Here is a 56,160-nt window from a genome sequence, read left to right as displayed (position 1 = left end):
TACGATTGCCAGAGTAGCCATTTTTCTTTATATTTTGTCCTTGGCAGCGAGGACAAGTTAGAGTTATTTCTGTTTTCACACACTCAAATATACTCTGTTTTCGCTGCTTTTTTATTGCTTATTTTTTACAGCACACTTTTCAGAACACCACCTAAAATTCATCTAGCAGTAGATGCACATGGCAATCCTTTGGAATTTATCATTACTGACGGTTCGGTACATGATGTTAAAGTTGCACCTGAATGGATTGCTAAATTGGATTTAAGTGAAACATCAATAGTTTGTGCAGACAAGGGTTATGATTCAGAACCTTTGCGTGAACAAATTGAAGCTGAAGATACTCATGCAAATATACCAGTAAAATCAAATAATAAGAAAAAAGGTAATCATCATATGGACTGGCATTTATATAAATGTCGCCATGTTGTGAAAAACCAATTTAACAAAATTAAAAACTACCGAGCTATTGCTACACGGTTTGATAAACTAAAGCGAAATTATGAAAATAATGTCGCTCTAGCCCTTGCGTATCAATGGCTCAAGCTATGAATGTTCAACAAGACCTATATAGTTCCATCTATATTTTTAATTACTTCAGCTTGCCAACCTTTCTCAGCAAGTGTTGCAATACACTCTACTAATGTTTCTTCATAAGGAGAATAATCTTTAGCCAAACTAGGTCGCACATAAATTTCTATTCCCTCATCTGTATTGATGAAAGCAAAGTTTTTTTTAGTATATTTCGGATAAGTTAATATACCTTGAAATCTTTTTGCCACATTTTCAATTTCATTTTGATTATCTGATAGCAGTACCTGATTTGGGAATCTTGAATCTTTTTCAGATGAACTAAATACCAAATCTACAAAATCCCCAACTTTCAAAGAAGTGAGTATTTCATATCTATCGTGGTATAGTGGTATACCATCATCGACTGAAATACGCGCAAAACTAAATTCTCTTTCTTGATTTTGATTTGTGTTATGAATATATCCTTTCTTAACAATCATTTGTTCTTTTAATGATGAATTTTCACGATAAATAGATTTTTCATCATTTTTATCTAATTGATTATTGTAAATAAAATCAAAAAACTCTTTTACATCAAACAAAATGAAATAGGCTAAATTTACACCTGCAACTTTAATTGTTGCAATTTTTCTACCCGTGTTGGGACAAGTATCTTGGCATAATCGCTCATCAAACGAAATACATACTTTAGGTTTGAAAAATACTTGATTATCTGACTTTTCAATATCGTATAAAAAATTTATGTATAAATCAGATACAATACTATTTTGTGTATTTTCAAAATCCTTAACTGATAAATGCTTATCATATTGAATAATATCGTAAATAGTACTTTCTACTATCTCATTAATGATTGGTTTTGCAATTTGTTCAATAAACTCCTGATATTTATTACCTTGCAATCCAAATACAAAATCACTTTTAAATATTTCAGTCATTTAAGATAAATCTCCTGAATTTTAGGAAAATTTAATTTTACAATCTGGATTCCACAATTTAAATCTGTAACAGAAAGAATAATTTCCTCATGTTTAATATCATAAAAAGGAAGACCAAATTGACTAACTATTTCATCATTTATGCTTTTAGATAAACAAAATTCATATAAATTAGATTTTATAATACTTAAATTAATTCTGGGATCTTTTCGAAATTCTGGATTATCAAAAACTGTATAGGAATAATACTTCCAATCTACAATATATTTTACATTCTTTAGCCCTTGCTTGGATTTATTTCCTTTATTTAGTATATTTTGGTATATTTCCTCATAAATAGTTTCATCAATATTTTTCAAAATAAAATGATATTTATTTTTAGGATCATATTGATACCCCTTTAATTTATTGTGATTATTTCTTTTTCTTTTGTGTAAATTTTTAAACTCAAATACAAAATTTTCAAAAATCTGTTTAGATATATCGAAAATATCTGAATTTAAATTTTTTTCTTTATTTGAGTTAAGCTTAAATTCCACATTGATACGATTTGTATACAGAGACAAAATTTTAGGTACAGGACTTTTCTCTATACTCAAGATTTTTTCACTTAAGGCAACGATAAGAGGATTCCCACTTAAACCATGATTCTCTCTAGACTCAATAATAATATCTGGTCTTATCCAGCGCCTAAATCCATTTAATTCAATATGAAAAACATTCTGGATTTGGTTATAATCTATCCAAACTCGTTTTTCTCTTGATAAATTATCCCTATATTTATTTAATTGTAAATTCGTATCACAATACAATATTTCATAGTCTTTATTCTGTGCCATCCAAGAATTACACATTTCCTCCCAAATATAACTAAAATTATCGATACCCCAAAATTCTTGATTGCTTTCAGCATCAAATTTCAGGTTACCATATAAAAAGTGTTCTATTGCTTCATAAATATCCCAATATTGTGCATTTTTATATGCAGTTATTTTATGAATATTATCCAAACAATCTTTTAATATACCAATAGTCATATCAAATGAATGTTCGGAAAACAAACTTTGTTCTGGGCTTAAATATTGATAAGAGAAATTAAATGCAATTTCTTTAATTTGTTCTGATAATTCCTTTTCTAATTCATTAGCCAACTCTTTATAAATATAACAAAATAACTCAATCAACTCCGATGGAACACCACGGACAATATTTCTATATCCCAATGTATGTTCTATAAAAATAGCATTATTTTTTAAATAAATTCCTTTATCCAAATAATTTTCAATTTTTGAATAATCAACATCTTCAATCAATCCAATTTCTTGAATTAGAGATTCAATTTCCAACTCTTGATAAGTCTCAAAAATTTTCTCAATCAAATCAATCTTGCTATATAAAATAGTCTCATTATTATCTTCATCAGTAAAAATGTATGCTCCTTGATGATTATCAATTTGTACATTGTCTTTTGATGTTGGCTTTTCATCAAATTGCTTACTATTATTTTGATTATTTTGACGAAATTTATTAAAAATACGATACATAGAGAAAAATAGCTTTTTAACATTGTCGTAATTTTTCTCAAAATTATCAAAACCTTTTGGCAGAGTGAAAGCCATTTTTCCTAAATATTTATCTTGACGAATACCCACAAATGAGCCTCGAAGACAATTAGGCTCATTTGAGTATACAATTTCTAATTCATTAAAGTTAAACATTAATTTTCCTGAATTGCTTTAATAAACTCTTTAACTTTTGCGGCAAAATCACCAAACGTAACTAATTCATTTCTATCAACTTTCAATAAATCAGTTAATGGTTTCTTATCGCGGTTAAATACACTATCCCAAATAAAAAACATCAATTTACTTTGAATCACTGCGTAACTGATTTGATTTTTTTCTGCCTTGATGAAGTAACGACCAATTTGCTTATCTTCAATGCCACGAATATAACTATGATTTGACTTAATAAAGTTATTTAGTTTAGCAATGAAATCAACCCATTCTTTTTCCGAATAAAAAGCGACTCCTAGTTCTGAAATGAGATTTGAATTGACATCGATAAATTGCCACTCCCAACGGCGTTTGAATGCCGTATCCATATAATAAATAGAGCTATCAGATGTATTCATTGTTGCAATAATGTGAAGGTTAGGTGGAATTTTTATATTCCTTTGATTTAAATCTAATCCAAGCAAAGAAATAATCTCTTTTTGTAAATCTGGAAATTTTTCCCCCTTAAATGCCCCAATTTCATTGGTTGTCTTACCACCTTTTGTAGTTGATGTTTTAATATCATTAAAAATTAACTCTTGAAATTTATCAAATACTATTCCATTAAGTGTAGTTTCATAGCTAGACCAACCACTATCATCTCTATCAAGTAACTGAAAAACTGAACCAAAGATTGCCGAAGAATTACCACGATTAATTTCATCAATTACTAAAACTACATTATCAGGTTTTCGTGATTGCTCACCGTTTTTATCAAGAACAAGAACTAAATTTCTATAGGCATAAGATAATGCTTTTAAAAAATGTCCTTCATAAAAACGATATTCTACATTCCCAGATTCAGTTGATATGGGTAATAATTTACCCATAAAATCTCCATACGTGTATTCAGGGTGAAATACCACATTAACAACATTAGATTCTCTTTTCTTTTTTTCTTTCTCTTTATCATCATCTTTAATTAAAGATGAAAGAATATTATGCTGAATTAAATGACTTTTTCCTGTACCAGGACTGCCAAAAATAATTTTCTGAATAACATTACTCATAAATATGCTCCAAGGTTCTAAAATAAGGCTCTATTGTAAACTATCCCACTCTTTTTGTAAGCGTTTGATAGACACAGGCATCGGCGTTTTCAACTCCTGCGCAAACAGCGAAACACGCAATTCCTGAATGCTCCAAAAGAACCCAGCTAATTCATCAGAAACTGCTTGATTCTGCATTTTGGCTGCCTGAATACGCTCTGTCCATGCCATTTCCAGCTCTTGAATATCATCTTCACGCATTTTGTCGCGAGCGGGATTAGCGGAATATTTTTCCATTCGCTTTTGCATGGCTTGCAGGTAAATGGGCAGGCGTTGCCATTGTTGCCAAGGCGTTCGGCTGACAAATTTCGGATAAATCAACTTTTCAAGCTGTTGTTTTAACGTGTAATTAAGTGGATGCTTGCCCATCGTATTCACCAAAACCGCATACTGATTCGCCACCTCCAACAAGTGTTTATTCAAGGCTTCTTTGACCGCTGGCAGGCGATTTCTGGCTCGTTTAACTTGCTCTTTGAAGTCTTTTTCGTTGCGTGGCAATTCGTCTTCGCCGATAAACGCTCGGTCGCAAATCACTTGCGTGATGTCTTCGCGCAATGTGTCCACGCCGATTTGTTTGAGTTGCATCACGATTTGTGTGAAATTCAACAAGCCTTTATTTAAGTCTTTAACTTGTTCTTTTAGCTGCAATTTCATCAACTCAATCACGCCCTGATGATGTGCCGCTTGCGCCATTTCATTCGTATCAAACAAACGCAGTGCAATTTTGCCATCTTTTTCTTTTTGCAAGCCCAAATAGCCGACCAATTGCTGTTTACCACGCGCAAATTTCACGCTTTCAGGCAGCTTGCCGATGTCCCACGTTTTAATGTTATCGCGTTCAAATTCCTGCGTGTTGTCGCGGAATGTCATGCTTGCCACTTGTCCAAGTTGTTGTTGTAATTGAACTAAATCGCGTCCCATCGCCAATTCTTGACCGCCGTCATCAACAATCCGTAAATTAAAATAGCAATGTTCAGGCAGCCTGAAAGCTGTCCATTCGTCCAAATCAATTTGTTCCAACAGCCGCATATCGCCAGCATATTTGGCAATCGCTTGGGCAAGTTGGGGCAAAATCGGGGCGTTTTGGTCGGGATTTTGGTTTAAAAAATGCGTGATAAATTCAGGCACAGGCACACAAATTCGGCGGATTTGTTTTGGCAAGGCTTTGATTAACAACTGCAATTTTTCGCGTATCATGCCTTGAACCAGCCATTCCAAACTTGCCGAATTGATACGATTCAACACCGTCAAAGGCAGTGAAACGGTTACGCCGTCAAGTGGGTGGTGCGGCTCAAAACGATACGACAGCTTGAATTTGCCGTCCGCCGTTTTCCAAAATTTCGGAAATTGCTCTTCCGTAACGTGGGCGGCGGCGTGTTGCATCAAGTCGTCTCGCGTGAGGAACAGGCGTTTTTGCGTGGCTTCGTCCGCGTGTTTCAGCCACGTTTCAAAGGTGCGAATATCGGCAAGCGGCTTTTTCAGGCTGCCTGAAACCACATTCTCAGGCAGCCTTTGATTGTAAAATTCATACAAAATTTCATCGTCAATCAAAATATCTTGTTTTCTAGATTTATTTTCTAAATCAACAACTTCTTTAATCAATTTTTTATTGTGAACGAAAAAAGCAGCCTGCAAATCGCATTCCTGCGCCACCAACGCGCCACGAATAAACAATTCACGCGCTTCATCGGGTGCAACTTTGGCATACGCAACAGGACGGCGTGGCAAAACCGTTAAACCATAAAGGGTTACGCGCTCGCTCGCCACCACTTCGCCGCGTTTCTGCTCCCAATGCGGCTCAAAATAATGGTAACGCACCAAATGTGGTGTTTCCTGCTCAATCCATTCGGGCTGAATGCTTGCCACATCTCGGGCATATAATTTGGACGTTTCAGTCAATTCCGCCGCCATTACCCATTTTGGCTTGGCTTTGAACACGCTGGACGCAGGGAACAAATGAAAATGGCTGCCACGCGCCCCGATGTAATCGTTCGCGTCAGGCGATTTCTGCCCCACATTCGCCACCAAACCCGTCAGCAAGGCACGATGAATTTGCTCGAAACTCGCTTCTTTTTTCGCCTTGATATTGGCATGATGATTTTTCTTATCTAGTTGTTTTTGTTTGAGTTTTGCTGATAAATCTAAATCGCTAGAAATATCGGATTGTTCAAACACGGATAAATTTTCAGGCTGCCTGAAAGCGTTTTCCTTGCTCGTCAAACCCATTTCCACCGCAATTTCAGTCAGTTGCGCGTGTAATTCTCGCCATTCACGCATACGCAAATGCGACAAGAAATATTGATGACACCATTGAACTAATTGTTTATTAGACAATTTTTTATCACGTTCACGCTGAAAACTGTCCCAAATATTCAAATACGTCAAAAAATCCGACTGCTTATCGGCAAAACGCTCATGGGCTTTGTTCGCCAATTCGCGGACTTCAAGCGGTCGCTCGCGTGGGTCTTGAATGGACAAGGCGGACACAATAATCAACATTTCCGCCATGCAATCGTGCTTTTTCGCCGCGATTAAAATTCGGGCGATTTTCGGGTCAATCGGCAGACGTGCCATTTGTTTGCCGAGTGGGGTGAGTTTGTAATGGTTTTTTTGTGGAGACATCATATTTATTTAGATTAAATTAAAAATATTTTTTAAAAATATTGAAGATTGAGAAACTGGATTTTTCAGACTGCCTGAAAATAGGTTTAGGCTGCATACAGAGCAAATCCGTTTGTTCTGTAATGTGTTTATAAATTGCTTCGGTTAATTGAGTTGTAATTCGCTGATATTCCAAATGAAATACCTTGTATTCTGTTGAAATATCACTTTCCCATTATTGGCTATATCTATCAAACTCATACCAATAATCTTCCATAATCTCTCGATATGCAGAAATATAATTGGCATTATCAATCGGCAAAAATGTCCAAATCTCATCATTACTTTCCCAGTAATATTCAGGGCGTTCAAATGAAAATAATTGAGTCATAAATTGTATGGCATACAATCTATCATCAACCATATATAAAGGCACATACTGGCTTGCTAATTCAATTAGTTTGGTAATAACGACTTGGCACGATTCACGATAATTCAACCATAGAAGTGATTGATAGACATCGTTTGGAAATGAGCTTTCGGCTTGCGTGTCATATAACCATTGCTCAAAAGAATCAATATTTTGCCGTTTGGTTAAAACGGGTAACAGTTGCCAGAACCAATGTGGCAATTTTTGTGTCTCCATATTTACAATTCCTATTTTCAGGCAGCTTGAAAAAGTGCAGGCTGCTTTTTAACTTTCCGCAATCGCGCCCAATTCCAACAACACCTGATAACCGTCATTGATATAGCGTTGGTCGGGCATATCCAACAACGGAAACGTTTCCATATCGCCAAACCCCAAGGACATCAACCGCAAAATCACGCCCGATAAATTTGTACGAATAATTTCAGGGTCAGTAAATTCAGGGCGTTGATTAAAATCTTCTTCGGAAAACAAGCGGATACACACGCCAGCCGAAATGCGTCCGCAACGCCCTGAACGCTGTTTCGCGGCTGCCTGCGAGGTTTTTTCAACGTGCAACTGTTCCACTTTCGCCCGCGCCGAATAGCGTTTCACACGCGCCAACCCCGTATCCACAACAAATTTAATGCGCGGCACGGTCAGCGACGTTTCCGCCACGTTGGTCGCCAAAATAATGCGGCGTTTGTCGCCAGTCGGATGGAAAATTTTGTGCTGTTCCTGCGCCGATAATCGCGCAAAAAGCGGCAAAATGTCGTCATTTTTGCGTAAGGGCGATTTTCGCAAGGCTTCCGCTGCTTCCCGAATTTCACGCTCGCCCGACAAAAATACCAACACATCGCCTTGTCCCAAACACGCCAATTCATCTACCGCGTCCACAATCGCGTCCGCCAATTCAATTTCCGCTTCGTCTTCGTCTTGTTCGTGCAAGGGGCGATATACAATTTCTACGGGGAAAGTTCGTCCGCTCACTTCAATTACAGGCGCGTTGTTGAAATGCTGCGAAAAGCGTTCCGCGTCAATCGTGGCAGACGTAATAATCACTTTTAAATCAGGACGTTTCAGCAATAATTGTTTTAAAAAGCCCAGCAGAAAATCAATATTCAGGCTGCGTTCGTGCGCTTCGTCAATGATAATGGTGTCGTAATTCGCTAAAAAACGGTCGGTTTGCGTTTCTGACAATAAAATGCCGTCCGTCATTAATTTCAAAAAAGATAATGGCGAAGTTTTGTCATTAAAACGGATTTTGTAGCCGACTGCTTGCCCAATTTCGCTGTGCAATTCTTCGGCAATCCGTTCCGCCACCGAGCGAGCGGCAAGACGGCGTGGCTGCGTGTGTCCAATCAATCCCGACACGCCGCGCCCCAATTCCAAACAAATTTGCGGAATTTGCGTGGTTTTGCCCGAGCCTGTTTCGCCACAAATAATGGTTACTTGGTTGTTTTGAATGGCAGTTTTGATGTCTTCGCGTTTTTCGTAAACAGGCAAATCTTGGTTGAGCGTAATCGCTGGCACACGCGCTTGGCGTTGTAAAAATAGGTCGTGGGATTTTTGGTATTTTTGTTGGACTTTTTCTAATCCGCCGAATTTTTCAGGCTGCCTGAAAGCGGTTTTTAGGAAATGGCGGTCTTTTGAAAGGGTTTTTGATAAATCGGGAATATTCATTTTTTGTTACAAATTCAATTATTTTCAAGATGCTAGATTATAGCAAAAGCAGCCTGCACTTTTTATCCACATCTTGATTTATAGTGGATTAAATTTAGATTAGGACAAGGCGACAACGACCGCCGTGTACATCTAGTACATAAGGGAATTGGCAACGCTGTACTAATCTAAATTTAATTCACTATAGGTATAAACTATTCTTTCCATAAACAAAAGTGCAGGCTGCTTTGAAATCTCAAAAGCAGCCTGCACTTAATTTGGTTTATTCATTTAACCTTGCGAGCGCAAAAACACCCATTCGTTTTCGGACGAAGCCGCTTCGTTGTACGCATAGCCGTCCAAATCAAACTGTTTTAGCTGTTCCACGTCTTCAATTGCGTTTTCAGCGGCATAGCGCACCATTAAGCCACGCGCCCGTTTGGCGTAAAAGCTAATCACTTTGTACACGCCATTTTTCTCGTCTTTGAACACAGGTGTGATGATTCGCGCATTCAGTTTAGCTGGCTGAATCACTTTAAAATATTCCTGCGATGCCAAGTTCACCACAATGCCGTCTTCCGAGCATTGCAAGGTAAAGTTCAGACGTTCGGTCACGCGCTCGCCCCAGAATTCATACAGATTTTTGCCACGCGAATTGGCAAGCGGTGTTCCCATTTCCAAACGATACGGCTGCATTAAATCCAGCGGTCGCAACACGCCATACAAGCCAGACAAAATCCGCACATGATTGTGGATATAACTGATTTCTTCTTCACTACGTTGATACGCGCCAATGCCGTCATACACATCGCCATTGAACATAAACAAAGCCTGTTTGGCGTTGTCGGGCGTGAATGGCGGTTGCCAGTTTTGATTGCGTTCGGCATTGAGCAACGCGATTTTGTCGGAAACGTGCATTAACTCGGCGATTTGTTGGGGCGACAAGGGGCGCACATCGTTCATCAACTGTTCGGCTTGGTCTAGCAGCGGCGGTTGCGAATAGATTTTTGGGGTGAAATCGCGCTCTTCATTTAGGTTTTTAGCGGGCGATAATAAAAAATACATGGGGTTTCCTTTCTACAAAAAGTGCAGGCTGCTTTTATTCAGTTTGCTGATTTTTCACGAATTTCGGAAAAATAAAGTGCATTTTCAAGCCATTGGGCGATACGTTTTCGGCAATCAATTTGGCATTGTGTTGCTGCGCGATGTGTTTGGTAATCGCCAAACCCAAGCCTGTGCCGTCTTTGCCGTTGCTGCTGTCGGCGCGATAAAACGCGGTAAAAATATGCGGCAGTTGGTCGGGTTTGATGCCCATGCCGTTGTCCACAATTTCAATGTGAACGTGCTTGCGGTCTTCATAGGCGCGAACTTGAATCGTGCTGCCGTTTGGGCTGTATTTCATGGCGTTGCGAATCACGTTATCAAATGCGCGATACAAGTAACTCTCGTTGCCCAAAATGCGCGTTTTGGTGTTGAGTTTGCTGGCTTCAAATGACACTTGATGCTGATGCTGCTCGGCAACGGCTTGGCTGTCTTCCACAATTTGCGTGATAAATGGCAACAGCGCAATCGCTTCTTTTTCCATGGGAATATTGGCTGTTTCCAAGCGCGACAAGGTCAAAAATTCGCCAACCAAATTGTCCATGCGCGTTAATTCACCTTCCAATCGGGCGATGTATTCGGCTTGTTTTTCGGGTCGCGCTTGCAATAAGCCCACAATTGCTTGAATGCGTGCCAAGGGCGAGCGCATTTCGTGGGAAACGTGGTGCAGCAAGTGGCGTTCTTTTTCTACCAAAATTTGCAACTGCGCTGCCATTTTGTCGAATTGTACGCCCAAATTTGCCAATTCATCTTTGCGGTCGTCTAATTGTTGCGATACGCGCGCGTCTAATTCGCCTTTGGCAAGTCGGTTCATGCCGTGTTCCAAAATGCGAATGGGCTGCGTGATGTTGTTTGCCACAATGTAGGCAAGCAGTAAGCCAATCGTCAAAATGCTGGCGAACACGATAAATTCGTGCCAAATGGGCGCAATCGACAATCCTGGAATCATCAAAGTGGGCAGGCGTTCGATTTGTTCGTTGTCAAAGTTATGAATAAAAAAGAGATATTCTTCGCCAAATGGGTCGTAATACAAAATCGCCAAATTGGAATCGGGGTGTGTGCGTGCGTAGCTGTATGCTTTTTCCAATTCGCTATTGGATACGTTGCGCCCGAGCAATTCGCGTTTGTTGTCGCCTGTGATGATGAGTACATTGCGACTGGCTGGGTGGTTGCCCCAGCGTTGCAATAATTCGCGTGTGGCTTGCTCGCCTTGGGATTGAAACGTGCTAAATGCGTTGGCAAGCAGGCTAATTTCCATGTTGCGCCGCTGGTTAAATTGGCTTTGTGCAATGCGTTCTTGCACCAGCCAAAAAGAAAAACTGGCAACAAAAATCGCCAAAATAATCACCATGCAAAAGGTGGCAAAAATGCGTTGAAACAATTTCATGGTTGTCTATCTGCAATCAAAATAAGGCGGATTATAGTGCAAAAAAGTGCAGGCTGCTTTTGTGTGATAAAAAAGCAGCCTGCACTTATATGATGAAACAGCGATTAGTTCTTCACAAACAAATAACCCAAACCGCGCACCGTTTGAATCAACGACGCATCGCCCAATTTATGACGAATGCTCGAAATATGCACATCGATGCTGCGGTCAAATTTTGCCAATTTGCGGTCGAGTGCTTCTTGCGATAACGCATCTTTGCTCACCACTTGACCTGCGTGGCGCATCAACACTTCCAACAAATTGAATTCAGTGCTGGTCAATTCCAAAGCCGTATCGCCAATCGTGGCTTGACGTTTGGACGGATACAAAGTTACGCCACTTGCCACAATGCTGTTGCTGGTGCTACTGGCTTCGGTGTTTTGCTGCGAACGGCGCAAAATGGCGTTGATACGCGCCAACAGTTCGCGCGGTTGGCATGGTTTGGGTACATAGTCGTCTGCACCCATTTCCAAGCCAATGATGCGGTCGATGTCGTCGCCTTTTGCTGTGAGCATAATCACAGGGATTTTGCTTTGGGCGCGAACGGTTTTCAACACGTCCAAACCGTTCATTTTCGGCATCATCGAATCCAGCACCACGACATCGTAGCCCTGACCATTCAAAATTTCTTGTACACCGCTTTCGCCATCGGGCATACGGGTCACTTCCAAACCTTCGGCAGTAAGGTATTCGGTTAATAATTCGGTTAGCAAATCATCATCATCTACAAGCAACACACGGCTCATGGTGTTCTCCTTACGGTTATTGTGAAAAATCGCGCTTATATTAGCAGCAATGTCTTTACATTCATAGCAGGTTGTATCTGCTTTTTGCGAATTCTTTGCATTGCTAACATTGTTTTACGCGAAATGACTTATTTTACGCGCATCGGCAAGGGCAAGGCTTCGGCACACAAAGGCGCAGACGGCACAACTTGGCGATAGGCTTGGCAAGTGCGTGTGTAATCATCGCGCAATTCGAGGTAATGATTGGTGTTCATAATCGGTGCGGCATAGGCAGGCATTTTGGCTGGATAGTAGTGATACATCAGCCGCATCCAATCGCGTGCTTCTTCGATATGTCCTGCTTGATAGGCAACAAAAGCGTATTTATACGCATTGGCATAGGGGCGATATTGCAAGGCTTCGCGCAGGGCTTCTTCTGCCCATTCGGGTTGCGTGGCATCGTTGGGATTGATGAAACTGCTCAACTGAAATTGGGCATAATGGCGCAACATCGGCTCGGTTTTGGCGATGCGTAACAAGCCCACAATTTGTTGTGTGCGTTTGGTCGGCAAGGTTTCTGGATTGCCCGAAAATTGACGCAATTCTTGATATGCGCTTGCCAATCGCAGTATGCCAATCGCTATAAACACGGCAAACAAAGCGGCGACATAGGGCAACAAAAAGTGCAGGCTGCTTTGCCCTTTTGGTCGGTTTGATTTCGTTTGCGGTGCGGGCGAAAAACCAATAAACAACGTAAACGCGCTCAAAAAGTAGATGTACCACAGCGGATATTCCAACGCGCTATGCACCAAAGAAATCCCCATCAACGCAATCAACAAACCACCAACAGGCTGATTGATGCGTTGCAGGCTGCCTTTGACTGCCCATGCCAGTCCGCCCAAAATTAAAGTTGTGCCAACCAAGCCCATTTCGGCGAGTAAATTCAAAAACGAATTGTGACTGTGCGTGAACAATACGTTGTTTTCGTAGGGGCGAAATCCTGTGGGATAGACGTTTTCCAAAAAGCCATACAAGGAATAGCTGCCCCAGCCATAGCCAAACAAGGGCGCAGACAAGAAAATTTGCCACGCTTTGCGCCATTCGTAGCCGCGACCTGAACCTTCGATTTGCGAGCCAACCATGCGTTCGGCGGCGGTTTGCACTTGATTGGTGGAGCTTATCCAATTCAACATCGGTTCAACGGCATATTGGCTAACCAACACGACAAACGCAGCCAATGCCAAGCCAATCACGGGGCGCGTGCTTTCTCTGCCACCAATGATGCGATAAATCGGCAACCATGCGGTCAGCATCAAAATATAGGCAAACACGGTGCGCGAGCCTGTCAAAGAAATCGTGGCGGCAAAAAACAGCACCAATGCGCTGGCGATGCCTGCCGATAAGCGGCGTTGCGACCACAGCCACGCGCTGCACAACACGCCCCACATCAAATAGTGAGCAAAATGGTTGCGCTGGGCGAGCTGCCCTTCCACTATGCCTTTGCGATACATTAAATAGCCCGAAAAATGGCTGGCTAAACCTGTGTATTGCAGCCAACCAATAGCAGCCTGCACCACGCAACCTGCCACAATCACACTTGCCAGCAGGCTAACGGCTTGTTCTGTGCCCAAATGTTCTGTCCAGCCGCGACACGCCCAGCACATCAACGCCAGCACCATAAACGTCCACGACACCATGTCGCTCATGCCTGCATAAGTCAAATTGAGCCAACGCGCTTGAATCGCCCAAAAAATCGCCATGCCAACGAAATACCACGATGCGCGTGGAACAGCCACGCCACGCAAGCAGCCTGCACCCACCGTCATCAAAAAAAACGCCAACGCGCCCAATAGCGAGCCGATTTCCAAAAAGAAACTGGGCAACGGCCCAACGCGCCAAATCGACAAAAAGGGCAACACCGCCACCAAAAACAAACCCAGCCACAACCAGCTGCCCAACGATGAATCATGATTACGCATGATGCGATTCTTTCTTCTTCAACTTAAAATGCTGCAAATACAACAAACACGCCACAAAAAACACTACGCTTAATGCCACTTCGCCAGCCGCCAACGCACGGCTCAACGGCTGCACATCAAACACACGCATGATGCCTTCGGTAAAATACGCCAACACCAGCATAGAGCAATATTGATAAGTATAAACTCGCCCCAACAAAATGCCACGCAAAGGCAACGCCAACGGCAACAACTTAATGACCAGCAACCAACGCCCCGTGTGCAAAGGCGCATACCAGCCGTCCCACAGCAGCGTGAGCGCGATTAACGCCAACCAAGCAGCCTGCGCGGTGCGTAGTGCAATTTGTTTGTTATTTTTCATGTGTTTATATCTCTATTCATGCAAAAATACCCGCCAATGCGGGTATTTTCTCAAAAGCAGCCTGCACTTTATTTCGTGCTTTAATCCGCAAATTGTTTTTTCAAACGCTCACGGCGTTCTTGCGCTTCCACCGACAAAGTGGCGGTTGGACGTGCCAACAAACGGCGCAAACCAATCGGCTCACCTGTGTCGCGGCAGAAGCCATATTCGCCGTCTTCAATATCGCGCAATGATGCTTGAATTTTGCTCAACAATTTACGCTCACGGTCGCGTGTACGCAATTCCAGCGCGTATTCTTCTTCTTGCGAAGCACGGTCGGCTGGGTCGGGCGCGGCTTCATGGTCTTGCAAATGTACAGTCGTTTCATCGGCACGGGAAATCAAATCTTCCTGCATTTGTAACAACAAATCACGAAAAAACGCCAAATGTTGCTCGTTCATATAATCGTCTTCGCTACCGTTCCAATTAATAATGTCTTGCTCGGTAAGTTTTTTTGCCATGTTATTCCTTTTGCGATTTTCTATTGGCAAACAGATGAATCATTGCCCATTGATAAAAGCCGCGCATCATAACACGTTCAAATCAAAAAATACAATTAATCATTACTTTGCACTACGCACAAAATACCTTCTTCCAACGAAAAACGTATCATGCTGCCCAAACATTCGTTGCTAACCAGAGCCACAGGGCTGGGATAATCTTTGGCTTCTACGGGGTATTTAACGCCTTTAATGCTGAGTTTTTTGATGGGCGTTAAACCGATAAACGACACATATTTTTTGTCGGCTTCGTGCAACCAAACGTGTTCGCCTGCACCAAAAAAGCGTGTGATGCTGTTGGCTTCCACCATGCGAATTTTGTGTAAATAGGGAACAAATCGCGGTTGATGTGCCAGCCAAATATTGGTTAGCAAGTGGTCTAGCCGCCCTGCCCCCAAGGCGCCCACAATAATGATTTGGCTGATGTTTTCTTCGCCAACTCGTTCGCACACGCTCAATAATGCGACTTCCAAATCGGTGTCGTCTTTATCGGTTGGCAAACGAATGACATGACGGCATTGTTCGGGCGGTTCACTGCTGTCAAAATCGCCAATCGCATAATCGGGCGTGTAGCCGTGCGCAACCAATGTGCTTGCGCCTCTGTCCACGCCAATCAATAAATCGGACGAAATTTGTTGTAAAACAGACAAATTGGGGTCTTTCGCTCCCGCACAAAAAACCAATGTTTTCATGTCATCTCCTTCTCAAAATGCAGGCTGCTTTGCCCTTTTGTCCAAATCTTTGATTTGGGTATAAAAGGGTACGCCTTTGGCGTTCGACTCAATAATCAATCCTGAACAGGTTTTTCGCTGGCAACGCGGTCAATCAAATTAGACAACTGTACGCCGCGTTCTAGCGATTCATCGTATTCAAAATGCAATTCTGGCGTGCGAAACACCGTGATTCGGCGCGACAATTCGCTACGCAAAAAGCCTTTGGCGTGTTCCAAAGCCTGTAAGCTGGCTTCGCGGTCGCCGCTCAACACGGTGTAATACACAGTAGCGTGGGAATAATCGCGCGTTACTTCTACATCGTTAATCGTGATAAAGCCTGCGCGTGGGTCTTTTAAGCCTGTGCGTACCAGCTCTGCCAATTCGCGCATCACTTGTTCTTTAACGCGGTCTATGCGGGCATAGCCGTTGCGTTGTGGTTTTTTCATAAATCTATCTTTCTTGCGTGATTTCAATCAACAAAATCAAACGAACGCCAAAGCAGCCTGCACTTTATTCACTTGCCGTTTTCGGTTTGCGTCCGCGTGTGGATTTAACTGGCGCAGCAGATGCCACGGTGGTTGTGGTTGTGCCGACTTTTTTCGCGCTGTTTGAACCGCCGCCACGCATTTCATCAAAAAAGTCGTGGTTGTTTTTGGTTTTTTTGATTTTGTCCAACAAGAATTCAGCCGCTTCCACGTCGTCCATTGGGTGCAACACACGGCGCAACACCCACATTCTTTGCAACTGGTCGCTTGGCACGAGCAATTCTTCGCGGCGCGTACCCGATTTGTTGATGTTAATCGCTGGGAACACGCGTTTTTCAGCCAAACGGCGTTCCAAGTTCAATTCCATATTGCCTGTGCCTTTGAATTCTTCAAAAATCACATCGTCCATACGGCTGCCTGTGTCCACCAAAGCGGTGGCGATAATCGTGAGCGAACCGCCTTCTTCGGTGTTTCGCGCTGCGCCAAAAAAGCGTTTGGGGCGATGCAGCGCATTGGCATCGACACCACCAGTCAAAACCTTGCCCGAAGTCGGCACAACCGTATTATACGCACGCGCCAAGCGTGTGATGCTATCCAACAAAATCACCACGTCTTTTTTGTGTTCCACCATGCGTTTGGCTTTTTCGATGACCATTTCTGCCACTTGCACATGGCGTTGCGCAGGTTCGTCAAAGGTGGAAGCCACCACTTCGCCACGCACGCTGCGTGTCATTTCGGTTACTTCTTCTGGGCGTTCGTCAATCAGCAATACAATCAATTCCACATCGGGATTGTTGGCGGTAATGGCGTGGGCGATGTTTTGCAGCATTACGGTTTTGCCCGATTTGGGTGGCGCAACCAACAAGGCGCGTTGCCCCAAACCAATCGGCGAAATCAAATCAATGATGCGCCCTGTGATGTTTTCTGCCGACAAATCGTTTTCGCGCTCCAATTTGAGCTGTTTGGTTGGGAACAGCGGCGTTAAGTTTTCAAACAAAATTTTGTGGCGACTGCTTTCGGGATTGTTGCTGTTTACGCTGTCCACGCGCACCAAAGCGAAGTATTTTTCGTCATTTTTGGGGACACGCACCGTGCCTTCAATCGTATCGCCTGTGTGCAAATTGAAGCGGCGAATTTGGTTGGGCGAAACGTAAATATCATCAGGGCAAGCCAAATACGATGTAGCAGCGGAACGCAAAAAACCATAGCCATCGGGCAAGGTTTCTAGCGTGCCAGAACAGATGAATTCTTGTCCGTCTTTCATCAACTCGCGCACAATAGTAAACACAAGGTCTTGCTTGCGTAGGCGGTTGGCGTTTTCAATACCCATTTGTTCGGCTTGTGCCAACAGTTCGGTAATGTGTTTGGTTTGTAATTCAGAAACGTGCATAAAGATAATTTTTCAGATAAAAAGCAGCCTACACTTTTTGTGTGATGCAAATACGCGGTGCATTGGGCTGGGTTGGAATAATCAAAATAAATATATAGTGAGATAAATCGGAAAGTTGTGCCTGATTTGGCAGAGAACGTAAAGTGGCGGATTATAAGAATAAGTCGCAAAATAAGTCAAGAAAGCGTAAATGTGCAGGCTGCTTTTTTTGCTTATTCGGTTTATGATGCCATTTTCAGACTTTATCAAACAGCACAATATGTCAGAACTAAACCACATTTTGCAACACAATCAATCGTTTGTAGACAGCGGCGCATACGAACACTTTTTAACCAACAAATACCCAGAGCGCAAATTGGCAATTTTGTCGTGCATGGACACGCGCATGGTGGAGCTTTTGCCTGCCGCGCTGGGTTTGCGTAACGGCGATGTCAAGCTCATCAAAAATGCAGGCGCGGTGGTGACGCACCCTTGGGGTTCGGTGATGCGTTCGCTGTTGGTGGCGGTGCTGGAATTGCGCGTAGAAGAAATCATGGTTATCGCGCATTACGACTGCGGTATGCGCGGACTGAACGCCCAAGCCTTTCTTGCCAAAGCCGAAGAGCAAGGCGTTCCCGAAGACCGCATCACCACGCTGCGCCACGCAGGCATTGATTTGGACAACTGGCTCACAGGTTTTGATAGCGTGGAAGACAGCGTGCGCCACACGGTTAGCCTGATTCGCAAACACCCGTTGATGCCTGCCAATATTGCTGTTCATGGGCTGGTGATTCACCCTGTTACAGGCAAATTGACGGTTGTGGTTCATGGTGATGAAAGTTGCGCGATTTAGCATAAAAAGCAGCCTGCACTTTTTACAAATTGAAAGTGCAGGCTGCTTTTATATTATTTGATTATTCCCACTCAATCGTTGCAGGCGGTTTACCGCTCACATCATAAACTACGCGGTTAATCCCTTTGATTTCATTGATAATACGGTTCGACACTTTACCGAGCAACGAATAAGGCAATTCCGCCCAATGCGCCGTCATAAAATCACTGGTAATCACCGCACGCAATGCCACCACATAATCATAAGTGCGTCCATCGCCCATCACGCCCACCGATTTCACAGGCAAAAACACCGCAAACGCTTGACTTGTCAAATCATACCAAGATTTGCCCGACTGCTCGTCAATCGTGTTGCGCAATTCTTCAATGAAAATATCATCGGCACGGCGCAACAAATCCGCGTATTCGCGTTTCACTTCGCCCAAAATCCGCACGCCCAAACCAGGGCCAGGGAATGGGTGGCGATACACCATTTCACGCGGTAAACCCAACGCCACGCCCAATTCGCGCACTTCATCTTTAAACAAATCGCGCAACGGTTCAAGCAATTTCAATTTCATGTTTTCAGGCAGCCCTCCCACATTGTGGTGCGATTTAATCGCGTGGGCTTTTTTCGTTTTCGCGCCAGCCGATTCAATTACATCGGGGTAAATCGTGCCTTGCGCCAACCATTTCGCGTTGGTTAATTTTTTCTCTTCCGCGTCAAAGACTTCAATAAATTCTGCGCCGATGATTTTGCGTTTTTGTTCAGGGTCGGTAACACCAGCCAATTTGCCCATAAATTGCTCAGTCGCGTCAATGTGAACCACTTTCACGCCCAAATTACGCGCAAACATATCCATCACATTTTTGCCTTCATTCAAACGCAGCAAACCATGGTCCACAAACACACAGGTTAATTGGTCGCCAATCGCACGATGAATCAACGCCGCCGCCACAGAAGAATCCACGCCGCCTGACAAGCCCAAAATTACTTCTTCATTGCCGACTTGTTCACGGATTTTCACAATCGCTTCTTCGATGTAATTCGGCATCGTCCAGCTCGGTTTCGCGCCGCAAATATCCAAAACAAAACGATTTAACAAAGCCTTACCTTGTTTCGTGTGGGTAACTTCGGGGTGGAATTGAATGCCGTAGAATTGTTTTTCCGCGTGTTCCATCATCGCAATCGGGCAAGACGGCGTGTCGCCAATCACAGCAAAACCCGTTGGCAATTTAGACACTTTGTCGCCATGGCTCATCCACACGTCCAACATATTTGGCGTGCCGTCATTAATGCCGCGCGTGAGTTCGCAATCAATCGTTTTCACTTGCGCGTAACCAAATTCGCGCTGATTGCCCGCCGACACTTCGCCTCCCAAATGGTGCGCCATAAATTGCATACCGTAGCAAATGCCCAGCACAGGCACGCCCAAATCAAACAAACCCACGTCCGCTTGATAATCCGATTCGTACACCGAATTAGGACCGCCAGATAAAATAATACCCTTTGGATTGAATGACTTAATTTCGTCCAAAGGCATATCAAAAGAATGAAGTTCGCAGTAAACGTGCGCTTCACGAACACGACGCGCAATCAGTTGGGTAACTTGCGAGCCGAAATCTAAAATCAGAATTTTGTCTTGGTTTGTCATAAGTATTGATATTGGTCAAAAGTCAAGTGAAAAAAACGGTTATTCCAGCATTTCCTAGAATACAGCGACTCAAAAGCGTGGTAATTTTAACACACTTTTCTTCCTAAAAAGTACTTGGTATTAATACTCAAAATTAAAGATAATACCTTTCATTATAAACATAGTTTTTTGATTATTCGATAGAATGTACACTCCAAATAAAATAAAAATTGATATTTTTCCTTTCCAATCATGATTTTCCTAATCAGAAAGACTAATTTTGCATCTGAAATGCAGCTTTACTATTTTTTTTGGGAGATTTATAATTCGAACCAGTTTCTAGGCAGCAAAACAAGTCAGTAACAAAAGGCTGGCAAGTGGGAACCTGGTAACCGTTTGGAAATACCTATTTCTTGGTTTTACGAGTCACCAGTTTTGACTCAAAAGTATTTTTTGTTATTTTTAGGAGCTTTTAGAATGAATTACGATAAAACCGTATCAGAAATGTTGAACGTTGATGGTGCTTTGGCTGCTGCTGTAGTAGACTACTCAAGTGGTATGTTGTTGGCAGGCGGTGGTTCTGCTGCAATCGATTTGGAAATCGCTGCTGCTGGTAACACCGAAGTGATGCGTGCAAAAATGAAAACTATGGGCATGTTGGGTTTGAAAGACAATATCGAAGACATCTTGATTACTTTGGGTAAACAATACCACTTGTTGCGCCCATTGGCTAAACACGATGGCTTGTTCTTGTACTCTGTGTTGGATCGTTCTAAATCTAACTTGGCTTTGGCTCGTCGTTCTTTGGTTGATGCTGAAAACAATTTGAACTAATCACTCAACTTTTAATCTTAACCGCGCTGAGTTTTTTAATCTGGCGCGGTTTTTGTTTCACTATAAAAAGCAGCCTGCACTTTTAATCAACAAAAAGTGCAGGCTGCTTTTTATAGTGAATTAAATTTAGATTAGTACAGCGTTGCCAACTCCCTTATGTACTAGCTGTACACGGCAGTCGTTGTCGTCTTGTCCTAATCTAAATTTAATCCACTATATATTTACACAATAATCGCATCAACTTGTGCCGCACAAGCCAATGCCCACAAGGTTTGCTTGTCCATGTGGCGATGTGCAAGCTGGCTAATGTTTGCCAACACAGGCAAATGGCTCAATTTTTTGGCGGCGACTAGCGCATCAACGTCCAATCTCAACGGCTCGCCATGCAAACTCAATGTGCCTGCATCACCCAAAATAACGTGTTGATTGCCGCGCAACACGATTTGTTCTGCCGCCACCAACCAATCGCGAACTCGATGATGGCTGTCTTTGCACACAATAGTTGGGATATTTAGGCTGCCGACTTCTTGCAACAAGCTGCGGTTGGCAAGCAATTCGCCGCCCAAATACAGAATATCGGCTTGGACGGATAAGGCGACTTCCAAGTGTGCGCTGTCTCGAATCCGCATGACGATGATTTTGTTATTTTGCCGACAGATTTGGCTGATGTCGTGTAGCGTTTGCGTGGTGTTTTCCAGCGAAAAGCAGCCTGCACGCGCATAAGGATTAGCTGGCGTGTAAAAAGGGTCAAACAAAGCGGCATCGCTGTCGGCATTTAGGTGCAGGCTGCTTGCGTCTGTTTGCGCGATTGCTTGAATTTTGCGTATGCCAGAATGTCCACCCAATGCCATGCCGCGCACGGTGATTTGTGTGTCTTGCGCCCATGCTTCGCGGCTGATGATGCGCCAATCTTGCACAATGCGAATGGCGCGTTCTACTTGTGGCAAGGCTTCGATTTGGGCGATGTCAAACACGCGCTCATCGCCCACTGCACCGATAATGGTGCATTCTTTGCCGCGCGAAATGTGTTCGCTCAGCCCTTGTTGACGAATGGTTTGCACGACTCTTTGCACGTCTTCGTCTTGCGCGGTGGCTTGCATCACAATAATCATGTTGATTTCTTTCTGCTTAAAAAAATGGACGGATACGAAATCCGCCCAAAAATGGAGTGCTTACTGTTGATTAAAATGGGATATAGGTAGTTGGATTGACTGCTTTGCCGTCTGAACGGACTTCGAATAACAATTTATTGCTGCCTAAGGTTGCCACTGGCTGACCGCGCACCACTTTTTGACCATTTTGTACCAAGGCTGATGCAATCTGTGCATAAGCGGTCAAATGCTGGTCGGAGTGCTGAACAATAAGCAGATTGCCATAATTACGCAATGCACCAATATGAATCACTTGACCATCGGCTGCGGCTACGGCATTTGCGCCTTTGCCATCAATCAACATACCGCGATTTGTGCCAAATTCTTGCGTAACGCTACCGTTTGGCAAAGGACTTTGCCACACAATGCCGTCTTTGGTTTGTGTACGAACACTGGCAACGACAGGCGTAGGCGTAGCGACAACTGCTGGGGTTGTAGCGGTTGTTGTCGCGGCTGCTGTGTTAGTGGTAGTGACTGCGGCAGGTGCAGGCTGCTTGGCTGGTACATAAGGCGCGGCAGCAGCGGTTGTAGCAGTGCTTGTTGCTCTACCCGATTGGCTTACGCGCAACACTTGTCCCAACTGAATATTGTTGCCGTTCAGGTTATTCCATTGGCGCAGTTGTTCTTGGCTGATGCCGTAGCGTTTGGAAATATTGTAAACCGTGTCGCCTGCAACCACTTTATGTTGCGAACCTGTGCCAGTTTTAGCTGCTGTTACAGGTGCAGCATTTGTACGGCTGCTGCTACCAACTGGCTTTACCCACAAAGTTTGTCCAATAGAAAGGGTTGTACCAGACAAGTTGTTCCATTGCATTAACTGCTCTTGGCTGATGCCATAGCGTTTGGAAATGTTGTAAACCGTGTCACCTGCTTGAACTCGGTGCGTGCTGGCATTTTTGTCCACAGGTGAATAGTTGGGGATAAATGTGCTGCCTGTTGATGCGGTTGGCGTGTACGCAGTGCCAGTCGCTGGGGTATAAGGTGCAGCAGTTGGGGTTGTGGTTGCTGCTGGGGTATACGGTGTAGCAGACGGAGTTGTGGTTGCTGCTGAGGCATAAGGTGCTGTATTGTAAGGATTATTAGCCGTATCGGTTGGCGAACCAGTAGTGCCATAAGGTGTATTGACTGTGCCGTATGGTGTGGTAACCGTGCCATTGTCGTAGCCATAGCCGCCTGTATTTGTGCCAGATACGACTGGTGCAGGTGCTTGTTGTGCAGAACTACACGCCGACAAAATTGCAGCGGCAACTAAACTCAATAATAAACAAGCTGTTTTTTTGTTCGTATTCATGATATTTCGCTTTCTTAAATCATCATTCAAAGTGCAGGCTGCTTTGCGCTGCAATCGGCTGAATCATACCGTTTTATCGGCATCACGACAATGCTTTACGGGCATTCTTGCAGGCGAAAATCTTGCCAAGCAGCCTGCAATTTGTCTATTTGATTATGCGCGGTCAAATCCATTTGCAAAGGCGTGATGCTAATCCAGCCTGCATCGCACGTGGCAAAATCGGTGTCGGCTTGATTATCGCGTACTTCGCCTGCTGGGCCTATCCAATAAATCGATGCGCCGCGTGGGTCGGTGGATTCAATTACGTTTTGTTCGTGGTGGCGCAAACCCAGTCGCGTTACTTTAATGCCACGCAAATCTTGTACCGCTACGGCTGGAATGTTCACGTTCCACAACACGGGCGATGTGGGCGGCTGCTGCATAATGTGCGACAACACGCTCCACACGGCTTTTTCTACCGTTTCGGTAAACAAATCAAAGCGATGTGAATTGAGCGAAAACGCTACGGCTGGAATGCCCATTAAATACGCTTCGGTGGCGGCGGCAACTGTGCCTGAATACACGGTGTCATCGCCCATATTCGCGCCGTGGTTCACGCCCGATAGCACCAAATCTGGTTTAAAATCCGACTGTGCCAAAACGTGCATACCAACGTGAATGCAGTCGGTGGGCGTGCCGTTTACAAATTGAAAGCCGTTGCTGGCGGTGCGGATTCGCAACGGTTTGTCTAGTGTGAGCGAATTGCTTGTGCCACTTTTATCGCGCTCTGGGGCAACTACGCGCACATTGGCAAATTCGCCAGCCAGTCGCGCCAACAGGGCAATGCCTTGTGATAAGTAACCGTCATCATTGGAAATGAGAATATTCATTGCAGGCTGCTTTTTTGTGTGTTGAACATAAGGGTGGCATTGTAGCGGAATATTGGATTTTCTGCGAAACCATTGAATAACTGCAAATCTATTCTCTCCCCTTTGGGTGAAGGTTAGGGAGAGGGAAAGTCGGAGCGATAATCCAACGATTTTGCCCTCTCCCTAACCCTCTCCCACAGCAGAGGGAACTGGGTTGCTGAACATGACATAACCTACGAGCATCATCATGACCCAAAATCTTCCCGTTTACGCATGGAACGCGCCGCCCACTTGGTCGCAGTTACTGCAATTTGAACAACGCAATCCACACGAAAAACATGTGGTTTGGTGCGTGTTGCCTGATTCCGTTCCGCACTACGAATCGACATCGCCCCAAAATGAATACGAAAGCAGCCTGCACTTGGCGATACAAAACGCGCTATCGTGTGCGACCACGCAAGCGGTGCATTGCGTTCCGAATGCTTGGCAGAACACACATTTGTGGTTGATACCGCAGTCCCAAGCAAGCAGCCTTCACGCGCATTTTTCTGTGCCGATTCAATGGCAAACCGAAGCGATTGCGCCTGCGCCCGAAGTCTCGCCAAAAGCATGGCAAACGCCGCCCGCCGCCGATTGTCGCGACCCAAGCAGCCTGCACATTTTGATTATTGGCGCAGGCATTGCAGGCGCGGCAACGGCGTATGAATGCGCGATTCGTGGCGCAAAAGTAACCGTGTTGGAAGCGCAATCGCAAGTGGCGCAGGCAGGCAGCGGCAACCGTCAGGGCTTGTTGTATGCCAAAATTTCGCCCCACGCCACCGAGCAAACCGAATTGCTGTTGTCGGGTTATGGCTACACGCGCCACTTGCTGCGGCGGTTGTTGCCCGAACAAACCACTTGGCAGGCGTGTGGCGTGCTGCATTTGAATCACAACGCCAAAGAAGCCGAACGCAACCGCAAATTGGCGCAACAAACGCAACACGCGCATTTGTATCGTGCTGTATCGGCGCAGCTGGCGAGCGAGTTGGCAGGCATTTGCATTGAGCAGGACGGTTTGTTTTGGCAACAAGGCGCGTGGTTGAATCCTGCATCGTTGGTACAAAAACTGTTGTCGCACCCGAATATTACGTTGCACACCAACCAGCGTTTGATTCAGGCGGACTACGATGGCGCGATGTGGCACGTTCGCAGCAAAACGCACACTTGGCAGGGCAGTCATTTGGTGTTTTGCACAGGTGCAAGCAGCCTGCACACACCGATTGTGCAGACTTTGCCGTTGCAGATTATTCGCGGTCAAACCAGTTTGGTTGCAGCAAACAAAAGCAGCCTGCAACTCAAAATCGCCTTATCGGGCGCGAGTTACATTTCCCCAGCGTGGCAAGGCGAACATTGTTTTGGGGCGACTTTTGCACCAAATTGCGCGGACGACACTTGGCAAAGCGCGGACGAACAGCACAACCGAAATGAATTGGCTCAACTAAATAACACGCTGTATCAATCGTTTAGCACATTATGGAACGAACCAAGCAGCCTGCACGAATCATCGCGCGGTCATGCGGCGTTGCGTTGCGATTGTCATGACCATTTGCCTGCCGTTGGCGCGTTGGGCGATACCGATGCCATGCGCCGCGTCTATGCCCAATACGCGCTGGACAAAAATTACCGCATCAACACACCGTGTCCCTATTTACCGAATGCCTACATCAACACCGCGCACGGTTCGCGTGGCTTGGCAACCGCGCCTTTGTGTGCTGCCGACATCGCCGCGCAAATTATGAACACGCCCAGATTGTTGTCGCTACGATTGCGCCACGCGCTCAATCCAAATCGCTTGATTATTAAAGAATTGGTGCATGGGAAGGTGGGTGCGAAATCGCAATAAAAAGTGCAGGCTGCTTTTCGTGTTACTGAAAAAGCAGCCTGCACTATTCATCACAAAACGATGCCCCCTAAAAACCGAAATTTTTAGGGGGCAGAGCGTTACGAATTTCTTTTCAGAACTTCTTATTGTAGCAACGTTTCTCATTTCGCAATGCAACAATAGCGAGAATCATACAACACAATGATTTCACTGTCAATCTAATCATTTCATGTTACAAAAATATTTTTGTTTACGATTGCCAGAGTAGTCATTTTTCTTTATATTTTGTCCTTGGCAGCGAGGACAAATTAAAGTTATTTCTGTTTTCACACACTCAAATATACTCTGTTTTCGCTGCTTTTTTATTGCTTATTTTTTACAGCACACTTTTCAGGACACCACCAAATATTTTTTAAACAGGGGTAATACATCATGGCTGCAAAATCATTAAATTACATTTTGGGTTTGGATTTGGGGATTGCGTCTTGCGGTTGGGCGGTTGTGGAAATGGACGAACAAGAAAATCCACTTCGTTTGATTGATGTGGGCGTGCGGACGTTTGAAGAAGCCGAAACCCCAAAGACGGTTCATCGTTGGCGGAAACGCGCCGATTGGCTCGCGCTCAACGCCGTTTAATCAGTCGCCGCGCCAATCGCATGAACAAATTGCGCCGTTTGTTGAAACAAGAAAATGTTTTGCAAGCCAATGATTATGATGAAAAAGGTTTAATCATCGGTTTACCCAATCAGGCGTGGGAACTTCGCGCACAAGGTTTGGACAGAAAACTTGAACCCAAAGAATGGGCAGCGGTGTTGATTAATTTGGTTAAACATCGCGGCTATTTGTCGCAGCGCAAAAACGAAAGCCAAACGGCGGATAAAGAATTGGGCGCGTTGCTGTCGGGCATGAATCACAATCATCAATTATTACAATCTCAATCTAATCAATATCGTACGCCAGCAGAATTGGCGATTAAACAATTTGCCACGCAAGACGGACACATTCGCAATCAACGTGGCGCGTACACGCACACATTTAATCGTTTGGATTTGCAAAATGAGTTAAATCAATTATTTGACGCGCAAACACGTTTGGGCAATCCGCACGTTTCAGGCAGCCTGAAAACCGCGATTAATGATTTATTGATGAACCAAAAAGCCGCTTTATCGGGCGATGCGATTCTGGAAATGTTGGGGCGTTGCACGTTTGAACCGAGCGAATACAAAGCCGCAAAAAATACATACAGCGCAGAGCGTTTTGTGTGGCTGGGGAAATTGACGAATTTGCGTATTCAAGACAATGGCTTGGAATCTGCTTTATCGCGTGAACAGCGTGAATTGTTATTGAACGAGCCATACAACAAAACAAAATTGACCTATCAACAAGTTCGTAAATTGTTAAGGCTGCCTGAAACCGCATTTTTCAAAGGTTTGCGTTATGGAAAAGACAATGCCGAATCTGCCACTTTCATGGAAATGAAATCGTATCACGCCATTAGAAAATCTTTGGAAAACAAATCGTTGAAATCAGAATGGGAAAAGCTGAAAACGCAGCCTAAACTATTAGATTTAATCGGTACGGCATTTTCCATTTACAAAACCGATGATGAGATTGCAGGCTGCCTGAAAAATCAATTACCCGAAAATGTGATAATTGCCTTGCAAGAGCAGTTAAATTTCAGCAATTTTATGGAATTGTCGTTAAAAGCGTTGGAAAAATTGTTGCCGTTAATGGAACAAGGTTTGCGCTACGATGAAGCGTGTACGCAAATTTACGGTAATCGTCACGAAAAAATTGCCGATAAAACCGAAAAATTCTTGCCGAATATTCCTGCCGATAAACTGCGAAATCCTGTTGTATTGCGGACGCTCACGCAAGCGCGAAAAGTGATTAACGCGATTATTCGCCGATACGGTTCGCCAGCGCGTGTACATATTGAGACAGGACGAGAAGTCGGTAAATCATTCTCTGACCGCGATAAATTAAAAAAACAACAAGAAGAAAATCAAGAACAACGCCGACGCGCTATTGATGAATGGAAACAGTTTTTCCCCAATGCAGCGCATGAACCCAAAGCGGTGGATATTTTGAAATTGCGCTTATATCAATTACAGCAGGGCAAATGTTTGTATTCAGGTTTGCCAATTGATGTTCGCAGGCTGCCTGAAAAAGGGTATGTGGAAATTGACCACGCGCTGCCATTCTCGCGGACTTGGGACGACAGTTTCAATAATAAAATCTTAGTGTTGGCTTCGGAAAACCAAAACAAAGGCAATCAAACGCCATACGAATATTTACGTGGTGCGGACAACAGCGAGAGTTGGCGGTTATTTGTGGAAAATGTGCAAAATTGCCAGTTTTCGCCCAATAAAAAGCAAAAAATCATGGCAAAACAGCTTGATGAAAAAGGTTTTCTTGAACGCAATTTGAACGACACGCGCTATGTTTCGCGCTTTTTGTGTCAATTTATCAGCGAGCATTTGCATTTAACAGGCAAAGGCAAAAAGCGCGTGTTTGCCAGCAATGGGCAAATTACCGCGTTGTTGCGTGGGCGTTGGGGTTTGAGCAAAAATCGTGAAGAAAATGACCGTCATCATGCGGTAGATGCGGTGGTGGTGGCGTGTAGCACGGTTGCCATGCAGCAAAAAATCACGCAATTTGTACGTTATCAAAAAGGCAATGTGTTCACAGGCGAACGCATTGACAAGGAAACAGGCGAAGTGATTTCAATCCATTTTCCAACGCCTTGGGAACATTTCCGTGAAGAAGTGATGATTCGTGTATTTGATGATAATCCGCTCCGAACGCTGCCTGAAAAATTACCAAACCGCCCCGAAGCCTTGCATGAATACGTTATGCCGTTGTTTGTGTCGCGTATGCCAACGCGAAAAATGACTGGGCAAGGACACAAAGAAACCATTAAATCTGCCAAGCGTTTAGACGAGAAAATCAGCGTTTTGCGCGTGCCATTAACGCAGTTGAAATTGAATGATTTGGAAAACATGGTTAATCGTGAACGTGAACCTGCTTTATACGAAGCCTTGAAAGCGCGTTTGGAACAATTTAAAAATGACCCTGCAAAAGCCTTTGCTGAACCATTCTTCAAACAAGGCGGACAGCAAGTCAAAGCCGTGCGCGTGGAAATCGTACAAAAATCAGGTATGTTGTTACGCAAAATCAATGGTGTGGCGGATAACGGTTCTATGGTGCGCGTTGATGTGTTTGAGAAATCAGGAAAATTTTATCTTGTGCCAATTTATGCGTGGCAAGTGGCAGAAGGCATTTTGCCTAATTATGCCGTAGTGGCACATAAAGATGAAAGCGATTGGATTTTAATGGACGAAAGCTATCATTTTAAATTTGCTTTGTATAAAAATGATTTGCTAGAAGTGCAAACAAAGAAAGGGGGCATTATGGGTTATTTTGCAAGTTTAGACCGTGCAACAGGTGCAATTACCATTCGTGAACATGACCGTGATAAGAAAAAATGTAAAGATGGCGAACATCGAAGCATTGGTGTGAAAATGGCTTCATCATTCAAAAAACTGCAAGTTGATGAATTAGGTAAAAACATTCACGAAACACGTAGCAGAAAACGCCCAAATATTGGCTAAACCCAATCCCCCAAACGATGATTTAAAGTAATATTAAATCATCGTTTGGGGGATTTTTTTCAAGGAGCATCAAAATGAGTTGGCGAAGTTTGTTAATCAGCAAAGGTGGTAAATTATCTTTACACAACAATCAATTATTGATTGCACAACAAGACGGCAGCCACACCGTACCATTAGAAGACATTGCCATAATTGTGGTGGAAAACCGCGAAACCGTTTTGACTGCGCCCTTGCTATCGGCTTTGGCGCAAAATGGGATTGGTTTATTGACGTGTGATGAGCAATTTTTGCCATGCGGTCAATGGTTGCCATTCGCGCAATATCATCGCCCACTCAAAACGCTGAATTTGCAATTAAACGCGACTTTGCCGCAGAAAAAACAGCTTTGGCAAAAAATTGTTCGTCAAAAAATCATCAATCAATCGTTTGTGTTAAATGAAATGGGTGCGGACAAAGCCGCCGAGCGATTGTTGCATTTTGCCGAAAAAGTCAAATCTGGCGACAGCGACAATCAAGAAGCGCAAGCGGCGGCTTATTATTTTCAGGCAGCTTTTGGCGATGAATTCACGCGCCAACAAGAAAACAGCCTGAACGCGCATTTAAATTATGGCTACACCATTTTGCGTTCGGCGGTGGCGCGAGCGTTGGTGCAATATGGTTGGTTGCCAGCGTTGGGATTGCATCATCACAACGAGCAAAATCCGTTTAATTTAGCTGATGATGTTATTGAGCCGTTTCGTCCTTTGGTGGATTTATGGGTGCATACCACCACGCTCTCAGGCAGCCTGCAAGATGAATTAACGCCACACAATAAGCAAAATTTGATTCAATTATTGCATTATCAAATGCGTTGGCGTGGGCAAATTTTCACTACATTGGGCGCGATAGACCGTGCGGTAGCGAGTTTGCAGGCTGCTTTGAAAGAAAAAGATGCACAAAAATTGACGCTGCCTGAATTATTGTCTTTAAAAGAACATAACTATGAGTGAGAACCAATTTATGCGAATCATCGTCTTTTTTGATTTACCCGTAACCAGTCGCGCCAAACGCAAGGCGGCTAATGATTTTCGCCGTTTTTTGGTAAAAGACGGTTACATTCGGTTGCAATTATCGGTTTATACACGGATTGTACGTGGGCGAGATATGTTGGAAAAACACCACAAACGGCTTTGCGCGAATCTACCAAAAGAAGGTTCGGTACGCTGTTTGGAAGTAACGGAAAAGCAATTTGTCGCGATGAAAGTGCTGCTTGGCGATAAACCAACGCAAGAAAAACGGGTGAATGCACAGCAATTTTTGCTGTTTTAGCGTGATTTTTTGAAGTGAAAAAATGCCCGAAACCTTGAATTTATCAGGGTTTCGGGCAGGGGTATTGTAGCATTGCGAAATGAGAAAGGGAACTACACTCTCAAACTCAATTGAATTAAATAAAAAGTGCAGACTGCTTTTCGTGTTACTGAAAAAGCAGCCTGCACTTTATTTACAACGATTTACTTGCCTTCTTCGCTATCCAAGAAGCTCTTCAATTTATCCGAGCGCGTTGGGTGGCGCAATTTACGCAATGCTTTGGCTTCAATCTGACGAATACGCTCGCGCGTTACATCAAACTGCTTGCCCACTTCTTCCAACGTGTGGTCGGTATTCATGTCAATGCCAAAACGCATACGCAGCACTTTGGCTTCACGCGGCGTTAGGCTTTCCAGAATATCGGAAGTTACTTCACGCAAGCTCGAATACATGGCTGCATCGGCTGGCGCAACGTTGTTCACATCTTCAATAAAATCGCCCAAGTGTGAATCATCGTCATCGCCAATCGGCGTTTCCATAGAAATCGGCTCTTTGGCGATTTTCATGATTTTGCGGATTTTGTCTTCGGGCATCTCCATCAATTCCGCCAATTTTGCTGAATCGGGTTCTTCGCCCGTTTCCTGCAAATACTGACGCGAAATGCGGTTCATTTTGTTAATTGTTTCAATCATATGAACAGGGATACGAATTGTGCGGGCTTGGTCAGCAATCGAGCGCGTAATCGCTTGGCGAATCCACCAAGTCGCATAAGTCGAAAACTTATAACCACGACGATATTCAAACTTATCCACCGCTTTCATCAAACCAATATTGCCTTCCTGAATCAAATCCAAGAATTGCAAGCCGCGATTGGTGTATTTTTTGGCGATAGAAATCACCAAACGCAAGTTCGCTTGAATCATTTTTTGCTTGGCGGCAGCGGTTTCTTTTTCGCTTTTCACCATGTTTTTGCTGATGTCTTTTAGCTCGGCAATCGAAATTCGCGCATGGGCTTCCAACGCCGCCATTTCGGTTTGTTTTTCCAAAATTGCGTGTTTGAAACGCCCCAAAGCCTCGCTCCACACGCGGTTTTTGGCGACTTCTTCGTCAATCCATTCCAAATAGGTGGCATTGGGCATAAATTGCTCAATAAAGTATTCTCTGTCCATGCGAACGCGGTCTAGGCAAATATCGCGGATTTCGCGTTCCAGCTTGCGGATTTGTTCTACACGACTACGCAAGTTATCGCTCAATTTTTCGATTTGACGCGTAGAGAAGCGCACTTCCAACAATTTTTGCGCGATATTATTGCGGTGTTCCAAATATTTGGCGTGTTTGCTGTCGTTTTTATCCAGCACACGAATCATCAAGCCGTAGCTTTTTTCGATTTGCTTGAAATGCTCCAACACTTCGGCTTTGAGCTCTTCCAAGTTTTGTTGATTGTCCATGCTGCCTGCATCGCCACTGTCGCTGTCGTCGTCTTCGTCCGACTCGTCGCTGCTGTCATCGCTATCTGTGGCGGCATCGTTATCGCTTTGCAGGCTGCTTTCTAAATGTCCCAAACCCAATTCGTTGAGCAACACTTCGTTGGGGTCGATAATCGCTTCTACCACTTCATCTACGCGGATTTCGTCTTTTTTGATTTGCTCAATCAATTCCAAGATTTCGCCAACCGAACCTGGGCAAGCGGAAATGGCCTGAATCATATTTTTGAGTGCGTTTTCAATCTCTTTGGCGATTTTGATTTCGTCTTCGCGCGTCAAAAGTTCCACTTGACCCATTTCGCGCATATACATACGCACGGGGTCGGTGGTGCGCCCGAATTCGGAATCAGCTTGCGACAAGGCGGCTTCGGCTTCGGCAACCGCGTCATCATCGGTGATACCTGTGCTGTTGTCGTTCATCAGCAAGGCATCGGCATCGGGTGCTTCTTCGGTTACTTGAATGCCAAGGCTTTGAATCATATTGACAATGCCGTCAATTTGTTCGGCATCGGACATATCGTCTGGCAGGGAGTCGTTGATTTCGGCATAGGTGATGTAGCCGCGCTCTTTGCCCAGCATAATCAAACGGCGCAAACGCTCGCGCTGTTCTTCGGGCGTGAGTGGACGTGAGTCGTCCAATGTGTTGTCATCGGTATCGTTGTCTTGAAAATGTTGATTTGACATAAGATTTCTCGTTATTGCGGATAAAGTGCAGGCTGCTTTGAAATGTTAATAGCGCGTTATTCAGAAATACGGTTGGGATTTTTCCCATTCAAAAGCAGCCTGCACTTGGTATTTAACCTGCAATAGCCATGTTTTGGGCTTTCAGGCAAAAAGTAAAACAAAACGGTGTGGCTCGCAATATAAGGGCAAATGTTGAGATTGCAATCCTTATTTGCGGATTTAGGGGCGCGATTATAGCAAAAAAGCAGCCTGCATTTTTATTTATCGCATCACAAGCGCATCACGCCACTCACGCCTTTGACTTCTGCCAGCGATGCCAACACGCACGGCAATTCATCTACTTTTTTCACTTCCAGCGTAAAGCGCATACTGGCTTCCAAGTCGCGCGTTTGTGTATGCACGGCGGTTACGTTCACTTTGTGGCGAGCCAGCGCATCGGACACATCGCGCAATAAGCCGTTGCGGTCTTGGGCGCGGACTTCGATGTCTATCGCGAACATTTGTCCTGCGTCTATGCCTGCCCAGCTTGCTGTCATCACTTTTTCGGGCGATTGCGTTGCCAAGTGTTCAAAATCGGCACAGCCTTGGCGATGAATCGACACGCCTTTGTCGCGCGTTACAAAACCGACAATCAAATCGGGCGGTGCAGGTTTGCAACATTTGGCAAGATTGGTCAGCAAACCGCCTTCGCCGCCCACCAACACGCCATTTTTGCCGCCTGATTGGATTTTGGATTTTTTAACGATGCTGGTTTCGCTAATCGGCACAGGCGGCGGTTCGTTGAGCACACCAGCGGCTTTTTGTATGGCGTGTGGCGACACTTCGCCCTGCCCGACTGCGGTAAACAAATCGTCCAAATGTTTAAAACCGAGCTTTTCACACAACTGTTGATGATTGGGCTTGGGGTTGATTTTGGCAATCGCTTTATCAAACTGATTTTTGCCGTCTTCACGAATAGCTTCGGCGTTTTGTTGGCGGATATACGCGCGGATTTTGCTAATCGCTTTGTTGGATTTGACCCAGCCTTCGTGCAGCCAGTTCACAGACGGAACGCCTTCTTTGGCGGCGATGATTTCTACGCGCTGACCGTTTTCCAATGGCGTGGACAACGGCACGATTTGTCCGTTTACTTTTGCGCCGCGACAACGGTCTCCCAAATTACTGTGCAAGGCGTAGGCAAAATCAATCGGCGTTGCGCCTGCTGGCAACGACAATACTTTGCCGTGCGGTGTTAAAACGTAAATGGTGTCGTTGAACAATTCGGTTTTGAACGCGGCGGCTAAATCTTCTTTGCCGCTTTCTGCCATGTTTTCGCGCCAATCTAGCAACTGACGCAGCCACGCGATTTTTTGTTCGTATGCCGAATCGCCTTTGCCGCCTTCTTTGTATCGCCAGTGCGCTGCCACGCCAAATTCGTTGAATTCGTGCATTTCGTGGGTGCGGATTTGTACTTCAATGCCTTTGTCTTCTGGTCCGACAATCACAGTGTGCAGACTTTTGTAGCCGTTGCCTTTGGGGTTGGCGATGTAATCATCAAATTCGCCTGGGATTGGCTGCCACAGGCTATGCACAATGCCGAGCGTGGTGTAGCACTCCGACACGCTGTTTACCAACACGCGCACGGCACGAATGTCGTACAAGCCGTCAAAATCCAGCTTTTTCTTGACCATTTTTTTGTAGATGGAATAAATGTGCTTGGGGCGGCCTGCCACATCGCATTGAATGCCTGCTTGGTTTACGGCGGTTTGCAGGCTGCTTAAAAATTGTTCGATGTATTCCAAACGCTCGGTGCGTTTTTCGTCCAACAATTTGGCGATGCGTTTGTATTCTTCGGGGTTGTAGTGGCGAAAACCCAAGTCTTCGAGCTGCCATTTGAGTTGCCATACGCCCAAACGGTTGGCAAGCGGCGCAAAAATATCCAGCGTTTCTTTGGCAAGGACGCGTTTTTGTGGGCTGTCGGGCGTTTGCGATAAATATTGCATAGAGCGTGTTCGCAACGCCAATTTAATCAGCACCACGCGAATATCGGACACCATGGCAAGCAACATTTTCCGCATCGTTTCGGCTTGATTGGCGCGTTCTTCGGGCGTGGCAAGTGCATCTACTTTGGCAAAATGCGTCAGTTTTTGTACTTCGTCTATGCCTGCTACTAGCGTGGCAACGGCTTGTCCGCATTGCTCGCTCACTTGCGTTTTCCAATCGGTGCAATAAGTGGAAATATCGGTTAAAAGCGTGGCAGCAACGGCTTCGGCAAGCAAATCCATATCGCGCACCATCAAAGCAGCCTGCAATAAATGTTGCAACAAAGGTTCGTGCGCCGATGTGGTTACGGCATCGTCTGGATAATGGGTTTGCGCCAATTTTAAAGCAGCCTGCAATAGTTTTTGTTCGGGTGCAGGCTGGTTGTTGGCATAGTCCAAATAATCTTGCAAATGGGCTGGGTTCATTTTGGCTTCCTTTTTTATGCAACAACGAGAACGGTAAAGTTTGCGATTATACAAAGTATTGTTTTATTTTGTGCTACAAAAGTCCACACAGCCAACAAAAATAGTTAAAATCCAAATATGTGGATATTTAACATTTCTTGGCATTAACTTAACAATCCAAGATTGGGCTGTCCACCTTAATTGATGACTTGATACACTAGGAGTAACAACTATGCGTTTGACACATTCTGCACTCGCACTTGCATTGGCTTTTTCTTTTGGCAACTTTGCTCACGCCAACACGCTGGCATGTAGCAACAGTTATGGTTTTCGCGTTGATGTGTCGGGCAATACTGGCGCAACAGTCTGCTCCAATACTTCTAGCGATTTGATTGATTTGGTTAAAGATTTCTCTCTATCCAATAGCGGCTACACGCAATCTTCTGCTGCCTTTGCCGTTGGACGAATTAACGATGTGGACTTTACCGCGTCGTATGCCGCCAATTCGAACGATTTGGTTTTTAATGCACCAGACTTGGGCATTGAAAACAAAGTGTTCACTGGTGCAACCCGTAAAAAAGCCCAAGATGCTTTTGAAGATTGGGTCAAACACAGTGGCATTATTGGCGACATGATGCGCTACCAATCTAAACATTCTGCCGCCAGCCCCATCACAGGTGCAGCAGGGATTATGCCCACTATGGCAGCCACCGATTTCAATACTGAAATTCAATCGGTTAGCAATATTGCCACCACGCCGTCTAGCAGCACAGACAACAAAGAAAGCACCACCAATGCCGATGCCACTCCTATCAACAATCTCATCGGAACAGGTGTGAGCATTGGTTCGTTCTCCAACAATGGCGAGCGCATCAATTCTTATACCCTGCCGTTGTCGTATTCGATTGGAACGGGCGACGATTCGCGTCAGCAGCTTATTATTAGCGTGCCTTTAACCATGTACACCATTGGTAAAGCGAAAGGTTATCATGCGGGTGTTGGTATCGCACATCGCTTCCCCATTACCCAAAATTGGACGCTGACACCTGGTGTTCGTTATGCCCTAACAGGCTCAGTTGACCGCGCAACGATTGCATCGGTAACCAGTGCCAGCCTAACCAGTACCTATCATATTCCTTTTGAGCAGTTTGATTTGAATATCGCCAATATGATTGGCCACTACCGCACAGGCAAATTCAAAGCAGGCGATTATTCATTTGACCCAAATATCAAACAAACGATGTTACGCAATGGTGTGATGCTATCCCAACCGATTACGCTGGGAAGCCAACAATTAGCCATTGAATATTCATTGATTGACACGCGCTATATTGGCGGACAAAAACCGTTTATGCGCGATATGCAAGAATTTGGCGTGACATTAGGCACGCATCGCAACAACAATAGCCACCAATCGTTTTTACGCGCAGGCGTTAGCTATGTTCGCGCCAAAGACAATAATGGCTTTACGTTCAACTTTGGCTATTGGTTTTAATATAGCTTAACCATTTCAAATCACCAATATAGTGAATTCAATTCAACCGAATAATCAACAAGCCACAGTATGCCTAAATCACACAAAAGAGCATTGTGCCTTGAATTGAATTCACTATCTATTTTCACGCTATAATCCTACCCTTTCCAATCAACCAAACGGAACAATCATGAGTCGCATCGCACAAACTTTTGCTCAACTGGGCAAGCGCAAAGCCCTGATTCCCTACATCACCGTGGGCGACCCCAATCTTGCCACCACTGTTCAACTGATGCACAGCATGGCGCAAGCTGGCGCAAGCATTTTGGAATTGGGTGTACCGTTTTCCGACCCCATGGCAGATGGCCCAACCATTCAACGCGCCGTAGAACGCGCTCTTGCCAACCACGTTTCGCTGCACGATGTTTTGAACGTGGTGCGCGAATTTCGTCAAAGCAACCAACACACGCCTGTGGTGTTGATGGGCTACTTAAATCCCATTCACAAAATGGGTTACGAAGCCTTTGCCCAAGCCGCTGCCGAAGCTGGCGTGGACGGTGTGCTAACCGTAGATAGCCCGATTGAACACATCGCGCCCTTGCAAGAAGCCTTAAAATCGCGTGGCGTGGACTGCATTTTCCTGATTGCACCCACCACCACCGAAGCGCGTATGCAAGAAATCGCCAAACGTGCCAGCGGTTTTGTGTACTATGTTTCGCTCAAAGGCGTAACGGGTTCAGCGCAGCTAGACACGCAAGCCGTTGCTGACAAAATCGCGGTATTGCGCCAACACATTCACATTCCGATTGGCGTGGGCTTTGGTATTCACGATGCCAACAGCGCGGCGCAAATCGCCCAAGTTGCCGATGCGGTTATTGTGGGCAGTTGCATTGTCAAACAAATTGAAGAACACGGCAGCAACGCACCGCAAGCCGTGGGCGATTTGGTGCGCGAATTGGTTGCCGCGATTTAAATCATGCCAACTCAATACGCTCCCTTTTCGGTTTTGATGTCGCTATACGAACGCGAGCAGCCTGCATTTTTAAACCAATGTTTAAGCAGCCTGCACACGCAAACTTGCCTTGCCGATGAAATTGTCATTGTGTTAGACGGCAACATTACGCCCCAATTGCAGGCTGCTTTGGACGATTGGGCAACGCGATTGCCTTTGCGCGTATTGCCTTTGTCGCACAATGTGGGCTTGGGCAAAGCACTCAATCACGGCTTGGCACATTGTCAGCACGATTGGGTGTTTCGCATGGACACAGACGACATTGCCGCGCCGCATCGCTTTGAGCGACAACTGGCGTATTTAGCCACGCACCCCAATGTGGCGTTACTGGGCGCACAAATCGCCGAGTTCACGCAATCGCCCGAACAAGCACACGGCAATCGCCGCGTTCCCGAATCCCATCAACAGATTCAACAATTCGCACAAAAACGCAATCCATTCAACCACATGACTATTGCCTATCGCAAAAGCGCGGTGCAGCAAGCAGGCGGTTATCAACATCATTGGTTTATGGAAGACTACAATTTGTGGCTGCGAATGCTGGCGCAAAATGTGCAGGCTGCTAATTTGCCCGATGTGCTGGTTTACGCGCGAACAGGCACAAATATGGTGCAACGCCGCCGCGGTTGGCAATACGTCCAAAGCGAATGGCAGTTATATCAACTCAAACGCCAATTGCGCTTGCAAGCCCCGCTCGCCGCCGTATTTTGCCTGCTGCAACGCACCTTGCCGCGCCTGCTCCCCACTTTTTTATTGCAACACCTTTACACTTGGCTACGCCGAACATGAAACCCACGCCTTCTCTTTTTATTCGCTTGCTCACAGGCATTGTATTAGCCGCCATCACCACAGAATTGTATTTATTTTTCAAAGACATCAATCCGCTCAACAGCAAAGTCATCAACAGCAATTTGATTAGCCTGCTTGCCTACACGCTTGCCGCTATTTCCATCAATAAACTGCTGTATTTCCCTGGCAAACAAAGCTGGCTGCACATTTTGCCCGCCGTTGGCTTGTCATACAGCAGCGTGTTTGGCATGAGTGCCGTGTTTTTTGTTACCTTTTCCAACAGCTTTGTCATCACCAACGGCATTTTGGCGACCGCGTTTTTTGTGGGCGACTTCATTCGCCGCAACCGCCACATTCCACACATTGCCTATATTCCAATCGGACGCGCCAGCCAAGCCCAGCAAATCCCCCATGTAAACTGGATAGAACTGCAACAACCCGTTTTGCCACAAAGCAGCCTGCAATCCGTTGTTGCCGATTTACACAGCCCCGATTTAACCCCCGAATGGCAAAAATTTTTAGCAGCCTGCACCCTGCGCGGCATACCCGTGTACAACATTCGCCAAATCCAAGAATCGCTCACAGGGCGCGTGCAAATTCATCACATGTATGAAAACGACTTGGGCTCACTGTTGCCATCGCCAGCCTATATGCTAGTCAAACGCCTGCTCGACATCGTATGCGTATTGTGCGCCCTACCCTTTGCCCTGCCACTCATGCTGCTGACCGCAATCGCCATTCGCTTGGAAAGTTCGGGCAGCGTTTTGTTTACCCAAAACCGCGTAGGACAAGGCGGACGCGAATTTCGTATCTACAAATTCCGCAGCATGAGCCAAGATTCCGAAAAAGACGGCGCAAAACTAGCGCAAGTGGGCGACAGCCGCATTACCCAAGTCGGACACTTTATCCGCAAAACACGATTAGACGAATTGCCCCAATTTTTCAATATCTTAAAAGGAGACATGAGCCTAATCGGGCCGCGCCCCGAGCAAAAAGTCTTTGTAGAACAATTTGAACAAAGCATCGCGTTTTACAACTATCGCCACATCGTCAAACCAGGTTTATCGGGCTGGGCGCAAGTAACACAAGGCTACGCAGGCAACGAAGACGAAACCCGCGTCAAAATTGAACACGATTTTTACTACATCAAACATTTTTCGCTGTCGTTAGACCTGCTAATTGTGTTCAAAACCATCAAAATTATTCTGACAGGCTTTGGCGCACGATAACTTTTTCACCATACAAAACAAAAGATAATGTAATTTATCGTCTTTTCTTGCAAAGAAATGTTTGACGAATACCGAGCCAATCTGTATAGTTCGGCTCTTCGGTAGTTCACAGCTACCAGCAAACAGTCGGGGCGTAGCGCAGCCCGGTTAGCGCATCTGCTTTGGGAGCAGAGGGTCGTGAGTTCGAATCCCACCGCCCCGACCACTTATTCTTACTTTGATACGTTCCAGATAATGCGCCCGTAGCTCAACTGGATAGAGCACCGACCTTCTAAGTCGGGGGTTACGGGTTCGATTCCTGTCGGGCGTGCCAAATGACTCAACATTTTTGTTTTTGTGGTGGCTGTAGCTCAGTTGGTTAGAGCATCGGATTGTGATTCCGAGGGTCGTGGGTTCGAGTCCCATCTGCCACCCCACTAGTTAAATATCTATACCGCACTAGCAGTTGTTAGTGCGGTATTTTTGCATTCAGGAAAATCAATGGCGATTTCGGTTTTGATTATTGGCATGGGCTTTGTGGGTCGTGCGTTGGCAGAATCTTTGTATCAACAAAATATTGCGGTTGGTGCAATCAAACGGCATCTGACTTCTGATGATGTGAATTTGCCGATTGCTTTGGACGCAGCGGATTTGAATCGCCCTGTTTGGCAAGCGCATTGGGCAAACTACACGACTTGGGTGCTGTTGTTGCCACCGTCTGCGATGGCGGATTATGCGGCAACGGTGGCTTGGTGGGTGCAGCGAGGTCAGCGTGTTGGCGTGCAACATTGGATTTATGGCAGCAGCGTGGGCGTGTTTGGCGCGACACAAGGTGTGTGCGATGAGCGAACTGTGCCAACCCCTAGCACGGAATCGGGCAAAAAAGTGCAGGCTGCCGAGCAGTTACTGTTGAACAGCGGTGCGACAAACGTGGATATTGTGCGTTTGGGCGGCTTGTATACGGCGGAGCGACATCCTTTGTATTCGCTGTTGCGGCGCGAAATGCCGTTATCGGGCGGTAATGCGGTTGCCAATATGATTCATCGCGATGCGGCGGTGGCAAAATTGGTGCAGGCTGCTTTGTCGTCCAACGGTTGCCGTATTGTGCATGCCGTAGAGCAGCCTGCATTGTGTAAACGTGATTTTTATGCGCGTGAAGCGAAAAAACTGGGGCAGCCTGCACCTGTTTGGCTGGATAATGCGCCTGCGTCTGCCAAGCAAATTATTTCAACCACATAAAACATAAAAAGAAGTGGCATCATGGATTGGTGGCAAATTTTTTGGCATTGCGTGATTTGGGTGGTCGGCGTGGTGGTGTGCGTCGGTTTGTGGCTGGTTGTCATGATTCCGATTATGTTGATTACGGCGTTGGTTGGCTTGATTTATGGCAGCATTTGGCTGTTTTTGCCGTTTTTACCGCCATTTTGGGCAACCCTAGCGAGCAGCGGTAGCAGCAGCAAGAAAAAGGGCTTTGACTGGGCGATAAAACCGAAGCCGATAGACACCGCGATTTGGTAGAACACATTCGCATTCAACAAATGAACGAAGACCGACACAGGCGATAAACCCCATGAAGCAACCGATTTTAACCGCGTGGCATTGCGACACGCTCAACCAACCGTTTTACCAATTTGCGCAGATGAAGCAATTTGCGCCCGATTCCATTGAAACCGTCAAAGCGCACTATCGCGTGGCTTGGACGGATTGGAAACAGTTTGTGCAACAAGTGCAGGCTGCTTTGCAAGCATCTGGCTTGCCGATTGGCGCAACGCACATTGAACGCTGGTGCAATGGTTGGCAAGTTCGCGCTCATTTGTTTGCGTTTTTCAAATTGGCAGGGCATGAACACGATGCGCCGATTTTGTCGCTGATACTCAATCGCCAAAACTTGATTGTGAGCTTGGATTGGCATGCCTATCGCGCAGCAAAATCCAACAGCACCGTTGGGCAATATCACGGCTATTTGGCGCAACTAGCACACGCAAATTGGCACGATTGGCACATTTGGCGCGGCAAAGACAGCGAATACGCCACGCACCCGTTGGTGGGCGAAAAGCAGCCTGCACATTATTCGTGGCGCGAAGGCGATGATTTTTATCGCATTGGCAAAACCTTGTCGCGCGACGAATTGGCACAGCACGATTGCGTGGCGTGGACGGCGCAACATTTACAGCAACTTGCCCAGCTTTACGCGCGGTGTTTTGATTAGAACGCGCTAAATCGCTACAATACGCGCTATTTTTTTATCAACTTAAAAACTTTGTCAATCTTATCTATTCGTCATTCCTGCGTAGGCAGGAATCCAACGTGATATTTAAGTATAGTGGATTAAATTTAGATTAGGACAAGGCGACAACGACCGCCGTGTACATCTAGTACATAAGGGAGTTGGCAACACTGTACTAATTTAAATTTAATTCACTATAACAGAAAATAAATCCAATAACTGAATAAGTTAAATGGATTCTCGCCTACGCGAGAATGACGGCAATTTCAGATTGTACGAAGATTTCAACCAAAAAAGGCAGCCTGCACATGGTTTCACTAGAAACTTGGATTGGATTGCGCTATCTACGCGCCAAAAAGCGCAGCGGATTCATGTCGTTTATTTCCGTTATGTCGATTGTTGGCATCGCATTGGGCGTGATTGCCCTGATTGTGGTGCTGTCGGTCGTGAACGGCTTTCAAAAAGAAATTCGTGGGCAACTGCTCAACATCGCGCCACACGCCGAAGTCGGACACATCGTGACAGGCAAAAACGCCACACAAACTTGGCAATCGCTGCAACAAAAATTTGCAGGCAAGCCACAAGTATTGGCAACCGCGCCCTATGTAGCAGGGCAAGGCTTAATCGCCAATTCGGGCGAAGTGCGCGGCATACAGCTACGCGGTATCTTGCCCGAACAAGAAAAAAGCGTAGTAGATTTTGCCAACAAAATGAGCGCAGGCAGTTTTGAGGACTTAAAAGCGGACGAATTCAGCATTATTTTGGGTTCTGGTTTGGCACAAATTTTGGGCGCGGAAGTGGGCGGCAAAGTAACCGTTATCACGCCCGAAGGCAATGTTACCCCAGCAGGCGTTGTGCCACGTTTGAAGCAATTTAGCGTGGTGGGCATTGTCAAAACAGGCGTGGACGAAGCCGACAACAGCATGGCTTTGATTCATTTGGCAGACGCGCAAAAACTGTATCGCCTAGACGATGCGATGATTGGTCTGCGCCTAAAATTAGCCGACCCGCAAAATGCGCCAGCAGTTATGCAAACTTTGTTGCCCGAAAGCGAACGCACAAACTTGTGGACACAAAACTGGACGGACAACAATCGCAGCTATTTCAACGCCGTAGAAATGGAAAAACGCATGCTCACGTTGCTGCTGACTTGCATTATTGTGGTAGCAGTGTTCAATTTGGTGTCGTCTTTGGTGATGGCGGTAAACGAAAAGCAATCCGACATCGCCATTTTGCGAACTTTGGGCTTGTCGCCACGCGGTGTGATGAAGATTTTTGTGGTGCAAGGCATGGTATCAGGCGTATTGGGAACGCTCACAGGTTTGGTGCTGGGCTTGCTGTTAGCATGGAAAATCGGCGCAATCATCGCGCAAATTGAACAATGGTTTGGCGTACAATTTGTGTCGTCCCAAGTGTATTTTATTAACTATTTGCCCAGCGACATTCAAACCAGCGATGTGATTGGCGTGGTGTCTATTTCGTTGATTTTGTCTTTATTGGCAACTCTTTATCCAAGTTGGAGCGCGTCTCGCACCCAACCTGCGGAGGCTTTGCGTTATGAATAATAGTGTGATTGATTGCCAACAAGTCGCCAAAACTTATCAAGATGGCAGCCTGCACGTTGAAGTGTTGCGCGATTTGACTTTGCAAATTCAAGCAGGCGAAAGCGTCAGCATTATTGGCGCATCGGGCAGCGGCAAATCCACGTTGCTGCACATTTTGGGCGGATTGGACAAGCCAACATCGGGCAAAATCTCGCTAATGGGGCAAGATTTGTCTGCGCTCAACCAAACGCAACTGGGCAGCCTGCGTAATCAATATTTGGGATTTGTGTACCAATTTCATCATTTGTTGGCAGAATTTAGCGCGTTGGAAAACGTGATGATGCCGTTGTTAATAGGCAAAATGAAACGCGATGAAGCCGAAGTGCAGGCTGCTTTGATGTTGGAAAAAGTCGGTTTGGGGCAACGCATGATGCACCGCCCAGCCGAATTATCGGGCGGAGAACGCCAACGTGCCGCGATTGCGCGTGCTTTGGTGAAACGTCCGCAATGTTTGTTGGCAGACGAACCGACTGGCAATTTAGACCGAAATAACGCGCGTCATGTGTTGGAGATGATATTGGAATTACAGGCAGAATTGAACACCGCTTTGGTGGTGGTCACGCACGATGATGAATTGGCAACGCGCTTTAATCGCACGCTTACCATGCAAGATGGTCGACTTGTGCCGTTTGGCGCGTGATGAGATTGACTTCACAGCCGTAGGTATCTACACAAATTTATTGTGAATTTTTGAATAGCCTGCCATTTAATCCCCTTCCCCAAAGGAGAGGGAACGGATTAGCAGTTATTCAACCGTTGCTGTCATTTTGAACGATTGTATTGACCTACTACACTAAACTCTTTGTAACCCAAAAGGAAAGCACCATGAAAACAACCGCTATTTTAACCGCCCTACTCTTTGCCGTTGTCACACCTGTGCAGGCTGCTTCGGAATTTGTGCTACACGGCAGCAACAAACCGCAAGAGCTAAACGCCAAAGCCCCTGTGCAAATCATCAATTTGTGGGCGACTTGGTGCGGCCCGTGTCGCAAAGAAATGCCTGCCATGAGCCGTTGGTACACGCAAAAAGGTAAACGCCAAAACGTGCAAATGGTAGGTATTGCCATGGACGAAACCGCCAACATCGCGCAATTTTTGAAAAGCACGCCTGTGTCGTATCCCATTTGGCGATACACGGGCAACAACAGCCGCGCGATGATGAAATCGTTTGGCAACCAAGTGGGCGCGTTGCCTTATACCGTGATTCGTGCGCCAAGCTGCAACCAACAGCAAGCCGTGTTAGGCGAATTGACCGAAGCGAAATTGGATAGCGCGGTGGCGGCGGTTAAGTCTAAATGTGGATTGAAGTAATCGTATCAATATAGCAAAGCAGCCTGCACATTTTATTCACAGAAAAATGCAGGCTGCTTTCATAGATTTTTTGTATGAAACAACGCATCAATCATCAACCCGTTTTTGTATTGAGCAGCAAACCATGGCGCGAAACCAGTTTGTGGCTAGAAGTATTCAGCCAAAACTACGGGCGCGTGGCTTTGTTGGCGCGAAGTGCGCGTACTCGCGGCTCGGAATTGCGTGGCGTACTTGTGCCGTTTGTGCCAATTAGCGTGTCGTGGTTTGGCAAAGAAGAGCTCAAAACCATACACCGCGCCGAATGGTTGGGCGGCTGGGCGCAACCGAAAAACCGTGCCTTGTTTAGCGCAATGTATGCCAACGAATTGGTGCTAAAACTCACGGTGCGAGAAGACCCAAATCCCGCCATTTATCAAGCCTTGCAACAACTTATGCAGCAAATCGCCCAAGCCACATCGCACACCGCAGCTTTGCGTTATTTTGAATGGCAACTGCTCAACGCTTTGGGTTACGCGCCCGACACGCAAACCGACCAGCACGGCAACGCAATTATTGCCGATGCCTATTATTTGCTACGCGCCGAACACGCAGCACAAGCCATAGAACCCAGTCAAGCCGTGTTGTCGCCCGATTCGTGTTTGATACAAGGCAACGTGTTGCACGCATTGCAACAAAGCAGCCTGCAACCCAATCAACTCAACAGCGCGTTGGCATTGAATCGCGTGTTGATTCAACACCATGTACCACACATCGCCAGCCGCCAAGTGTTACAACAACTGGCGCAACTAAAAAACAGTCTATAAGCCATGTCCACACAACCTTCACGCTTTTTGCCCCTGCTGCTTACCTTGGCGATTTTTATGCAAATGCTGGATTCCACCATCTTGAATACCGCATTGCCCAGCATGGCGCAAGATTTAAACCAATCGCCGTTACAAATGCAGGCTGCCGTGATTGCCTATTCGCTCACTTTGGCGTTGATTATGCCATTGAGCGGCTGGCTGTCCGACCGCTATGGCACAAAGCGCGTGTTCATCGCCGCCATGAGCGTGTTTATGGCAGGCTCGCTGTTGTGTGCAGTCGCAAGCAGCCTGCCGATGTTAGTGTTTGCGCGAGTAGTACAAGGCATGGGCGGCGCAATGTTAGCCCCCACGCCACGCATGGTTGTCATGCAAGCCTATGACAAAAGTCGCCTAATCAACGTGATGAATTACATCGTCATGCCTGCACTAATCGGCCCAATCATAGGCCCAATTGTTGGCAGTTATTTAGTGGAATACGCCACATGGCATTGGATTTTTCTGATTAACCTACCCTTTGGCTTTATCGCGATTGCTACCGCCATTCGCATCATGCCCAATTTCAAAAAAGAACAAAATCAACCGTTTGATTTACTCGGCTTTTTGCTATTTGGCGGCGGCGCATTGGGATTGAGTTTTGCCGTAGAAACCGCACAACACGCGCAGGCTGCTTGGTTTAGCAGCTTAACCGCCCTATTCTCACTGTGCGCGTGGTTTGGCTATTGGCAACACGCCAAGCAACACCCATCGCCCTTATACAACCTACAACTGCTGTCGGTTCGCACCTTTCGGCTCGGTTTAATCGGCAATTTATTTTGCAGATTGGGCATGAGCTGCTTGCCGTTTTTGCTACCGCTATTAGTGCAACTGGGATTGGGGCGCAGTCCAAGCCAAGCAGGCTGGGTGCTTGCGCCACTTGCCGCCGCGTCCATCATGGTCAAACCCACGATTAAACCGATTATCACGCGCTTGGGATACAGACGCACACTCGCCATCAACACCTGCCTAATTGGCTTGCTAACCCTTGCGCTGACCATTCCCGATGCCCATGCACCGCTGTGGCATTTGTTGCCGATTTTATTGCTACTGGGCGCGTGCAATTCCATACAATTTACGTCTATGAACACGCTCACGCTGGCAGATTTGCGCCCACAGCAAGCAGGCAGCGGCAGCAGTCTGATGACCGTAAACCAACAGCTTGCGATTAGCTTTGGCACAGCGATTGGCGCGGCATGGCTACAATTTTTCGCGCAACACAACCCAAGTAGCCTGCATACCGCCTTTCGCTACACATTTTGGGCGATTAGCAGCATGACGCTGTTGTCATCGCTCACGTTTTTGCGATTGCATTGGCGCGATGGCAGTAATTTGGTGCGTTGATTAAGACTTCCTGTAAAATGACCGTAGGTCGGGCAGGCTTGCCCGACACATTTCACAATATTCACAGATTTGTCGGGCTGCCAGCCCGACTTACGACTATTTTTCTGACACGTTTATCAACCCAAAGGACTTAAATATGACCAACCTATTCAAATGGCTATTCCCCTTTGCCCTATTGATGACAACCGCCTGCACCCAAGCCGAACCCACACAAAAAGTGCAGGCTGCTTCCGATAGCGTTGCCACCGCCCAAGTGCAGGCTGCTCGCGACAACACCCAATCGCTGATTTGGCAGATTAGCAAAACAGGTCAGCCCAATAGCGTACTCATTGGCACGGTACATATCGGCAAAACCAACAGCCAGTTGCCAGCCGATTTCCAAACCGCGTTGCAACAAAGTCAGCAGTTGGTGCTGGAAACCGAAGCCGTTGCACCCGAATATTTAGAAAAAAATCCCAATATCGCCATGCAGCTAATGGCAACTTTAATGGTAGAAAAATCGCTCAACAGCACCATTGGCAAAAAACGCATCGCCCCTGTACAACAAGTGTTCGTCCAATCCGTCATGCCCGAATTTGCTCAACTGTTTGCCCAGCCCGATGCACCGATTAGCCTTGCACCGTGGGCAATTTGGTTTCATTTGGGTTATGCCGACACGCCTGCTGGCTACGATTTTAATCACGGCATCGATATGTTGTTGGCAAAATCAGCGCAAGCGCAAAACAAGCCTGTATTGGGATTGGAATTGCTAGAACCGTATCAAATGTTAAGCCAACTGCCCGATGATGTTGCCATTCGCGGCATCGACAGCTATCTTGCCAACCGCAACAAAGCCATTGCCATGCAAGCCAAATTGTTGCGCGATTACGAGCAACGCAATGTTGCCGATTTATGGCAAGCCAGCCACGGTGCAGCCATTTTGGAAGACATAGACCCGCAAGACCACGCCATTATCGGCAAAATTGTTGATGGGCAAATTTTGTATCAACGCAATGCCAACTGGATTCCCAAGTTATCGCAATATTTGGCGCAAAAACCGACTTTGGTTGCGGTGGGTGCGGCGCATTTGTTTGGCGAAAAAGGCGTGATTGCCCTGTTGCGCCAACAAGGTTACACGGTTGAGCCGTATAAACCATAAATTCAAGTTATCTGTTTGACCTAAATCGCAAAAAAAACGATAATGCAGCCCAATTAAACAAGCAGCCTGCAACTGGTGCAGGCTGCTTCCTTTTGAAAGAACACATCACATGAAATCTCCAGAATTATTACTCCCAGCAGGTGGCTTAGAACGCATGCGCGCTGCTTTTGATTTTGGCGCAGACGCCGTTTACGCAGGTTCACCACGCTACTCACTTCGCGCCCGCAACAACGAATTTGCCAAATTAGACGTGTTGCGCCAAGGCATTACTGAAGCGCACGAGCGCAACAAAAAATTCTTTTTGACCGTAAATACCTTGCCGCACAACAGCAAACTCAAAACCTTCCACAGCGACATGGAACCCCTAATCGCCATGAAACCCGATGCGCTGATTATGGCTGACCCCGGTTTAATCATGGAAGTGCGCGAAAAATACCCAGACATGCCTATCCATTTATCCGTGCAAGCCAACACCACCAACTATTGGGGCGTGAAATTCTGGCAAAAAATGGGCGTAGAACGCATTATTTTGTCGCGCGAATTGAGCATGGACGAAATCGCCGAAATCCGCCAAGAATGCCCCGATATTGAATTGGAAGTATTCGTACATGGCGCATTGTGTATTGCGTATTCAGGACGTTGTTTATTATCAGGTTATTTCAACCACCGCGACCCAAATCAAGGCACTTGCACCAATTCTTGCCGTTGGGATTACAAGGTTCATGACGCGGTGGAAGACGAAATGGGCGACGCAAAATTATTGCAAGGTTTCAATTTCAATTCCGCGCAAGAAGAAGCCAATTCTGCTTTTGAAGGCATCAACGGACAACAACGCCACCCAGCCGCCAACAAAGTTTTCCTGATTGAAGAATCCAATCGCCCAGGTGAGATGATGCCAATCATGGAAGACGAACACGGCACATACATCATGAATTCCAAAGACTTACGCGCGATTGAGCAAGTGGCGAAATTGGCGGAAATCGGTGTAGACAGCCTGAAAGTAGAAGGGCGTACAAAATCGGTTTACTACGTTGCACGAGTGGCGCAGGCGTACCGCAAAGCAATTGATGACGCGGTTGCAGGCAAACCATTTGATTACGGCTTGTTGGCGGAATTGGAAGGCTTGGCAAATCGTGGCTACACATCAGGCTTTTTGGAACGCCATCAAACACAAGAATATCAAAATTATTTGTACGGACATTCCATTGCCAAACAATCACAATTTGTCGGACAAATCAGCGCGATTGACGCAGACGGTTGGGCAACGATTGACGTGAAAAATAAATTTTCTGTCGGCGATTTGCTGGAAATTATCCACCCGACTGGCAACCAGTTAATCACGTTGGCACAAATGAAACGCAAAGGCGAGTTTGTGGACGTGGCGGCAGGCAACGGCATTCAGGTGCAAATCCCGAATATGCAAGGGCGCGATAAAGCACTGGTGGCGCGTGTGATTCAGAACGATGCGCCAACCGCGTAAATAAGAAAGCAGCCTGCACTTTTCGTAAACAAAAATGCAGGCTGCTTTTTTACGCCCTTTTAATGCAAACTCCCTGTTTGCCCTATCAAACGCTTTTCTTCCAAGGCAAGCAACGCCGCCGACACGCCTTGTTCTATTTTTGCCAAGCTATCGGCTTGCGCTTCGTGATAGGCTTCGGCAAGCGCGTATTCAAAGCCCACCGCATCCGTGCCACCATGACTTTTGATAACCACGCCACGCAATCCCAAGAAAATCGCACCATTAAAACGGCGTGGGTCTAGCCGCTTTTTAAAGCCGTTGAGCGCAGGTAACGCGCCCAATGCACCCATTTTGGTAAACACATTGCGGTTAAACTCTTCTTTGATTGCGCTGCCCATAAATTTGACCGCGCCTTCAATCGTTTTCAATACCACATTGCCGACAAAACCGTCTGCCACCACCACATCTACTTCGCCACCAAAAATCGCATTGCTTTCCACATTGCCCACAAAGTGCAGGCTGCTTTCGCGCAACAAGCCAAAGGTTTGTTTGACCACTTCCGTGCCTTTGATGTCTTCCGTGCCAATGTTCAATAAGCCCACGCGCGGCGTTTTTTTGTCGGGATACAACGCAGCCACCAGCTCGCTACCCAATACCGCAAATTGCACCAACTGCTCTGCAGTGCAATCCACGTTTGCGCCCAAATCCAGCATCAGCGTTACTTTGCCGTCTTGGGCAGGCAAGAATTTCGCAATCGCAGGTCTGTCCACGTGTGGCAAAGTTTTCAGCACAAAACGCGCCGTTGCCATTAATGCGCCCGTATTGCCTGCCGACACCGCAGCTTGTGCGTTGCCCGATTTCACTTGCTCAATCGCCAAACGCATAGACGATTGTTTTTTATGCTTTAAAGCGTGTTGTGGTGCTTCGTCCATGCCCACGACTTCGCTGGCGTGGACGATTTCAATTCGCTGCATCGGCGCAGAAGTAGCCTGCAACGCATCACGCAATAAAGTTTCATCGCCCACCATCATCAAACGCACATTCGGCTCTTTTGCCAAAAACGACACCGCAGCAGGCACAGTAACCGCCAGCCCAATGTCGCCCCCCATCGCATCAACCGACAAAGTAATCATCTTGTTCCAATCTATTTCCGATTGCTGTAAACAAAGCAGCCTGCACCCAATTTATGTGCAGGCTGCCTGCTTATCGCATTATCCTGATTTATGCCGCTTCAACCTTATGCGCCGCACGATGATTGTGCGCGTCAATATCGGTTGCGTCCCACGGATAATTTACCCACCAGTCTTGCACTTCCAAGCCAGCGTAGTAATGCACACCTTCGGGAATTACGCCGCGTTTTTCTTTGATTTTATTATGAATAACCGCAAAACCCACTTCCGTAAAATTTTCTTTTTGCAATTCGCGCAACACAAATTCTGCCGTAACACGACTGTCATCTACTTCGTCCACCACCAAAATATTTTTGCCAACAATTTTTTCGGGGATTGGGTCAATCCATTGCACTTTTTGAATTTCGTCTGCCGTTTCACCGCTGCCCGATTCGTCCAAATAATAGGCAGTCGTTACCGCATAAATTGGCACATCAACAAAGCTACGCAACATACGCGCAGGAATAAAGCCGCCACCGCCAATCGCAATCATTGCATCATATTGAATGCCCGATGCCTGAATTTGCTCGGCAATTTTTTTAACGGTATGATGAATTTCATCATAAGTAAACCAAATTTTGTGTACCGTCATCACAATCTCCCAAAGCACTTAATATTACATAAACGAAAAAAGCCAGCCGAGTGCATCAACACGCAATCGCTGACTTTTTTCTGCATAACAGCCTTACTCGCCTTTGGCTTTCACAACTTTACGACCACGGTACATGCCGTTTGGCGAAATGTGGTGTGGGCGATGAACTTCACCTGTTGCGCCGTCCACAGACAAAGCTGGTGCAGTCAAAGCATCGTGAGAGCGGTGCATACCACGACGAGAAGGGGATTTTTTGTTTTGTTGAACAGCCATTTCAAGCTCCTAAAAATATATAATCAGTCAAAAAATAAACAGGTTAGTCCGATTTTTTCAAACCCGCCAACACGGCAAAAGGATTAGTTTTGTTTTGATTAACCGCATCTAAATCTGCATTGCCACAATCATCATGCTTGGGCGAAAACGGCAATGCCATTAATATTTGGTCTTCAATCAACGAGAAAACGTCTAATTCAGCTTCGAGCAACATACCTTCCAATTCTTCATCGGCAAGCATGGCTTCGTCTAGCGATTCTTCGTTTTCAAACAAAACAATTCGCACATTTTCATCTAGCGCAAAATGAACAGGCTGCATACAACGTTGACATTGCAAAGGCAAACTGCCCGAAAGCGTGAGCGCTAAAAACGGACGTTGCCATCTATCAACGCCACCTTGCAAAGTGTACGCCAATTCTGATGACAATTCGGTAAAATCGTGCGACCAAACGCGTTTGTCTAAATCATTCAATAAAACTTTGCCGCGCAGGTTTTCTTGCTTGATGGCAAACGCTTGGGGTTCAATCAATATTCGGTTTAACATAAACAGGGCATGATATAATTTTATTGCTTTGTAGTCAATATTTTTAACCGTTTTTTCAGATTTATTTGTCATTGGACACAGGAGTTTTGACGATGAGTTTACCGATTATTTTGGCTTCTACTTCGGTTTTTCGGCAGCAGCAGTTGCGAACATTGGGCGTGGATTTTGTTGCGGCAAAACCGATGTTTGACGAAACGCCTTTGGCTGGCGAATCGCCATCGGATACAGCTTTGCGGTTGGCTATTGGCAAGGCGCAATCGTTGGCGCAACATTATCCGCAGCATTTGATTATTGGGGCTGACCAAGTGGCGTGGTGCAACAATCGTCAGCTCGGTAAACCGATGTCGGTAGAAAAGGCGGCGGCGATGTTGGCGGAATTGTCGAGGCAGCGCATTGAATTTTATAGCGCGGTTTGTGTGCTGGACACGAGTGCAGGCTGCTTGCGGCATCATGTGGACAAAACAGTAGTGCAAATGCGTGTGTTGTCGCCCGAGCAAATTCGCCATTATTTGGCGCGTGAGCCTGATGCGATTTATTGTGCAGGTGCGGCAAAAAGCGAAGGTCTGGGTGCGGCGTTGTTGGAGCGCATCGATAGTTCTGACCCGAATGCGTTGATTGGTTTGCCAATTTTTTGGTTGGTGTCGTGTTTGAATGAATTGGGTATTGATGTAATTTAAAAAGTGCAGGCTGCTTTTGAAATAGAAAAAGCAGCCTGCACTTTTTGTTTAGCGTTTTTGTTGATGCGAAATCAATTTGTTCAACGCAATCACCAGTTGTTCATCGGTAAACGGTTTGCAAATAAAGCCACGCGCACCGTATTGCAACGCGCGTAATCCAGTTTGTCTATCCGATAAAGCCGATACCACCAAAATACTGGTGTTTTGGCTTAATGCACGAATTTGTTTAATGCACTCCAAACCGTCCAAATTGGGCATGGTCAAATCCATGGTAACCAAATCGGGTTTGTGTTCTTTAAACATTTCTACTGCTTTTGCACCGTCTGATGCAGTAGCAACCACTTGAATATCCAAGCCCTGAATACTGCGTTCAATTCGATTTCGAATGATGTTGGAATCATCTACAATCATTAATGTAGGCATTCTTATCCCCTATTCTAAATTATTTTCCCTGCGGAAATTTGATACTAAAACGAGTGTATTGATGCGCTGCGGTAGTCACACCAATGCGTCCACCAATGCTTTGAATCTCATCTTTAATAATATCCATTCCCACACCACGACCTGCATCTTCCGATTCGTTTGCTGCGGTTGAAAAACCATTGCTAAACATCATGTTCAACAATTGTTTTTGCTCGGCATTGGGTGCGGCATCTGCTGCCAGCAAGCCCAAGTTCACAGCTTTTTGGCGAATGGCTTCAAAATCGATGCCATTGCCATCGTCTTCCGCTGCCAAGACCAAATTGCCATCGGCTTGTTGGGTCAATGTTAATTTGAGCGTACCCATTGCAGGTTTGCCACGAGCTTGGCGTACTTCGGGTGCTTCAATGCCGTGCACCACCGAATTACGCAAAAGCTGAATCATAACATTTTTTAACTTGTCCCATTGCGATTCTTTGATTTCGTATTGGTCAAAACCGCTTACAACCAACTGCGCTTGTTTGTTATTGCGCGTGGCAATGTCGCCAACAAATTGTTTCAAGAAATCGACTTGCGCTGTGGCAAATGTGCGCCAAGCGGGTTCTGTGCTGCTTGGTGCTGCCGCTTGATTGGCGTGCGAGCCAGCTTCTTGCCCCATGCGACCGCTGTAATTTTTCAAAATATCGAACAAGCGATACAAGTCTTCCAACAATACCACCAAGCCAAAGAAGTCTTGACCAGTCAAGCTTCTGGAATTTCGCATCACTTTCAAAGACTCTTCAAACGATTCGCAAATACCTACCATGCGTTGCAATTTGAGCGATGATGCTTCGCCTTTGATTTTGTGAATTAAACGAGCAATATATTGTACTTTGCCTTGCAATTCATACGAATCTGAACCTGGTGATTTCAAAATTTGGTTGATTTCATCCAAATTTTGCGTACTGCTGCCGATAAAGTTGTTCAGCAACACAGGATTGGTATTCAAAATAGTGCTGAGCATTTCCATTTCGCGGTTTTCTTGCTCTTTTTGCGCTTCCAAGCTGGCTTGCAACATCACCGATTCGGTTGTATCGGTTACGCTGACCAATACACGTTCGATTTTGTCGTTAATCCATACGCGGAAGAATTTGAAATCCATAAAACGCAATTCATTGGTGCGTTCATCTTGTACGCTAATGCGGTTAAGCGGATTCAAGTCTTCAATCAAATCTTCCATTACCCAGTCGCTATACAACTGTTCAATAAAGAATTTTGTGGTTTCGACTTCTTCGGGTGGTACAAATTTATCCAATACATCGAGCAAGTTTTTGTTACCCAAATCTTTTTGCCCCAAAATGTCTTCCAAGCGGCGAGAATATTGGCTACCAATGGTCAAATCTTTGTCCACCAAGAACAAACCTTCGTTCACCGACACCATGATTTCGCTCATCTCTTCGTTGGCAATCGCCAGTTTGTGGTCATTGGCAACCAATTGACGCAGCGCACCAAACACAATCATGAAGAACAAAACCACCGCCGCGATAATACCGCCCAGTTGGAATTTTTGCAGCATCGATGCTTGTGCGACCACTTCGCTATTTAACGCCGCTGCTAATTGTGAAGAGTCGGTCAGCAAGGTTTGGTTATACAAACGTGAATAGTCCACCAAGTAGTCACTCACTTGTTTTCTTAAATTAGCTTGATTGCCTTGATTTGACGACAAAAAGCTATCAATCAAACCCAAATACGGTTCCCAAACTTGGCGCAAATTGGCTGCGTGGTACGCGGCTTTTGCGTTGCCTGATACCGCGCTAATGGTAACAGAGCTGCCGTCTTGCGTAGTGACTTCGCCACCTTTTTCAAATGCAGATAAAGTGCTTTCGAATTTATCGCGAATTTGCTTAATCTCTTGCAAACGGAACAAGGCTTCTTGTGGCAAATCTGCCAAAGCAACATCGCCTGTTTTGGCATTGGTTTCAGGCATAGCCACATCGCTGGCTGCTGCCGCTGTTGTCGTTGCAGCAGGTTTGTTTACTTGCTCTGCCAAATACAGGTTAATATCCAACAAGTTTTTAGATAATTGTTGAATCGATGCACCTTGCTCACCTGCTACGTTAATAATTTGTGTGTTTTGTGCCAAACGGCTGGTTGACCACGCACTCAAACCCAGCAATGCAACGGTTAAAATCAAAAACAACACAACCAATGAAATCAAGCCTGAGTATTTGCGTAACCCAACTGGGCTATTACTGATTTTTTTCATTTTATTCTCCAAATATCATCATGATTTTATTTGCTTACTCGTTGGATAAAGGCATCAAGATTATTGGAATTGATGTCTTGATACGGCACTTTGACCACTTTGTATTCCACACCATGTTCGATGCCACTCATCACAGGATTGCCAGCCGCTAAATTAGCTGCCATTCGCACGGCGGTTTTGGCTTGTTCATCGTAGTCGTTGAATACTGTGCCAACTAAATCACCATTTTTAAC

The 56,160-nt window shown here is 45.6% G+C and carries 48 protein-coding genes, 3 tRNA genes and 2 pseudogenes (1 of these 53 cut by a window edge); 25 read left to right on the top strand and 28 right to left on the bottom strand.

Annotated features, from left to right (window positions below; genetic code table 11):
• Positions 1–549 (top strand): IS5 family transposase (locus BQ5809_RS03665; protein WP_234982866.1); only part of this gene is annotated, 549 nt, incomplete at its 5' end.
• Between the two features lie 14 nt (positions 550–563).
• Here the strand turns inward: BQ5809_RS03665 and BQ5809_RS03660 are convergent.
• The 15 genes from BQ5809_RS03660 to rho all read right to left on the bottom strand — a co-directional run bounded on the left by BQ5809_RS03660 (position 564) and on the right by rho (position 17,681).
• Positions 564–1,469 (bottom strand): hypothetical protein, encoded by a 906-nt coding sequence (locus tag BQ5809_RS03660; RefSeq protein ID WP_003785291.1) that lies wholly within the window; start codon positions 1,467–1,469, stop codon positions 564–566.
• On the bottom strand, positions 1,466–3,187 hold the full coding sequence (locus BQ5809_RS03655; RefSeq protein ID WP_003785290.1) for a hypothetical protein: 1,722 nt from the start codon (positions 3,185–3,187) through the stop codon (positions 1,466–1,468). Before BQ5809_RS03655 ends, BQ5809_RS03660 begins: the two co-directional genes overlap by 4 nt.
• Positions 3,187–4,254, bottom strand: coding sequence for an AAA family ATPase (locus BQ5809_RS03650; protein WP_003785289.1), 1,068 nt, complete (start codon positions 4,252–4,254; stop codon positions 3,187–3,189). Before BQ5809_RS03650 ends, BQ5809_RS03655 begins: the two co-directional genes overlap by 1 nt.
• 30 nt (positions 4,255–4,284) lie before the next feature.
• Positions 4,285–6,918 carry a DUF3418 domain-containing protein gene (locus tag BQ5809_RS03645; protein WP_003785288.1) on the bottom strand — a complete coding sequence of 878 codons (2,634 nt, stop codon included), beginning with the start codon at positions 6,916–6,918 and terminating at the stop codon, positions 4,285–4,287.
• Positions 6,919–7,129: 211 nt separating this feature from the next.
• A complete protein-coding gene (locus tag BQ5809_RS03640; RefSeq protein ID WP_003785286.1) occupies positions 7,130–7,540 on the bottom strand; it encodes a hypothetical protein in 411 nt (136 codons plus the stop codon).
• A 48-nt stretch (positions 7,541–7,588) separates the two neighbouring features.
• On the bottom strand, positions 7,589–8,983 hold the full coding sequence (gene hrpA / locus BQ5809_RS03635; RefSeq protein WP_003785285.1) for an ATP-dependent RNA helicase HrpA: 1,395 nt from the start codon (positions 8,981–8,983) through the stop codon (positions 7,589–7,591).
• Between the two features lie 270 nt (positions 8,984–9,253).
• Positions 9,254–10,027 (bottom strand): peroxide stress protein YaaA, encoded by a 774-nt coding sequence (yaaA, locus tag BQ5809_RS03630; protein ID WP_003785284.1) that lies wholly within the window; start codon positions 10,025–10,027, stop codon positions 9,254–9,256.
• 34 nt (positions 10,028–10,061) lie between these two features.
• Positions 10,062–11,450, bottom strand: coding sequence for a sensor histidine kinase (locus BQ5809_RS03625; protein WP_003785282.1), 1,389 nt, complete (start codon positions 11,448–11,450; stop codon positions 10,062–10,064).
• A 104-nt stretch (positions 11,451–11,554) separates the two neighbouring features.
• On the bottom strand, positions 11,555–12,235 hold the full coding sequence (locus tag BQ5809_RS03620; RefSeq protein WP_003785280.1) for a response regulator transcription factor: 681 nt from the start codon (positions 12,233–12,235) through the stop codon (positions 11,555–11,557).
• Between the two features lie 128 nt (positions 12,236–12,363).
• The gene (locus BQ5809_RS03615) at positions 12,364–14,193 is read right to left on the bottom strand and encodes a PglL family O-oligosaccharyltransferase (RefSeq protein WP_032827581.1); all 1,830 of its coding nucleotides are present in this window, start codon (positions 14,191–14,193) and stop codon (positions 12,364–12,366) included.
• A complete protein-coding gene (locus tag BQ5809_RS03610) occupies positions 14,186–14,554 on the bottom strand; it encodes a DUF2069 domain-containing protein (protein ID WP_003785273.1) in 369 nt (122 codons plus the stop codon). The genes BQ5809_RS03615 and BQ5809_RS03610 overlap by 8 nt, the downstream gene beginning before the upstream one ends.
• An 80-nt stretch (positions 14,555–14,634) precedes the next feature.
• A complete protein-coding gene (dksA, locus tag BQ5809_RS03605; protein WP_003785271.1) occupies positions 14,635–15,054 on the bottom strand; it encodes an RNA polymerase-binding protein DksA in 420 nt (139 codons plus the stop codon).
• A 95-nt stretch (positions 15,055–15,149) separates the two neighbouring features.
• Positions 15,150–15,785 carry a thiamine diphosphokinase gene (locus tag BQ5809_RS03600; RefSeq protein ID WP_003785269.1) on the bottom strand — a complete coding sequence of 212 codons (636 nt, stop codon included), beginning with the start codon at positions 15,783–15,785 and terminating at the stop codon, positions 15,150–15,152.
• A 95-nt stretch (positions 15,786–15,880) separates the two neighbouring features.
• Positions 15,881–16,252 (bottom strand): 30S ribosome-binding factor RbfA, encoded by a 372-nt coding sequence (rbfA, locus tag BQ5809_RS03595; RefSeq protein WP_003785267.1) that lies wholly within the window; start codon positions 16,250–16,252, stop codon positions 15,881–15,883.
• Between the two features lie 64 nt (positions 16,253–16,316).
• A complete protein-coding gene (rho, locus tag BQ5809_RS03590; RefSeq protein ID WP_003785266.1) occupies positions 16,317–17,681 on the bottom strand; it encodes a transcription termination factor Rho in 1,365 nt (454 codons plus the stop codon).
• Between the two features lie 259 nt (positions 17,682–17,940).
• Between rho and BQ5809_RS03585 the strand changes: the two genes are divergently transcribed.
• Positions 17,941–18,513: a beta-class carbonic anhydrase gene (locus BQ5809_RS03585; RefSeq protein ID WP_003791326.1), complete on the top strand. Its 573-nt coding sequence runs from the start codon at positions 17,941–17,943 to the stop codon at positions 18,511–18,513.
• A 61-nt stretch (positions 18,514–18,574) separates the two neighbouring features.
• Here the strand turns inward: BQ5809_RS03585 and guaA are convergent, their stop codons facing one another.
• The gene (guaA, locus tag BQ5809_RS03580; RefSeq protein WP_003785262.1) at positions 18,575–20,146 is read right to left on the bottom strand and encodes a glutamine-hydrolyzing GMP synthase; all 1,572 of its coding nucleotides are present in this window, start codon (positions 20,144–20,146) and stop codon (positions 18,575–18,577) included.
• A gap of 456 nt (positions 20,147–20,602) precedes the next feature.
• On the opposite strand from guaA, the gene BQ5809_RS03575 reads away from it, so the two are divergent.
• The gene (locus BQ5809_RS03575) at positions 20,603–20,959 is read left to right on the top strand and encodes a hypothetical protein (RefSeq protein WP_003785259.1); all 357 of its coding nucleotides are present in this window, start codon (positions 20,603–20,605) and stop codon (positions 20,957–20,959) included.
• 221 nt (positions 20,960–21,180) lie between these two features.
• Here the strand turns inward: BQ5809_RS03575 and BQ5809_RS03570 are convergent, their stop codons facing one another.
• The 3 genes from BQ5809_RS03570 to surE form a co-directional block, all read right to left on the bottom strand.
• Entirely contained in the window at positions 21,181–22,071 is an 891-nt protein-coding gene (locus BQ5809_RS03570) for a hypothetical protein (RefSeq protein ID WP_003785255.1), read from the bottom strand.
• 70 nt (positions 22,072–22,141) lie between these two features.
• The gene (locus BQ5809_RS03565) at positions 22,142–23,401 is read right to left on the bottom strand and encodes a M23 family metallopeptidase (RefSeq protein WP_038334355.1); all 1,260 of its coding nucleotides are present in this window, start codon (positions 23,399–23,401) and stop codon (positions 22,142–22,144) included.
• A gap of 95 nt (positions 23,402–23,496) precedes the next feature.
• The gene (gene surE, locus BQ5809_RS03560; RefSeq protein WP_003785250.1) at positions 23,497–24,270 is read right to left on the bottom strand and encodes a 5'/3'-nucleotidase SurE; all 774 of its coding nucleotides are present in this window, start codon (positions 24,268–24,270) and stop codon (positions 23,497–23,499) included.
• Between the two features lie 226 nt (positions 24,271–24,496).
• Here surE and mnmC1 point away from each other — a divergent pair, with 226 nt between their 5' ends.
• The 4 genes and pseudogenes from mnmC1 (at position 24,497) to cas2 (ending at position 31,032) form a co-directional block, all read left to right on the top strand.
• The gene (mnmC1, locus tag BQ5809_RS03555; RefSeq protein ID WP_003785248.1) at positions 24,497–26,131 is read left to right on the top strand and encodes an FAD-dependent 5-carboxymethylaminomethyl-2-thiouridine(34) oxidoreductase MnmC1; all 1,635 of its coding nucleotides are present in this window, start codon (positions 24,497–24,499) and stop codon (positions 26,129–26,131) included.
• A gap of 411 nt (positions 26,132–26,542) precedes the next feature.
• Positions 26,543–29,724, top strand: a pseudogene (gene cas9, locus BQ5809_RS03550) (type II CRISPR RNA-guided endonuclease Cas9).
• 74 nt (positions 29,725–29,798) lie between these two features.
• Positions 29,799–30,713, top strand: coding sequence for a type II CRISPR-associated endonuclease Cas1 (gene cas1, locus BQ5809_RS03545; protein ID WP_003785243.1), 915 nt, complete (start codon positions 29,799–29,801; stop codon positions 30,711–30,713).
• Positions 30,706–31,032 (top strand): CRISPR-associated endonuclease Cas2, encoded by a 327-nt coding sequence (gene cas2, locus BQ5809_RS03540; protein ID WP_003785240.1) that lies wholly within the window; start codon positions 30,706–30,708, stop codon positions 31,030–31,032. Before cas1 ends, cas2 begins: the two co-directional genes overlap by 8 nt.
• Positions 31,033–31,214: 182 nt before the next feature.
• Here cas2 and rpoD read toward each other — a convergent pair whose 3' ends face one another.
• Both rpoD and BQ5809_RS03530 read right to left on the bottom strand, forming a co-directional pair.
• Positions 31,215–33,179 (bottom strand): RNA polymerase sigma factor RpoD, encoded by a 1,965-nt coding sequence (gene rpoD / locus BQ5809_RS03535; protein ID WP_003785239.1) that lies wholly within the window; start codon positions 33,177–33,179, stop codon positions 31,215–31,217.
• A gap of 269 nt (positions 33,180–33,448) precedes the next feature.
• Positions 33,449–35,548 (bottom strand): annotated as a pseudogene (locus tag BQ5809_RS03530) (RelA/SpoT family protein); the annotation flags it as partial.
• Positions 35,549–35,837: 289 nt separating this feature from the next.
• Between BQ5809_RS03530 and BQ5809_RS03525 the strand changes: the two are divergent.
• The 17 genes from BQ5809_RS03525 (at position 35,838) to trhP (ending at position 50,028) form a co-directional block, all read left to right on the top strand.
• On the top strand, positions 35,838–37,100 hold the full coding sequence (locus BQ5809_RS03525; protein WP_003785236.1) for a hypothetical protein: 1,263 nt from the start codon (positions 35,838–35,840) through the stop codon (positions 37,098–37,100).
• 169 nt (positions 37,101–37,269) lie between these two features.
• Entirely contained in the window at positions 37,270–38,052 is a 783-nt protein-coding gene (gene trpA / locus BQ5809_RS03520) for a tryptophan synthase subunit alpha (protein WP_003785234.1), read from the top strand.
• A 3-nt stretch (positions 38,053–38,055) separates the two neighbouring features.
• Entirely contained in the window at positions 38,056–38,880 is an 825-nt protein-coding gene (locus BQ5809_RS03515; RefSeq protein WP_003785232.1) for a glycosyltransferase family 2 protein, read from the top strand.
• Positions 38,877–40,109, top strand: a complete 1,233-nt coding sequence (locus BQ5809_RS03510; protein ID WP_003785230.1) for a sugar transferase — start codon at positions 38,877–38,879, stop codon at positions 40,107–40,109. The genes BQ5809_RS03515 and BQ5809_RS03510 overlap by 4 nt, the downstream gene beginning before the upstream one ends.
• A 127-nt stretch (positions 40,110–40,236) precedes the next feature.
• Positions 40,237–40,314, top strand: a tRNA-Pro gene (locus tag BQ5809_RS03505).
• A 31-nt stretch (positions 40,315–40,345) separates the two neighbouring features.
• Positions 40,346–40,422: transfer RNA gene (locus BQ5809_RS03500), tRNA-Arg, on the top strand.
• 26 nt (positions 40,423–40,448) lie between these two features.
• Positions 40,449–40,525: transfer RNA gene (locus BQ5809_RS03495), tRNA-His, on the top strand.
• Positions 40,526–40,589: 64 nt separating this feature from the next.
• Positions 40,590–41,327, top strand: coding sequence for a Rossmann-fold NAD(P)-binding domain-containing protein (locus tag BQ5809_RS03490; RefSeq protein WP_003785229.1), 738 nt, complete (start codon positions 40,590–40,592; stop codon positions 41,325–41,327).
• A 21-nt stretch (positions 41,328–41,348) separates the two neighbouring features.
• Entirely contained in the window at positions 41,349–41,606 is a 258-nt protein-coding gene (locus BQ5809_RS03485; protein ID WP_003785228.1) for a hypothetical protein, read from the top strand.
• A gap of 52 nt (positions 41,607–41,658) precedes the next feature.
• Positions 41,659–42,297 carry an HI_0552 family protein gene (locus BQ5809_RS03480; RefSeq protein WP_003785227.1) on the top strand — a complete coding sequence of 213 codons (639 nt, stop codon included), beginning with the start codon at positions 41,659–41,661 and terminating at the stop codon, positions 42,295–42,297.
• A gap of 326 nt (positions 42,298–42,623) precedes the next feature.
• On the top strand, positions 42,624–43,880 hold the full coding sequence (locus BQ5809_RS03475; protein ID WP_032827580.1) for a lipoprotein-releasing ABC transporter permease subunit: 1,257 nt from the start codon (positions 42,624–42,626) through the stop codon (positions 43,878–43,880).
• Positions 43,873–44,559 carry a lipoprotein-releasing ABC transporter ATP-binding protein LolD gene (gene lolD / locus BQ5809_RS03470; RefSeq protein ID WP_003785225.1) on the top strand — a complete coding sequence of 229 codons (687 nt, stop codon included), beginning with the start codon at positions 43,873–43,875 and terminating at the stop codon, positions 44,557–44,559. The genes BQ5809_RS03475 and lolD overlap by 8 nt, the downstream gene beginning before the upstream one ends.
• Positions 44,560–44,744: 185 nt before the next feature.
• Complete coding sequence (locus BQ5809_RS03465) at positions 44,745–45,230, top strand: TlpA disulfide reductase family protein (protein ID WP_003785224.1); 486 nt, start codon at positions 44,745–44,747, stop codon at positions 45,228–45,230.
• A gap of 74 nt (positions 45,231–45,304) precedes the next feature.
• Complete coding sequence (gene recO, locus BQ5809_RS03460) at positions 45,305–46,033, top strand: DNA repair protein RecO (RefSeq protein ID WP_003785223.1); 729 nt, start codon at positions 45,305–45,307, stop codon at positions 46,031–46,033.
• A gap of 3 nt (positions 46,034–46,036) precedes the next feature.
• The gene (locus tag BQ5809_RS03455; protein WP_032827579.1) at positions 46,037–47,410 is read left to right on the top strand and encodes a DHA2 family efflux MFS transporter permease subunit; all 1,374 of its coding nucleotides are present in this window, start codon (positions 46,037–46,039) and stop codon (positions 47,408–47,410) included.
• Positions 47,411–47,546: 136 nt separating this feature from the next.
• On the top strand, positions 47,547–48,548 hold the full coding sequence (locus tag BQ5809_RS03450; protein ID WP_003785221.1) for a TraB/GumN family protein: 1,002 nt from the start codon (positions 47,547–47,549) through the stop codon (positions 48,546–48,548).
• 109 nt (positions 48,549–48,657) lie between these two features.
• Positions 48,658–50,028 carry a prephenate-dependent tRNA uridine(34) hydroxylase TrhP gene (gene trhP, locus BQ5809_RS03445; RefSeq protein WP_003785219.1) on the top strand — a complete coding sequence of 457 codons (1,371 nt, stop codon included), beginning with the start codon at positions 48,658–48,660 and terminating at the stop codon, positions 50,026–50,028.
• Between the two features lie 59 nt (positions 50,029–50,087).
• Here trhP and plsX read toward each other — a convergent pair whose 3' ends face one another.
• The 4 genes from plsX to BQ5809_RS03425 all read right to left on the bottom strand — a co-directional run bounded on the left by plsX (position 50,088) and on the right by BQ5809_RS03425 (position 52,585).
• Positions 50,088–51,140 (bottom strand): phosphate acyltransferase PlsX, encoded by a 1,053-nt coding sequence (plsX, locus tag BQ5809_RS03440; RefSeq protein ID WP_003785217.1) that lies wholly within the window; start codon positions 51,138–51,140, stop codon positions 50,088–50,090.
• Between the two features lie 88 nt (positions 51,141–51,228).
• A complete protein-coding gene (locus BQ5809_RS03435) occupies positions 51,229–51,768 on the bottom strand; it encodes a phosphoribosyltransferase (RefSeq protein ID WP_003791369.1) in 540 nt (179 codons plus the stop codon).
• A gap of 93 nt (positions 51,769–51,861) precedes the next feature.
• Positions 51,862–52,041: a 50S ribosomal protein L32 gene (rpmF, locus tag BQ5809_RS03430; protein WP_003785213.1), complete on the bottom strand. Its 180-nt coding sequence runs from the start codon at positions 52,039–52,041 to the stop codon at positions 51,862–51,864.
• Positions 52,042–52,084: 43 nt separating this feature from the next.
• Positions 52,085–52,585, bottom strand: a complete 501-nt coding sequence (locus BQ5809_RS03425; protein ID WP_032827577.1) for a YceD family protein — start codon at positions 52,583–52,585, stop codon at positions 52,085–52,087.
• Positions 52,586–52,677: 92 nt separating this feature from the next.
• Between BQ5809_RS03425 and BQ5809_RS03420 the strand changes: the two genes are divergently transcribed.
• The gene (locus BQ5809_RS03420) at positions 52,678–53,262 is read left to right on the top strand and encodes a Maf family protein (protein ID WP_003785209.1); all 585 of its coding nucleotides are present in this window, start codon (positions 52,678–52,680) and stop codon (positions 53,260–53,262) included.
• A 48-nt stretch (positions 53,263–53,310) separates the two neighbouring features.
• Here BQ5809_RS03420 and BQ5809_RS03415 read toward each other — a convergent pair whose 3' ends face one another.
• The 3 genes in view from BQ5809_RS03415 to BQ5809_RS03405 are tightly spaced (at most 26 nt apart) and all read right to left on the bottom strand, a layout consistent with a single transcriptional unit that may run on beyond the window.
• Positions 53,311–53,685 carry a response regulator gene (locus BQ5809_RS03415; protein WP_223877574.1) on the bottom strand — a complete coding sequence of 125 codons (375 nt, stop codon included), beginning with the start codon at positions 53,683–53,685 and terminating at the stop codon, positions 53,311–53,313.
• 19 nt (positions 53,686–53,704) lie between these two features.
• On the bottom strand, positions 53,705–55,927 hold the full coding sequence (locus BQ5809_RS03410) for an ATP-binding protein (protein WP_003785204.1): 2,223 nt from the start codon (positions 55,925–55,927) through the stop codon (positions 53,705–53,707).
• Positions 55,928–55,953: 26 nt separating this feature from the next.
• Positions 55,954–56,160, bottom strand: the end of a protein-coding gene (locus BQ5809_RS03405; RefSeq protein WP_003785202.1) for a galactose ABC transporter substrate-binding protein. The gene runs 837 nt beyond the window's last position; only the last 207 of its 1,044 coding nucleotides appear in the window; its start codon lies off the right edge, out of view; its stop codon occupies positions 55,954–55,956.

The organism is Kingella kingae ATCC 23330 (genome assembly GCF_900111845.1).
Taxonomy (GTDB): Bacteria; Pseudomonadota; Gammaproteobacteria; order Burkholderiales; family Neisseriaceae; genus Kingella; species Kingella kingae.
The sequence above is the reverse complement of the archived record's forward strand: the minus strand, read 5'-3'. Positions and strand labels throughout refer to the sequence as shown.

Bases quoted from the DNA above. Each gene is read 5' to 3' on its own strand.
- BQ5809_RS03660 (WP_003785291.1), bottom strand. From the start codon at position 1,469: ATGACTGAAATATTTAAAAGTGATTTTGTATTTGGATTGCAAGGTAAT.
- BQ5809_RS03655 (WP_003785290.1), bottom strand. From the start codon at position 3,187: ATGTTTAACTTTAATGAATTAGAAATTGTATACTCAAATGAGCCTAAT.
- BQ5809_RS03650 (WP_003785289.1), bottom strand. From the start codon at position 4,254: ATGAGTAATGTTATTCAGAAAATTATTTTTGGCAGTCCTGGTACAGGA.
- BQ5809_RS03645 (WP_003785288.1), bottom strand. From the start codon at position 6,918: ATGATGTCTCCACAAAAAAACCATTACAAACTCACCCCACTCGGCAAA.
- BQ5809_RS03640 (WP_003785286.1), bottom strand. From the start codon at position 7,540: ATGGAGACACAAAAATTGCCACATTGGTTCTGGCAACTGTTACCCGTT.
- hrpA (WP_003785285.1), bottom strand. From the start codon at position 8,983: ATGAATATTCCCGATTTATCAAAAACCCTTTCAAAAGACCGCCATTTC.
- yaaA (WP_003785284.1), bottom strand. From the start codon at position 10,027: ATGTATTTTTTATTATCGCCCGCTAAAAACCTAAATGAAGAGCGCGAT.
- BQ5809_RS03625 (WP_003785282.1), bottom strand. From the start codon at position 11,450: ATGAAATTGTTTCAACGCATTTTTGCCACCTTTTGCATGGTGATTATT.
- BQ5809_RS03620 (WP_003785280.1), bottom strand. From the start codon at position 12,235: ATGAGCCGTGTGTTGCTTGTAGATGATGATGATTTGCTAACCGAATTA.
- BQ5809_RS03615 (WP_032827581.1), bottom strand. From the start codon at position 14,193: ATGCGTAATCATGATTCATCGTTGGGCAGCTGGTTGTGGCTGGGTTTG.
- BQ5809_RS03610 (WP_003785273.1), bottom strand. From the start codon at position 14,554: ATGAAAAATAACAAACAAATTGCACTACGCACCGCGCAGGCTGCTTGG.
- dksA (WP_003785271.1), bottom strand. From the start codon at position 15,054: ATGGCAAAAAAACTTACCGAGCAAGACATTATTAATTGGAACGGTAGC.
- BQ5809_RS03600 (WP_003785269.1), bottom strand. From the start codon at position 15,785: ATGAAAACATTGGTTTTTTGTGCGGGAGCGAAAGACCCCAATTTGTCT.
- rbfA (WP_003785267.1), bottom strand. From the start codon at position 16,252: ATGAAAAAACCACAACGCAACGGCTATGCCCGCATAGACCGCGTTAAA.
- rho (WP_003785266.1), bottom strand. From the start codon at position 17,681: ATGCACGTTTCTGAATTACAAACCAAACACATTACCGAACTGTTGGCA.
- BQ5809_RS03585 (WP_003791326.1), top strand. From the start codon at position 17,941: ATGTCAGAACTAAACCACATTTTGCAACACAATCAATCGTTTGTAGAC.
- guaA (WP_003785262.1), bottom strand. From the start codon at position 20,146: ATGACAAACCAAGACAAAATTCTGATTTTAGATTTCGGCTCGCAAGTT.
- BQ5809_RS03575 (WP_003785259.1), top strand. From the start codon at position 20,603: ATGAATTACGATAAAACCGTATCAGAAATGTTGAACGTTGATGGTGCT.
- BQ5809_RS03570 (WP_003785255.1), bottom strand. From the start codon at position 22,071: ATGATTATTGTGATGCAAGCCACCGCGCAAGACGAAGACGTGCAAAGA.
- BQ5809_RS03565 (WP_038334355.1), bottom strand. From the start codon at position 23,401: ATGAATACGAACAAAAAAACAGCTTGTTTATTATTGAGTTTAGTTGCC.
- surE (WP_003785250.1), bottom strand. From the start codon at position 24,270: ATGAATATTCTCATTTCCAATGATGACGGTTACTTATCACAAGGCATT.
- mnmC1 (WP_003785248.1), top strand. From the start codon at position 24,497: ATGACCCAAAATCTTCCCGTTTACGCATGGAACGCGCCGCCCACTTGG.
- cas1 (WP_003785243.1), top strand. From the start codon at position 29,799: ATGAGTTGGCGAAGTTTGTTAATCAGCAAAGGTGGTAAATTATCTTTA.
- cas2 (WP_003785240.1), top strand. From the start codon at position 30,706: ATGAGTGAGAACCAATTTATGCGAATCATCGTCTTTTTTGATTTACCC.
- rpoD (WP_003785239.1), bottom strand. From the start codon at position 33,179: ATGTCAAATCAACATTTTCAAGACAACGATACCGATGACAACACATTG.
- BQ5809_RS03525 (WP_003785236.1), top strand. From the start codon at position 35,838: ATGCGTTTGACACATTCTGCACTCGCACTTGCATTGGCTTTTTCTTTT.
- trpA (WP_003785234.1), top strand. From the start codon at position 37,270: ATGAGTCGCATCGCACAAACTTTTGCTCAACTGGGCAAGCGCAAAGCC.
- BQ5809_RS03515 (WP_003785232.1), top strand. From the start codon at position 38,056: ATGCCAACTCAATACGCTCCCTTTTCGGTTTTGATGTCGCTATACGAA.
- BQ5809_RS03510 (WP_003785230.1), top strand. From the start codon at position 38,877: ATGAAACCCACGCCTTCTCTTTTTATTCGCTTGCTCACAGGCATTGTA.
- BQ5809_RS03490 (WP_003785229.1), top strand. From the start codon at position 40,590: ATGGCGATTTCGGTTTTGATTATTGGCATGGGCTTTGTGGGTCGTGCG.
- BQ5809_RS03485 (WP_003785228.1), top strand. From the start codon at position 41,349: ATGGATTGGTGGCAAATTTTTTGGCATTGCGTGATTTGGGTGGTCGGC.
- BQ5809_RS03480 (WP_003785227.1), top strand. From the start codon at position 41,659: ATGAAGCAACCGATTTTAACCGCGTGGCATTGCGACACGCTCAACCAA.
- BQ5809_RS03475 (WP_032827580.1), top strand. From the start codon at position 42,624: ATGGTTTCACTAGAAACTTGGATTGGATTGCGCTATCTACGCGCCAAA.
- lolD (WP_003785225.1), top strand. From the start codon at position 43,873: ATGAATAATAGTGTGATTGATTGCCAACAAGTCGCCAAAACTTATCAA.
- BQ5809_RS03465 (WP_003785224.1), top strand. From the start codon at position 44,745: ATGAAAACAACCGCTATTTTAACCGCCCTACTCTTTGCCGTTGTCACA.
- recO (WP_003785223.1), top strand. From the start codon at position 45,305: ATGAAACAACGCATCAATCATCAACCCGTTTTTGTATTGAGCAGCAAA.
- BQ5809_RS03455 (WP_032827579.1), top strand. From the start codon at position 46,037: ATGTCCACACAACCTTCACGCTTTTTGCCCCTGCTGCTTACCTTGGCG.
- BQ5809_RS03450 (WP_003785221.1), top strand. From the start codon at position 47,547: ATGACCAACCTATTCAAATGGCTATTCCCCTTTGCCCTATTGATGACA.
- trhP (WP_003785219.1), top strand. From the start codon at position 48,658: ATGAAATCTCCAGAATTATTACTCCCAGCAGGTGGCTTAGAACGCATG.
- plsX (WP_003785217.1), bottom strand. From the start codon at position 51,140: ATGATTACTTTGTCGGTTGATGCGATGGGGGGCGACATTGGGCTGGCG.
- BQ5809_RS03435 (WP_003791369.1), bottom strand. From the start codon at position 51,768: ATGACGGTACACAAAATTTGGTTTACTTATGATGAAATTCATCATACC.
- rpmF (WP_003785213.1), bottom strand. From the start codon at position 52,041: ATGGCTGTTCAACAAAACAAAAAATCCCCTTCTCGTCGTGGTATGCAC.
- BQ5809_RS03425 (WP_032827577.1), bottom strand. From the start codon at position 52,585: ATGTTAAACCGAATATTGATTGAACCCCAAGCGTTTGCCATCAAGCAA.
- BQ5809_RS03420 (WP_003785209.1), top strand. From the start codon at position 52,678: ATGAGTTTACCGATTATTTTGGCTTCTACTTCGGTTTTTCGGCAGCAG.
- BQ5809_RS03415 (WP_223877574.1), bottom strand. From the start codon at position 53,685: ATGCCTACATTAATGATTGTAGATGATTCCAACATCATTCGAAATCGA.
- BQ5809_RS03410 (WP_003785204.1), bottom strand. From the start codon at position 55,927: ATGAAAAAAATCAGTAATAGCCCAGTTGGGTTACGCAAATACTCAGGC.